Below are 56,216 nucleotides of genomic sequence, written 5' to 3'. Positions count from 1 at the left end.
TGGTTGCGCCCGGCGCGCCCGTGACCGCCGGCGTGGTCGCGGCCGTCGGGCCGGCCGTCGGTGTGCCGCCGGCACCGCAGCCGCCGGCGGCGAGCACCGGCACGAGCAGCAGCACCGCGTACGCCGGCCGGCGTCCGATCCTCAGCGAGACCACCGGGCCATCCTGACAGACTCGATACGGTGGTACGCAGAGCCGTCCATGCGTGCAAGGAGTGGGCACCGATGATGCCGTACCACCCGTCGGGCCTCTTCCCTTCCGGGCGACCCCCGCGCCCCACCTACCGCGAGCCGAACCCGGTCGGGGGTGGTGGTGTCGCGGCGGGAGCCGCCGGAACACTCGCCTGGCTGGTCCTCTTCGGCCTGCTCGGCAGGGGCTTCGCCGAGTACGCCTGGTGGACGCTGCTCGCCGGCGCCCTGGCCTGGCTCGTCGCCCTGGTGCTGGTCCGGTACGGCGACCGGGGGGTGGCCGCCGGCATCGCGATCGTCACCGCCGGAGGGTGGAGCATCGCCGCCGCCGCGATCGTCACCCGCTGGGTGACCAGCGGTGATTGGCCGCTCTGGTGACCCCACCGGCGGCGACTGCGGTGCGTCGTCGTGCAGGCACCGAAACCCGTCTTGACTGGATCGCCGTAACTGGGCACTCTCCCGGTATGGCCTGGACCACTCCGCGGCTGGATCCCGATCGCAGCCGCCGCCGCCTTCAGCTTCTGGCGCAGTTGGCGGACGCGCGCGCGGTACGCGAACGTGAACGGCCACAGCGGGCCCGCACCGAACGGCTGCGCCAGCTGATCGCCACCCGTCGTCGCCTCGCCGGCTGAGTGGCCCGGAGATACTTTCCCCAGGAATGACCGGCCCTTCGGGGCGTTGACCGGTCGCCTACCGACCCGACCGGCTAACGTGCACGCTTGACGGGTCGGCGTGTGCTGTGCCGAGGCAACTTGGGGGAACCGTGTCGTACTTCGCTGCGGCCGTGGTGCGCGAGAAGGGCGGCTGGACGGCCGCCGAGCTGAGCCTGCGGGGCGCCGCCGACCTCGACGAGGTCGCCGAACGGTTGCGCGATGTCGCTCCCGACGCTGACCTGTCGCTGCTGTTCGTCGAGGCGGATGACACCTACCTGGTCATCCTGCGCCTGGACGAGGGGGAGGACCTGCGGGTCTTCGGCTCCGACTCGGCGTACGCGGAGGAATCCCGGCTGGGCGCCCTGCTGGTCGGCGACCTCAAGACATCGGTCACCGGGCTGGACGACACCGAGGAGGCGCGACCGGTCGCCACCGGTGACGGCGAGGAGAACGAGCAGCCCGCCGTCGATCCGGAGGCGGACCCGGTGGGCGAGGCGGACCTCCTCACCGACCTGGGCATCCCCGCGCAGCGGCTGCTCTCCCTCAGCGCCCACGAGGGAATGATGCCGGCCGACGTCACGGCCGAGATCTGCCAGGTGCTGGGCTGCGTCGACGAGGTCGAGGAGCTGCGTGAGGTCTGAGCCGGCTGACGGTGTCGGGCCAGCGGGCGGTGCTCCGCCATCGGGCGGTGCTCCGCCATCGGGCGGTGCCGCGCCGGTCGGTCCGGTGCCGTTCGGTGGTGGCGGGCCGAGCGACGTGACCGACCCGGTGCTGGAGACGGTCCGGCCGGGACAACCCACCCCCGGTTCGGTCGGCCGGGTCGGCCCGGGCGCGGACGAGGGCCTGGCCGATCCGACCGGCACCGGCCGGCGGCAGCGGCACGAACTCTGGATGCGCCGCGCGCTGGAGATCGCGGTCACCGGCCCCGGCGAGGCGGACGACGTGCCGGTGGGTGCGGTGCTCTACGGGCCGGACGGCACCGAGCTGGCGACCGGTCGCAACGAGCGGGAACTGACCGGCGACCCGACCGCCCACGCCGAGGTGCTCGCGCTGCGCGGGGCGGCGCAACGGCTGGGCCGCTGGCGGCTGGACGGCTGCACCCTGGTGGTGACCCTCGAACCGTGCACCATGTGTGCCGGCGCGCTGGTGCTGGCCCGGATCTCGACCGTGGTCTTCGGTGCCTGGGAACCGAAGACCGGCGCGGCCGGTTCCCTCTGGGACGTGCTGCGCGACCGCCGGCTCAACCACCGCCCCGAGGTGTACGGCGGTGTGCTGGAAACCGAAACCGCCGCCGTCCTGCGCGCCTTTTTCCGCTGAGGCCGGCTACGTCTGCCTGTCCCGCGTCGTTTCGCGCGTCGCCCAGCCCGAGGTCCGAGGCCCGAGGCGTCAGGTGGCGGGGCGGAGCAGGGTGGTGGCGATCGCCCGCGCGGTGTCCGTCCACGGGGTCGGTCGCCGGGTCGCCGGATCGAGCCGGACGATCGCCCGGCGGCCTTCCGCGTACGCGGTGGTGCCGTCGAGCGAGTGGAACCGGAAGGCGTACTCGGCGCTGCTGGTGCCGAAGTGCTCCAGCCAGAAGTGCACGGCAACCGGGCCGGTGGCGGTGATCGGTGCGCGGTAGGTGATGGTGAACTCGCGGACGGCGTGGAACACGTCGGGCGCGGTGGCCCGTCCGGCCTGGTAGGCGACGCCACGGGCGGACCAGTACGCGGTGAGCGCCCGTTCCAGCAGCAGTGCGTACCGGGCGTTGTGCAGGATGCCGAGGGCGTCGAGGTCATCGAAGTGCACGATGGTGTGCTCGACGTGGCCGTACTCGACGGCAGGCTGTACGGCGGCGGGCTGTTCGGGGGCGGGCTGTTCGGCGACGGCGTGACTCATGACGGGCCTTCCGGTAGCAGGGCAGGATCGGGGCAGAGCGCCCGCAGGCGACTCAGCACGCCGAGGCGGGCGTGCCGGTAGGTGGTCTCCGGGGCCAGCAGCTGGGAACGCATGGCGGCGGCGATCCCGAACGCGTCGATCTCGTAGGCCAGCAGCGCGACATCCACATCGGGGGGCAGTTCGCCGAGTTCGACCGCCTCCCGGACGAGCCGCTCCAGGAACGCGGTCCAGTCGGCGAAGACCTGGGTGAGGCGGTCCCGGACCGCGCCGGGTCGGGCACTGAACTCGAACTCGGTGGTGGCGAAGAAGCAGCCGCCGGGCAACACCCGCGCGGCGTAGAAGGCGAGCCGCGCCTCGTGCAGCGCCCGGATCCGGCGTACGCCCCGGGGGGTGCGCAGCGCCGGGGCGATGATCAGCGCCTGCCACTGCCCGACCGCCCGGTCGATGGTGGCGAGTTGCAGCGCCTCCTTGGAGCGCCAGTGCGCGAAGAGGCCGGACTTGCTCACGCCGAGCGACTCGGCGAGATGCCCGAGGGAGAGCCCGTCGAGGCCGCTGGTGGAGGCGAGCCTGACGGCGGCGTCCAGCACGGCGGTGCGGGTGCGCTCACCCCGGGCGAGCCGGCCGTCGACGGTCATGCGGCGAGCCTACTAAAAAAGACCGACCGGTCGTATTTATTTGTGCGGTGACGGTCGTCACTACCCGCCCGATGCGAAGCGTCCCGCCACCGGAAGCAGTGGCGGGACGCGGGAGAGGGCGGCGGGGATCAGGCGATGATCGTGTCCAGGGCGACCTCGACCATCTCGCTGAACGTCTGCTCGCGCTCCTGCGAAGTGGTCTTCTCGCCGGTCTTGATGTGGTCGCTGACCGTTAGCAGCGTCAGGGCGCGGGCCTTGAACCGGGCGGCGATCGTGTAGAGCGCGGCGGACTCCATCTCCACCGCCAGCACGCCGTACTCGGCGAGGCTGTCGTAGAGGTCCGGCCGGTCGGTGTAGAAGGCGTCCGCGGCCAGGATCGGCCCGACCCGCATCGTGACGCCGCGCCGCTCGGCCACCTCGACCGAGGTACGCAGCAGGCCGAAGTCGGCGACCGGGGCGTAGTCGATCAGCCCGTCGAAACGCATCCGGTTCATGTTCGAGTCGGTGGACGAACCGATCGCGGCGATCACGTCGCGCAGCTGAAGATCCTCGCTGAGGGCGCCGCACGAGCCGACCCGGATCAGCGACCGTACGCCGTAATCGTTGATCAACTCGTGGGCGTAGATCGAGGCCGACGGCATGCCCATCCCGGAACCCTGCACCGAGACCTCGACGCCGTTCCAGCGGCCGGTGAAGCCCAGCATCCCCCGGACCGTCGAGTAGCAGTCCGCGCCCTCGAGGTAGGTCTCCGCGATCCACTTGGCCCGCAGGGGGTCACCCGGCATCAGGACCCGCTCGGCGATCTCGCCCGGCTTCGCGCCGATGTGCGTACTCATGGCAGAGATCCTGCCAGGCCGGCCTGGCAGGGACCGGTTCGGCGTCGGAACCGGTGGTCCTGTAGCCTACTCGGCGGTGGCGTGTCCGAGTGGCCTAAGGAGCACGCCTCGAAAGCGTGTGAGGGTTTACGCCCTCCGCGGGTTCAAATCCCGCCGCCACCGCTCGTGAACAGCGAGAACGCCCGGTCGGTCCGTGAGGATCGCCCCGGGCGTTTTCGCATCTGGTCTCAGTTGTGGTCTCAGTCGGCGTCAACGGCGACACACCAGGGACGGTGAAGTAAGCCTCTTGTCACTCTTCGTGCTTGACCTCGGCAGGCTGGTCAAGCTGCTGCTGCCGGTACCCGCTGATGCGCCACGCCTTCGAGGGACTGGGAGCCGTCCGGTCAAGACCGACAGCTGCAACGTACGTTCTCAGCGGGCGATCGAGTGCATTGGCGCGACGAGGGAAGGCGCATTCCGCAACCACCGGATACTCCGAGACGGCCACCTGCGAACCTCGATCTTTACAGCGTCATCGCGGCCGAGTGGCCTGCGGTGCGGGCGGCCCTTGAAGCACGAAGTCAGCCAATGGACTGACAAACGCAAGCGGCGACGGCCCGAATGACATTCGGGCCGTCGCCGCTTCTACAGTTTTTCGCAACGCCCCGGGTGTCCGTGAGTACGCGAGCAGTTTACCTCGCCTGGCATGATTAGGTCGCAGAACGCCAGGTGGCTGGTGTTGTCCGCCAGATCGATGACAAGTTCGTCCCTGGCAATGAACTCAGGCAAATAGTGCAGCGAGCGACCGAGGATCACAGCGAGGTTGACCGCTTTGTGAAGGTCGGTCGCCTCGGTCGGAAGCAGGATAGCAAAACGGTTCGCGGCGGCTGCGTGGCGACCAGTGAAGGCGTGTACGGCATCCCTGGGAAGTGGCCGGAACACCGTGTCAGAGTCGAGTGGATGATAGGCGTTGGCCGGTGCCATGTTGGCTGGTCGGCGCTCCCGTGGCGAAAGTCGCTGCTGCACGTACGCGTCCAGTTGGTCCATCCTGTCTCCCGTTCGTCGTGCCGGTAGGGAGAGGCGTTCACCCAACAACGAATCCGGGCGGCCATTCCTCGCGACAACGGTAGTTTCGGCAGAGGATTGACCACTATGGGTGTGCAGCGGTTTGCATCGCTCAGGTGTCGAGGGCGTTGATTGCTGCGGTGATGAGGTGCCGTGCCGCAGAGCCGTAGACCGCCAGGTCGGCGAGTTGGGTGAAGACGTCGGCGTACATCGCGATCTCGCGTGGCTGGGTGATCGTGAGATGGCCGGAAACCAGCTCCACGGAGACCTGCTCGTCGTCGAACATCCAGAACCCTTCGACCGGCCACAGCGTGGACCGGTCCGCCCCGAGCGGGATCACGCCCAGGGACACCGATGGGAGGGCACCGACCGTCAGCAGGTGGCCGAGTTGGCCGGCCATGGTGTCGTCCCCGCCGATGGGATACCGAAGCACGCTCTCCTCCAGGACGATGGCGAAGCGATGATCGCCCTCGTACACGACGTGCTGCTTGTCGACACGGACCTGTACGGCGGCCTCCAGGTCGTCGGGGATGCGCCGCCGCACGATGAGGCCGGAGAGCAGCGCGGTGATGTATTCGCGTGTCTGCACTGGCCCGGGTATCAGCCGGGGAGAGTAGATGCGGAATCCACGGGTCCGTTCCCAGAGCGGCACCACGGCTTGCTGCGCCAACCGGAGGCCGGTGCGTTCCATCCGACGCCACTCCACGAACATGCCTTCGGCGATCCTCAGCGAGGCGGTCAGGTCCGCAGCCTGGTCCACGGCTCGGCAGTGCCGGCACCAGGCGTCGATGTCGTCGGGGGAAGGCGTCTGCTTGGCATGCTCGATCCTGCTCACCTTGGACGAATGCCAGCCGGCTAGCCGGCCGAGGTCACGTCCGGTCAAGCCAGCGTCGGTGCGGATTTCACGCAGGCGGACGCCGAGCGCTTCGAGTGCCTGCTGTGCACTGGACGAGGGCGACGGCACGAGAACGGCGATAGTCGGTCGTCAGATCGGCCGGTAGTCGGCGTGCGGGGTGGCACGTTCCCACACCGACTCGAACGCCGAGCTGGATAGCTTCACCACGTCCGACTCCGTCACCAGCTCGGCATCCATCTTGTCGCCCTCCCCGTTGAAGTGGTGCACCAACAACACCTCGTCATCGAACAGCCAGAAGTCGTTACCGGGCAGCGCCAGGTCAGTCGTCCGTCGTCGGGACAGCCACCGGACGTGCTCGCCCACGACGACGTTCCGGAAGGTCACGTCGTACTCGAACTGGATGTACTCGCTGACCGGCTCGGACACGACCCGTGCCCGCCGGACGTCGACCCCACGGCCTACCGTCTCGGTCACGACCTCCAGCCACGGATGCCACCACGATGCACGGTCGGCCTGGTCGAACCGGTGGCCCGCCTGCCAGTCCCGGAACATCGGATCGTCCAGTTGGTAGCCGTCACGCAACTCCAGATGCACTGCCGACCGGACACATGAGCGCAGCAGATCCTCAAGCCGAGGCGTCGGCACCACCGTTCACCTCCGGGAAAAACTGCATCATCCGCCTCGGAAACTCGATCACCGTCTCGTGGTCGGGCATATCCAGCTGGGCCAACCGCTCAAGGTCCGTCACCTTCCAACTCTGGAAAAGGTACGTGTCCCGCTCCTCATCGTAGTACAGCGTTGGCGAATCACCGTTTGGGCTATCAGGATCTTTGCCGAGAAACTCTAAGGACATTTCCAACTCCCTTAGCCGGTCAGCATCGGCGGTCATTCTGCCAGTCGGTAGACCCTGCAATCAAGATGTTTGCGTTGGTTTGCACTGGCTGCCGAATTCAGCACATTCGGAACAGCCTAAAGCGCCGCCAGTAGCCATTGCCGCGAGGGCGGTACTGGAACATCTTGCCCCAGCATCGACGGGACTCTGTCGCTCCGTCGGATTAGTAAATAAACACGTCAGGCCAGTCGCCCAGGTCCAAGCGGACTCGTGTGGGTATAAATGAATTGCATCCCTCGAAGAGCTCGATCAGCCCGGCCCCGTGTAGGTCATGCTCAAGGGAATTGAGTAGCGGAAGGAGATGTTCCACATCGGCCACAGCATAGCCGATCTGCGCAGCAGTCAGGCTCGAATTCGTCCAGTTGCTGAGCCGCTCGTCCTTACTGATGGAAACATTGAGCCGTTCTTTGAGTAGCGCTCGAAGCGAATGACGTGCGCTATCCGCATGAGGCAGCAGAAGCTTGGAGGCAATCTTAGTGCATGCAATGTTTTGTGGCTGCACGCGCCACCTGAGTTTGGTCACCGCCTCGCGGCGCGACGGGGTGTAGCGCTCTGACCTGGGGTGTTGGGTGCTGGTGGGATGTTTCTGAGGCACTAATTGGTGTCTTACGCTCGGGTTCGTGGCGTGGATTCGGCGGGTGCGGACGGCTTCGGGCGCGACGGCGGTGCAGATCGCCGAGTCCGTTGGCGGGCGTCGGCGGATCGTTGCTCATGTGGGCTCGGCGCGTACCGAGGCTGAGTTGGGGCTGCTGTTGTCGCGGGCCCGCGAGCTTCTCGCCGATCCCGGGCAGGGTGAGTTCGAGCTCGGTATCGAGCCGGTCGCGCCGAGGGCGACGTTGGTCGGCCCGGCCGGTGACGCGGCGCTGTTGGACGCCGACGGTTCACCGGAGCGTGGGCCAGCGGCGGTCGCCGCGCCGCGGGTGGTGTCGACGGCGTCGCGGGTGCTGTACGACGTGCTGGCCTCGGTGTTCACAGCCCTGGGGTTCGACGCGGTGGGTGACAGGGTCTTCCGGGACCTGGTGATCGCGCGGATCGTGGAGCCGACCTCGATCCGAGACACCGGCCGGGTGCTGACCGACCTGGGTTGTAAGCCGGCCAGCGAGAAGACGATGCGCCGCACCCTGACCCGCGCCCACACAGGCGCATACCGCGACCAGATCGCGCAGTTGTGCTTCGCCCACGCCATGAGCAGCGGCGATGTCAGCCTGTGCCTGTACGACGTGACCACGTTGTACTTCGAGGCCGACAAGGAGGACGACCTGCGCAAGGTCGGATACTCCAAGGAACGACGCGTAGACCCGCAGATCGTCGTCGGGCTGCTCGTCGACCGGCACGGGTTCCCGTTGGAGATCGGCTGCTTCGCCGGCAACAAGGCCGAGACGCTGACGTTGCTGCCGGTCATCCGCCAGTTCCAGGCCCGCCACCAGATCACCGGCATGGTCATCGTCGCCGACGCCGGCATGCTCTCGGCGACCAACCTACGCGAACTCGACGAGGCCGGCCTCGGCTTCATCGTCGGCTCCCGCACCACCAAAGCGCCGATCGACCTGGAGTCCCACTACCGCTGGCACGGGGACTACTTCACCGACGGGCAGATCATCGACACGATCACCCCCCGCACCGGCACCAACCGCGACAACGACCCCGCCCTCAAAGCCGAACCGGTGTGGAACCCACGAACCCATACATCCTCGTGGCGGGCGGTGTGGGCCTACTCAGCCACCCGCGCTGTCCGGGACAACAAGACCCTCAACGCCCAAGAGGCAAAGGCACGAGCCGTCATCGCCGGAGAGAAGACGACCCGAACCCCGAGGTTCGTCACCATCAACGGCAACACCCGCACCCTCGACGAAGCGTCACTGGCCAGAGCACGCAAACTCGTCGGGCTCAAGGGCTACGTCACCAACATCGGCCACCACGTGATGAGCCCCAGCAACGTGATCTCCAACTACCACGACCTGTGGCACGTCGAGCAGTCCTTCCGCATGTCCAAAACCGACCTCGCCGCCCGACCCATGTTCCACCACACCAAAGACGCCATCGAGGCACACCTGACCATCGTCTTCACCGCCCTGGCCGTCACCCGCGAAGTCCAGAACCGCACCGGACTCGCGATCCGCAACGTCCTCCGTCAACTACGCCCACTACGATCCGCGACCCTCGCGATCAACAACGCCACCCAGACGTTCCCACCCCAAATCGACCCCGACCAGCAAGCCATCATCAACGCCCTCACGCCGAGCGGACCTCAGGCACTAACGAAATGACCAAACTCAGGTCGTAGTACAGCGTTGGCGAATCACCGTTTGGGCTATCAGGATCTTTGCCGAGAAACTCTAAGGACATTTCCAACTCCCTTAGCCGGTCAGCATCGGCGGTCATTCTGCCAGTCGGTAGACCCTGCAATCAAGATGTTTGCGTTGGTTTGCACTGGCTGCCGAATTCAGCACATTCGGAACAGCCTAAAGCGCCGCCAGTAGCCATTGCCGCGAGGGCGGTACTGGAACATCTTGCCCCAGCATCGACGGGACTCTGTCGCTCCGTCGGATTAGTAAATAAACACGTCAGGCCAGTCGCCCAGGTCCAAGCGGACTCGTGTGGGTATAAATGAATTGCATCCCTCGAAGAGCTCGATCAGCCCGGCCCCGTGTAGGTCATGCTCAAGGGAATTGAGTAGCGGAAGGAGATGTTCCACATCGGCCACAGCATAGCCGATCTGCGCAGCAGTCAGGCTCGAATTCGTCCAGTTGCTGAGCCGCTCGTCCTTACTGATGGAAACATTGAGCCGTTCTTTGAGTAGCGCTCGAAGCGAATGACGTGCGCTATCCGCATGAGGCAGCAGAAGCTTGGAGGCAATCTTAGTGCATGCAATGTTTTGTGGCTGCACGCGCCAGGATGCAGCCATGAAACGGAGATCAAACATGGCATGGTGGAATACTTTCCGCACTCTCGCATCTTGAATTAAAGTGCATAGGTTGACGGGATGCGCGTCGCTTACTTGCATGACAATAGACCTAATGCCTCGCGCGTGGATTTGCACTGTTCCAATACTGTTCCTATTTGGGTCCAGGCCGGTTGTCTCGATGTCGCAGGCAAATTCCCCTGATGAGCGCAGGGTCGCAAAGGTGGCGTTGTCGAGATCGTCTCGAACAACGTCCACTTCCATCGTCATCATTCTAACCTCTCCTGATTTGCGTCACGACGGCAGAGATGTCATCCTCGTCCTGCTGTGTCGCAGGACGACTTGCGGTGCGGATTGAGCGAAGCTCGTCATAGACAAACTGGAACAGAGAGCCTCCGTTCTCGCATTGAATCGTTGGCAGTACCGGCGATCGCCCTTCACTGTGTTGATATAGAGCAACGACAGCCCGGTTGTCGAATCTGTAAAAGGTGAATACGCGGTCACCGGCCCAGAAGAAGACCTGAACGGACGCTCCGCCTTCCTGCTGCAACGCCTCGAATTCTTCCTTGGTCTCCCAGATCTTTTCCTTCAGCTTCTCCGGGGTGGAGCCAAACCTATTCGCCAACGTTGTGATCGTTGCAGGGTCTTCTGGATCGGCGAGGTAGACCCGAATTCGCCCCTTCGCGCTCTTGGCTAGCGTTTGCAGCTGCGAGAGGTAGGTCCGCCGCCACGTTCCACCGTAGGCGACGAAGATATCCAGCTTTTCGACACCCTTGAAGCAATATTTCCACAGCGCTTCGTCGTAGAACTGGTTCGTTATTCGCTTAAGGCCAGCCGATTCAATTTCGTTGGCCGTTCGCGTTGACTCCAGAACCTCTCGCGCGAACGAACGTTTTCCAATCAGTTCCCACAGGATGGAGATGCCGGCCGTCACGATTAGTAGCCCGCCCAGCTGTTCCATCAAGGTCCTCAAACCTGGATGACTCTGCCAGAATCGGGTCTCTTCGCCTCCTAGATATAGGAAGTATGCGCCCAGAACGAAGACAGCAGCTGCCACAAGGACGTATCTGTGGGTAGTCAACGAGCGGTAGGGCGTGTCGCGCTTCTTCGCCACGGGTTCCTCCCGGTTCTTGGCAAGCAGGTTACGCAAGAGGTCTGACAAGTTACCCGTCGAACGATTGACCTTGCGCTATTGCGATGCAGCCTGGCCGATAACTGACAGTCGCTTGACAAATGCCGCCCTGAAGTTTCGGGAGCATTTCCTGCTCGGCAGGCGTGACTGAGCCATACGCATCCCAGGCGGTTCGCCGACGACTTGGCTGCGGTCCCTGTCCATCATGTCGTATGGCTGGACGGTCTATGTCCTAGCCTCATGGCGACGGACTTCTGCGGGCACTGCCCCACCAAGCCGGCATTGGCGCTTACTGGAATTGTTCTGGGCGCGTCCGCGTCACCGGATGCGCAGGTCCGATCGACGGCCCAGGTCGGGCAGACCAGCAGGGCCCCCGCGTTTGCGGGGCCCTGCTGGTCTGGCGTCGTTACCGGCTGCCGGACTTGGGCGCGAGTTCAGGATCGACGCCAGCCCGGCGGAACAACTCCTGCAGGCGCTGCTTGACGTCGACCGTGGCGTCCAAGGACCTCAGTACGGCCGCAGACGCGCGATCCATGAGCTGGTCGAGTTCGTGCTCCCTGTCATGGTCCATGGGTTGCCTCCTTCCGGGTCGACTCGAGGTTCAGCATGCGGAGGACCTTCCGACGGGCGTGCCGCAAGTTCGACCGCACGGTGTCGCGCTGCTGTCCCGTGATCTCAGAAATCTCGGTGTGTCCGTAGCCGTCGTGATGCAGCACGAAGACCACGCGCTGAGCCTCCGGCAGGGCCCACAACATGCTCATGACCTCCGGCCGGTCCTCGTTGGCGTCGAAAGACCCCACCGTGATGTCCTGCGCCAGGTGCCTCGCCGCAGTGACCTCCCGCTCGGTCACCTGCCAACTGCGGTGCAGGATGCGAAGGGCGACGGTGCGGGTGAAGGACTTCGGGGACTTGATGGTCGGCCAACTCGTCAGCGTGACGTGCATCGCCTCCTGGGCGACGTCCTCGGCCTCGTGCCGGGACGCCCCCCAGCGGATCAGCAGTCCGACCAGAGGCTTGTAGTCGCCCTGGTAGTACGCAGCGAACTCTGCCAGCTGATCCTGGCTGAGCCGGATTTCGGTCTGTGACGACACGTCTCATTCCTCCGTTCGCCCTGGAGGATCCAGGGCAATCTGTCCGATGTGTTCATCTGCACACCTCTCTGAGGTCCTTTGCCTCCGGAGCTTCCGGATGCTGTGCGCCAGGTAGCGCACACATCGGTCGTCGTACGAGACGACGGCCAATGTCCAACTACCTGGCCCTTGTTAGTTGAGTACCGGGCAAGGGATCAGCGTGCAACGGCTCAGCAAGAAACTTGATGGCCCCGGGAGCAGGTCAGCGGGCGCGACGGGCCAAGGACGCGAGGACCATCACGACTGCTAACACGGCGGCGACCGCAGTGACGGCCAGCGAGTTCGACACCGCGTACGCGGATGGCACCCCGATCAGCGCCCCATTCATCACCACCAGGAGCTTGCCGGTGTCGTCGCGGCCCTCGGGCCGTCGCTCGGCCAGCTCGCCCCCCGTCTCACCGATGACGAGTTCCGTGGAGCCGTTCACCGTTTCGGGCACCTGACTCTCCAACCTGCCACCCGCTCGGGAGGCTCATGAGTGAAGTGCGTGGAGAGGGGCGCGTCGTGCAATCGCCAGTCATCCGATCCCGCATCGCGGCTTGGCAGTCGTGCTGCTCGTCGAGGATGGCTGGTCTCAACTGTGGTCTCATTCGCTGCCGTACGCGGTCGTCCATGACTGTCCGGCGGACAGCCGAACTACTGGTCATGTGCGCTGTCGAACCGGTGCGGACGCGTGGTCCCAGACCTCGAAAGCGTGTGAGGGTTTACGCCCTCCGCGGGTTCAAATCCCGCCGCCACCGCTCGTGAACAGCGAGAACGCCCGGTAGATCCGTGAGGATCGGCCGGGCGTCTTCCGTTGAGGGTTGGGCGTTACCGTGAGTGATTGATTGCCTTCGCTGGGATCGCATGCGATGGTTTTCCCATGATGCCGGTCGACGCCGCGCCCATCCCCCACCCCTTCCACGTCGACGCCGAGGGTGTCAACCGGACGCCCGGCCCGGACAAGCACCCCTACTACGCGCAGTTCGCCGCCTCCGAGTCCGGCATCGCTCCGGTGGTCCGGCAGGTCGGCGGGGAGTGGCTGCCGGCGCTGCTGATCTGCCGGTACGACGACGTCCGGGAGGTGCTCCGCCGACAGGATCTGTTTTCCCGGGCCGCCGCCGCGCACGCCGACCAGATCGACGTGTCCGGGACGATGCTCGGGATGGACGGCGCGGAGCACGCCGCGATCCGGGGCACGGTGAAGGACACCTTCACCCGGCCCGCCGTGTCGCAGATGCGCGACACGGTACGGGCGGCCGCCGAGGCGCAACTCGGCGTACTGGTCGCCAAGGACGGTCGGGCCGATCTGGTCGGCGACTTCGCCGTACCGTTCGCGCTGAACGTGATCTCCGATCTGCTCGGCCTGCCGGAGCCGGACCGGGCGCAGTTCCACCGCTGGGGCGACATGTTCATGGGCTCGGGCGACCTCAGCCGGGCCGAGGCCGCGCGGTCCGCCGAGGAGATGGGCGGCTATCTGTGGCAGCAGTTGGACGGGCGTCGCGGCTGCCCGGCCGGTGACCTGATGACCCGGATCGCCACGGCGGCGGCGGACCAGCCGGTGGACGTCCAGGTGAAGCTGCCTCTCTCGCTGATCGTCGGCGGATGGGAGACCACCGCCAGTTCCATCTCGACCTTCGTGTACCTGCTGCGCACCCGCCCGTACGCCGGGCACGACCGCGCGTGGGACTACCTGCTGGAGCACCCGGAGCAGGTCGACGGGGCGGTCGCCGAGTTGGAGCGGCTGCACTCGACCTCCAACGGCGACGAGATGCCCCGCCGGGTGATGGCGGACGTGACGCTGCCCAGCGGCGCCCGACTGGCCGAGGGGGACATCGTGATCCCGTCGCACGACGCCGCGAATCGGGATCCACGGGTCTTCACCGACCCGGAGCGGATGGACTTCGGGCGGGATCCGAACCCGCACCTCTCCTTCGGTTACGGCCCGCACTACTGCATCGGCGCGCACCTGGGCGCCCTGGAGGTCCGGGCCGCGCTGGCGCTGCTGCTGCGGGAGCTGCCGGGGCTGCGGCTGGCGGTGGCCTCGGACGAGGTGCGGTGGAAGCAGGGCCACGCCATCCTCGGCCCCTGGGAGCTGCCGATCAGCTGGTGAGGCGGGCAGGCCCGGCACGAACCGGCATCGGCCCGTTTAGATCGACATGTCTGCCCGTCCGGACATAGCTAATGATCCACGCCTCCCTAGAATGTTGGAGCGTCTACGGGGGAGCGGGGTTTTGATGCGGCGGAGAGTTGCCGGGGCTGCGGTGTTGGCGGTGTTCGCGAGCCTGGCGCCCGGTGCGCCAGCCCAGGCGGCGGACGAGTTCCGGACCATCACCCGGGACGGCCTCGTGATGCAGTACCACCGGGTGGCGAAGTCGGTCACGCCGCTGAAGGGGACGGGGCCTACTCGCTCGGACTTCGACGGTGACGGTGTCGACGACATCGCCGCCTCGGCCACCCCCCTCAACCACAGCCAGTTGCCCTACTACCCGACCGGTCTGGTCGTCGTGCGCTACTCGTCCGCGCCGCAGGTCGACTACCTCATGGGTTCGCTGATCGGGGAAGGCCGCTCCAGTTTCGGCATCGCACTGGTCGCCGGTGACTTCAACGGCGACGGCTACGACGACCTGGCGATCGGCGACGCGGACGAGATCGACACCCGCAACAATGCGTACGGTGGCGGGGTCTGGGTCATCCCGGGCAGCCCGACCGGCCTGGTGGTCGACTCGACGAAGCACTTCAACCAGGGTTCTCCGGGCGTACCCGGCGATTCGGAGAACTACGACGGGTTCGGCGCGTCGCTCGCGGCCGGCGACATCAACGGCGACGGTCGTGACGACCTCGCGATCGGTGCGTTCAAGGAGTCGATCGGGACCGTCAAGGAAGCCGGCGCGGTCACCGTCCTCTATGGCGGCAGTGGTGGCCTGACCGGCACCGGTGCCCAGCAGCTGCACCAGAACCAGGCCGCGGTGCCCGGCTCGGCGGAGCGGCGCGACCACTTCGGGATGTCCCTCGCGATCGGGAAGGTCAACAACAACAAGTACGCCGACCTGGTCATCGGCGCTCCCCACGAGAACGACGGGAAGGCCGGGGCCAACGGCACCGGGATGGTCACCCTGATGTGGGGTTCGGCGAGCGGGGTGAAGCTCAGCGGCGCCACCTCGGTCACCGGCGCGGGGGTGTACAAGGCGACCGGGCGCAGCGACACGATCGCCTGGTACCTGGGCATGTCGCTGGCGATCGGTGACGTGAACGGGGACGGGCTGGCCGAGGTGATCGCCGGGGCGCCCAACGCGCAGACCCCGCACCTCGACGGTGGCCTGGTCGCGGTCTTCACGGGCCGCACCGGTGGTCTGTCCGGCAGCGCCGTAAAGATCATCACCCAGCGTACGGCCGGTGTGCCGGGCTCTCCGGAGAACCAGGACCGGTTCGGTGCGACCCTGGCCGCGGGTGACGTGACCGGCGACGGGCGGGCGGACGTGCTGGTCGGCGCGTACACCGAGGCGATCGGCACGAAGGCCGAGGCGGGCATGATCGTGCTGCTCAAGGGCTCGTCGGCCGGGCTGACCGGCAGCGGTGCGCAGGGCTTCGACCAGAACCACTCGGTCGTCCCGGGTGGCGCCGAGCGGGGGGACAAGTTCGGCGCGTCGGCGGCGCTGCTCAACCTCAACGGCACCGGCCCGCTGGACGCGATCGTGTCGTCGCCCGGTGAAGAGGTCGCCGGCGACCCGGTGGGGTACGGCGCCGGGACGCTCTCCCGGTTCCACGGTGCCTCCGGTGGCCTCGTCGCGCAGTCCGGTTCGTGGAGTGGACGCGCCCTGAACACCGACCGCGTCCAGCTCACGAACTACGGCGAACGGATCGCCGGTCCGCAGAGCAGCGGCCCGTGGTGGTGAACCCGGGACGCAAGGCTCCTACCGAAACGAGAAGGCGGCGGTTTCTGGTGCGACGGAGAGTTGCCGGCATGTCCGTGCTGGCGGTTGCGGCCAGCCTGGCGGTGAGCGCCCCCGCGCGGGCGGCGGACGAGTTCCGGAACGTCACCCGGGACGGGTTCGTCCTCCAGCAGTACCGGGTGGCGAAGGCAGTGACCCCGGTGAAGGGGACCGGTGCCACCCGGTCCGACTTCGACGGTGACGGCGTCGACGACATCGCCGCCTCCGCCGATCCCTTCGAGCACCGCTTCCCGCAGTCACCCGCCGGCCTGGTCGTGGTGCGCTACTCGTCGGCACCGCACGTCGACTACTACGCGTCGGCGATCTCGCCGGCCGGCGGCTGTGTGTGCTTCGGTGAGGTTCTCGCCGCCGGGGACTTCAACGGCGACGGCTACGACGACCTGGCGATCAGCGACGCGGAGGAGTACGACCCGAGCGCGAAGGCGCACGCCGGCGGGGTGTGGGTGATCCCCGGCAGCAGCACCGGCCTGCGGGTCGAGTCGGCGAAGCACGTCAACCAGGACACGCCGGGCGTACCGGGTGCCTCGGAGAAGGAGGACCTCTTCGGCTCGGCGCTCGCGGCCGGCGACATCAACGGCGACGGTCGGGACGACCTGGCTATCGGCTCGTACGGCGAGTCGATCGGGACCGTCAAGGAGGCCGGGGCGGTCACCATCCTGTTCGGCGGCACCGGCGGCCTGACCGGTACCGGCGCCCAGCAGCTGCACCAGAACCAGGCCGCGGTGCCCGGCTCCGCCGAGCGCGGTGACCACTTCGGGTGGACCCTCGCGATCGGGAAGGTCAACAACAACAAGTACGCGGACCTGATCATCGGCGCCCCGCAGGAGAACGAGAGCACGTCGTCGACCGGCAGCGGCATGATCACGCTGATGTGGGGCTCGGCGAGCGGGGTGAAGCTCAGCGGGGCCACCTCGGTCACCGGCGCGGCGCTGCGCAAGGCGACCGGGCGCAGCGACAGCTACGTCTGGCAACTGGGCATGGTGCTCGCGGTCGGCGACGTGACCGGGGACGGACTGGGCGAGGTGATCGCCGGTGCGCCGTACGCGCAGAGCCCGAAGGGCAACGAGGGCATGGTCGCGGTCCTCACCGGCCGCACCGGCGGCCTGTCCAGCGGCGCCGCGAAGCTCTTCAGCCAGCGTACGGCCGGGGTTCCGGGGTCACCGGAGGCCGGTGACCTGTTCGGTGCGACGCTCGCGGTCGGTGACGTGACCGGCGACGGTCGGGCCGACGTGTTGGTGGGCGCACCCGGCGAGGCGATCGGTACGAAGGCCGGGGCCGGCACGATCGCCCTGTTGAAGGGTGCCGCCTCCGGGCTGACCGGCACCGGCGCCCAGGGCTTCGACCAGGACCACGCGGTGGTCCCGGGTGGCGCGGAACGGGGTGACCGGTTCGGCGGCTCGGTGGCGATCCTCAACCTCAACGGCACCGGCCCGCTGGACGCCCTCGTGACGTCGCCCGGCGAAGAGGTGGCCGGCGACCAGGCCGGACTCGGATCCGGGTCGGTCGCCCTGTTCCACGGTGGTTCCGGTGGGCTGGTCCCGCAGTCCACCTCGTGGAGTGGCCTGAGCATGCGCACCGACGTCGTCTGGCCCAAGTGGTACGGCCGCCGCCTCGCCACCCCGCAGACCGGCGGCCTCTACTACTGAGCTGGGTCAGCAGGGGCGTGAGCTGGGTCAGCAGGGGGCGTGGCCCTCGACGAAGAGGCGCTGCGCCCAGTCGGCGTACCCGGCGATGACCTTGCGGACCGTCCGGCCGTCGTGCAGGAACAGGTACGCGCGATCGCCGTCGCGGGCGAGCAGCCCGTCGAAGCGGTACGTCCCCTGTGGAGCGCGCAGCTTGCGTACGGTCGGATAGCTGGCCATGACCTCGGCGGTCGGTGTGCCGGCCGCGATGCCCTCCGGCGTGCGGACCGGGTCGCCGGCCCAGAGCAGCACCAGCCGGTCCTCGATGAAGATCGGGCTGATCATGTCGTGCCCGGCCAGCGTCGGGCCGCAGGCGTCGACGTCGGTGCGGAGAATGCCGCGCCGGGTCAGCTCGCTCTCCGAGTCGCCGAAGTCGATGTCGGCCACGCCGTCGAGGTCGACGACGGTGGCCGCCGCGACGGGTTCGGGCATGGCGATGCTGCCCGGTGGCATAGGTCCGCTGCCCGAGATCGAGGCAGCAAGAAGCAGTGCGGCGATGAAGCCGAATTGTCGCAATTTCATGGAATCCCCCAGTCCCCAACGTGACGGGGGCGCAGAGGTTATTGCCGATCCTCGACCAACTCGTCCCAGTAGTCGGCGCTCAGCCCGCGCCGCCCGTGGGCGAGCCATCCATCGGTGCTCCGCTCGACGTGTAGTCCCAGCTCGGCGAAGGGGTCGATCCACTGGCCCGGCTCCGCGCCCAGCTCGACCAGGGCCGCGTTGATCGGCCAGTCGGGTCGCGGCCCGTCGAACGTCGCGTCGAAGCGCGGCCCCCAGGTGAGGGCCCCGCCCATCCAGACCGCCGCCGCCTGGTGCCCGGCCCCACCGGCGAACTCCGCCTCGACGTACGCCAGGGGGCCGCGCTGCGCCCAGCGGGCCAGCACCCCGGTCAGTGCGGGGGAGAGGACCAGCGTGAACGGGTGCTCCGGGTCGGGTTCGTCGATCGCGTAGTCCGGCGGCGTGCCGGTCAACTCCTGCACGAGCTGCGGCGTGACGGGCAGCAGCGCGAAGTCCTGCCGCAGCTCGGCGAGGACGGCATGATCCAGCTCGCGGGTCTCCTCGCGCAGCAGGTCGGCGTCCGCGACGATCGCGCTGAGCTGGTAGCTCACCCGGCGTCCACAGCCTGTGGATAGAACATGTGTACGACGGTGGTCAGGCGTTGCCGCTGCTGCGGCTGCTCTTGCGCCGCCGGGCGCCGGACAGTTCCCGGATGTCGTTCACTGCCATGACTCCGCCACTTCCCTGATCAGCTCGACCGTGATCAGCTCGACCGACTGCCAGTGCGACAGCGTCTCGCCGCGCACGTTCTCCCATGCGCCAGTATCGCCGCGACGCCGGCCTGTCCGCTAACCCGGTGCCCGGTGCTCGGGCCGTGAGGATCTTGGTACGGAGATGCCCCTCTGGGGGCGCTTTCGTACCAAGATCTCGGAGGAGCGGCGCCTCTGCGGGCGGGGCAGCGCATTGCTGTTCGTCGCTCTATCGTCGTCGCCATGTCAGAGGCTGGAGCCGCCGAGCCGCCGAGCTCCGGTTGGTGGGATCGACGTCGTGATCTGGCGGGTTACGTCCTGACGCCGCTCTGCACGCTGGTGGCAGCGCCGGTGGTGGCCTGCTGTGCGGGGTTGCTGGCGAGCGACGGTGGGCCGTACCCGTCGGTATGCGAGCCGGTCCGCGCCGTCGACGGCTGCGAGGAACGCGTTCTCGGCGTCGCGGCCGGGTACATCCTGTCCTTCGTCGCGCTCTGGCTGGTGCTGTGGTTGCTGCCGTGGTGGCGCGGTCTGCGGGTGGTGCGGATCCTGCTGGCCGTCGTCGCCCTCGCGGTGGCCGTCGCCCTGGCGCTCCGGCTCGTCTGATGCCGCGTGCCTGCGGCTTGTCTGATGCTGCCTGCCTGCGGCGTCGTCGCTGAACCGACCGCGCTGTGACCGTTGATGTCGACCGTGACTGTCGAGACGGACGAGGGCCGGTCCCGTGTGCGGACCGGCCCTGTCGTGTGCTGCCGAGGTGGCGGAGGATACGAGATTCGAACTCGTGAGGGTGTGAACCCAACACGCTTTCCAAGCGTGCGCCCTAGGCCTCTAGGCGAATCCTCCGCCGAACAGGATACAGGTCTGCGCCGGGCCGCTCACCCCACCACCCCCTGAAGATCCACCACGGCTCGGGTAGGCTGGGGGCACCTCCCGTGCGGCGGTATCTCGTGAACCTCCCCAGGGCCGGAAGGCAGCAAGGATAAGCGAGCTCTGCCGGGTGCACGGGAGGCCTTTCTGTCTCCGGAGAGCTCCCCAGTTGCGGCATCTCGGGGTATCCGGGGCGGCTGGATGGCCCGACATGCCGCAACCCGAGTCGATCATCCAGCGCTGGCTCGGCGGGGTGGGTGGTCAGGCGGGGCGAGGCGGCGGACAATGGCGCGGTCGAGAGGAGGCGGGACGCCGTGGCACTGGCGCTCTACCGCAAGTACCGGCCGCGTACCTTCGCCGAGGTTATCGGGCAGGAGCACGTCACCGAGCCGCTGTCGCAGGCGCTGCGCAGCGGGCGACTCAACCACGCGTACCTCTTCTCCGGCCCGCGTGGCTGTGGCAAGACCTCCAGCGCCCGCATCCTGGCCCGCTCGCTCAACTGCGAGCACGGCCCCACCCCGGAGCCCTGCGGCACCTGCGACTCGTGCCGGTCGCTGGCCGGAGACGGCGCGGGCTCGATCGACGTCATCGAGATCGACGCGGCCAGCCACGGCGGCGTGGACGACGCCCGCGAGCTGCGCGAGAAGGCGTTCTTCGCACCGGCCAACAGCCGCTTCAAGATCTACGTCATCGACGAGGCGCACATGGTCTCGTCGGCCGGCTTCAACGCCCTGCTCAAGCTGGTCGAGGAGCCCCCGGAGTACGTCAAGTTCATCTTCGCCACCACCGAACCGGAGAAGGTCCTCGGCACGATCAAGTCGCGGACCCACCACTACCCGTTCCGGCTGATCCCGCCGAAGGTGCTCCGGCCCTATCTGGAGCAGCTCTGCGAGGCCGAGGGGGTGCAGGTCGAGCCGGCGGTGTTCCCGCTCGTGGTGCGCGCCGGTGGCGGTAGCGCCCGGGACAGCCTCTCCGTGCTCGACCAGCTCATCGCCGGCGCCGGCCCCGACGGCGTCACCTACGCCCGGGCCGCCGCGCTGCTCGGCGTCACCGACGCGGCACTGATCGACGAGATGTGCGACGCCCTCGCGGCCGGGGACGGCGCCGCCGCGTACGCCACCGTTGACCGCGTGGCCGAGGCCGGGCACGACCCGCGCCGGTTCGCCGCCGACCTCCTGGAACGCCTGCGCGATCTGATCGTGCTCCAGCAGGTGCCCGATGCCGTCGCCAAGGGCCTCATCGACGGGCCGGACGACCAGATCGAGCGGATGGCGGCTCATGCCCAGCAGCTCGGCCCGGGCACCCTGTCCCGCTGCGCCGACATCGTGCACGACGGCCTGGTGGAGATGCGCGGCACCACCGCGCCCCGACTGCTGCTCGAACTGATCTGCGCCCGGATGCTGCTGCCCGGCGTCGATGACTCCACCGGCGGCCTGCTCCAGCGCCTCGAACGCATGGAGCGCCGGCTCACCCTCGCCGGCACCGACGGGCCGCCGGCCGCCGCCGACTCCGCGCCCGTTCCGACCCCCGCGGCGGTACGCACCCAACCTCCCGCCGCGCCCGCGGCTGCCGCCGCGACCCGGGCCGGGACAGGCGCTGCCGCGCCGGCTGCCGCCAACACCACGACCGCACCGCCCACCCGCGACGCCGCGACGTCGGCGACGACCCGTGACGGCGTGACCGCCCCGGCCACCCGCGACGCCGCGACCTCAGCGGCTACCCGTGACACCGCGAAGTCGACGACGACCCGTGACACCGCGACCTCAGCGGCCACCCGTGACGGCGTGACGTCGGCGACGACCCGTGACGGGGTGACCGCCCCGGCCACCCGTGACGGTGTGACCTCAGTGGCCGGCCGTGCTGGCGCGACCGCACCGGCTGGCCGTGACGGGGGGATGTCGACGGCCGGTCCGGGCGCGGGGGAGGGCGGTGCCACCGGTCCCGCCCAGACGGGCGCCGGAGCGAACGGGGCCGCCGCAGCCAGGCCGGGTGGCGGCTTCTCGGGCCGCTCCGGTGGGAGCGAGGACGGCGCCCCCGGCGGTGCGGCCACGTCCCGGCGGGCCGTACCGCCCGCCGCCGTCATGCCTGATCCGGCGACCCCGGAGCCGCCCCGCCCGGGTGCGGTGACCCCGGGCGCGTTGGACGCGGTCGCGGTGCGCCGGGTCTGGCCGGAGGTGGTCGGCAAGGTCAACCGGACCAACAAGCGGATCGCCGCGCTGATGCGGGACGCGGTCGTACGCGACCTCGACGGTGACACCCTCGTGCTGACCGTGAAGTCGGCCGTGCTGGCCCGGATGGTGTCCGACCACGCCCAGGTGCTCACCGACGCGCTCTACGAGGAGTTGGGCGGGCGCTGGCAGATCCGGTGCGAGGTGGCGGGCGAGCGGGGCGGGATGTCCCCCGGGCATCCCCGCGCCACGCCCGCTCCGGCCGCCGCTGACCCGGTGCAGTCCACCGGCGGGGCCTCCCGGGGTCGTTCCGGTGCCGATCGATCGGGTGGCGCCTCCGCCGCCACGGCAGAGGGCGCCGAGGACGACTGGCCCGAGCCGGCCCGTCCCGGCGGCGTCGCTCCGGCCTCTTCCGCCACCGCGACCGGCGACCCGGATGACGGCTGGCCGGAGGCGGCGCGCCCCGGCGGCGAGTCCTCCGGTGCCTCCCCGGTTCCGGACGCGTCGGCGACCGGTCGGGCCGGTGCGCGAAACACGCCGGCAGGCGGGAACGCCGGCCCGATGGGTGGACCCGCTGCTTCCGCAGCCCCGGGAGGTGGGTCCGCCGGCCTGGCGGGTGGGCCCGGTGCGTCCGGTGCCCCGGCGGGTGGCCCCGCTGCTTCCGCCGGCCTCGCGGGTGGGCCCGCTGCCCCGGCGGGTGGGCCGGCTGCCCCGGCGGATGGGCCTGCTGCTTCCGCCGGCCTGGCGGGTCGACCCGGTGCGTCCGGTGCCCCGGCGGGTGGGCCCGGTGCGTCCGGTGTCCCGGCGGGTCGCGGTGGTGTTCCGGGTGGCTCACCGGCCGCCCAGGGCGGGGCCAGGGCATCCGTCCCGCCCCGGCAGGCCCGGGCGACCAACGGCAACGGCAGCGCCGGTGGCACTGGCGGCACCGGTGGCGCGCCGGTGAGCAGCGCGATCGCGGCGGCGCGGGCGGCGGCGGCCGGGCGGGGTGCGCGTACCGCCCAGGCGAGCCGGCAGACCGCGGACGTCGAGTTCGCCGGTGAGCCGCCGTACGACCCGGACTTTGACGGCCCGGTGCGCGGCGGCGCGGGACGTCGCGGCGGCGAGCCGGCCGCCACCCCGACCTACGAGGGGTTCGACCCGGGTGACGAGCCGCTCGACGAGATCATCGACGAGAAGACCGCCCGCGAGTCCAGCGAGGAACAGGCGGTACGCCTCCTCCGCGAAGCCTTCGGCAGCGCCGAAAAAATCCCCGACTAACCCACCCACCCCCTCCCCCTCCTCCCCACCCCACACACCCAGCGTCGATCATGAAGTTGTTGTCGCCCCGCCCGGCGTGTCGCGACAACAACTTCATGATCAACCCTGCGCAGCAGAGGGGAGTCGGTGGGGGGCGTTAGGGTGGGCGCGGTAGATGGGCGAGGCGAGTCGAGGGAGTCATCGTGCGGCCTGGTGGACAGCCGAACATGCAGCAGATGCTGAAGCAGGCGCAGAAGATGCAGCAGCAGATCGCCACGGCGCAGGCCGAGTTGGCCGAGGCCGAGGTGACCGGCACCGCCGGCGGCGGTCTGGTCACCGCGACGGTCTCGGGTGCCGGCGAGGTCAAGGGCATCAAGATCGACCCGAAGGCGGTCGACCCGGACGACGTGGAGACCCTGGAGGACCTGGTCGTCGCCGCGCTGCACAACGCTGCCGAGGCGGCCCGTGAGCTGACCGAGCAGAAGATGGGCCCGGTCGCGGGCGGGATGGGCGGCCTCGGCCTGCCCGGGTTCTGAGCCCGCAGATGTACGAGGGCGCCATCCAGGATCTGATCGACGAGTTGGGACGGCTGCCGGGCGTGGGCCCGAAGAGCGCCCAGCGGATCGCCTTCCACGTGCTCTCCGCCGACCCGGCCGACGTCGAACGGCTGGCCGGGGCACTGCGGAAGGTCAAGGAACTGGTGCGCTTCTGCACCAGTTGCTACAACGTCGCCGAGTCCGACCAGTGCCGGATCTGCCGCGACCCGCGCCGCACCGACGAGGTGATCTGCGTGGTCGAGGAGCCGAAGGACGTGGTCGCGATCGAGCGGACGGGTGAGTTCCGTGGGCGCTACCACGTGCTCGGCGGGGCGATCAACCCGTTGGAGGGCATCGGCCCGGACAACCTGCGCATCCGGGAGCTGCTGGCCCGCCTCGGCGGGGGTGCGATCCGCGAGCTGATCCTGGCCACCGACCCGAACACCGAGGGCGAGGCGACGGCGACCTACCTCGCGCTGATGGTGAAGCCGATGGGCATCGCCGTGACCCGGCTGGCCAGCGGGCTGCCGGTCGGCGGTGACCTGGAGTACGCCGACGAGATCACCCTGGGCCGAGCATTCGAGGGCCGCCGTGCGGTGTAGCGGCGGCGTGAACGCCACCGTGGACGTCACCGTCAAACCGAGGCGGCCGCGACCGCCGGTGGGTATGACAGTGGCGTGATCGACCGTTCAATCGATGTAACAGAATGGTATCGATTATGCGGGCGATTGGGGCGGTTTGTCCCAGAGCCAGATGACCCGCGTTACGGGGGCCAGGCACTAAGGACACGATCCGGTACCAAGAGCTTCCCGCGCCGTTTCCGGGCGGTCCGAACGGGAGCTAAGGTCACCGCCATCGGTGACCCTGTCACCACGTTGTCCGTACCCCCTAGGACGAGGTGAAGCACCATGCGTGCATCCAGGCCGAAGGTCGCTATCGCGGCCGTGGCGGCCGCGGCCCTCGCGGTAGCAGGCTGTGCCGAGAGCGACCGCGAAGGTTCCGGCGGTAGTAGCAATGACACCCTCGTCTTCGGCGTTGCCGGAGACCCGAAGGTGCTCGACCCCAGCTTCGCCAGCGATGGTGAGTCGCTGCGCGTGGCCCGTCAGGTGTTCGAGACGCTGGTCCGCCCCGAGGAGGGTGGCACCAAGGTCAGCCCCGGCCTCGCCGAGTCCTGGGAGCCGGACGCCGCGGGCACGACGTGGACGTTCAAGCTGCGTTCCGGCGTGAAGTTCCACGACGGCACCGACTTCAACGCCGACGCCGTCTGCGTCAACTTCGACCGCTGGTACAACGCCAAGGGCCTCATGCAGAGCCCGGACGTGACCGCGTACTGGCAGGACATCATGGGTGGCTTCGCCGCCAACGAGGACGAGACGCTCGGCGAGAGCCTCTTCAAGTCCTGCACGGCCACCGACCCCACCACGGTCAGCCTGGCCTTCAGCCGGGTCTCCAGCAAGATCCCGGCCGCCCTGATGCTGCCGTCCTTCTCCATCCACAGCCCGAAGGCGCTGGAGGAGCACGACGCCAGCAACGTCTCGGGTAGCGCGGACGACATCAAGTACCCGGTGTACGCGACCGAGCACCCGACCGGTACCGGTCCGTTCAAGTTCAAGTCCTGGGACGTCCCGAACAAGACGCTGACCCTGGAGCGCAACGAGGACTACTGGGGCGACAAGGCCAAGCTGAAGAGCCTCATCTTCAAGACCATCTCGGACGAGAACGCCCGCAAGCAGGAGCTGCGCTCCGGCGGCATCCAGGGCTACGACCTGGTCGGCCCGGCTGACGTCGAGCCGCTGAAGAACGAGGGCTTCAACGTCCTGACCCGCCCGGCCTTCAACATCCTCTACCTGGCCATCAACCAGAAGGGGAACCCGAAGCTGGCCGACCTGAAGGTCCGGCAGGCGCTCGCCCACGCGGTCAACCGGCAGGCCCTGGTCGACTCGAAGCTGCCCCCGGGCGCCCAGGTCGCGGTGAACTTCTTCCCCGACACCGTCGAGGGCTGGAACGGCGACGTCACCAAGTACGAGTACGACGTCGAGAAGGCGAAGTCGCTGCTGGCCGAGGCCGGCGCGGCGGACCTGACCCTGCGGTTCCACTACCCGACCGAGGTCACCCGGCCCTACATGCCGAACCCGAAGGACCTGTTCGAGCTGGTCTCGGCGGATCTCCAGGCAGCCGGCATCAAGATCGAGGCGATCCCGCTGAAGTGGAGCCCGGACTACCTGAACGCCACCACCTCCGGTAACAAGCACGACCTGCACTTCCTCGGGTGGACCGGCGACTACGGCGACGGCTACAACTTCATCGGTACGTTCTTCGACCGGCAGAAGGACGAGTGGGGCTTCAACAACCCCGCCCTGTTCGAGAAGTTCAAGCAGGCGGACTCCACCGCGGACCAGGCGGCCAAGGTGGCGCTCTACAAGGAGCTGAACGCCGACATCATGAGCTTCCTGCCCGGTGTGCCGATCTCGCACTCGCCGCCGGCCATCGTGTTCGGCAAGGACGTGACCGGGGTCCAGGCGAGCCCGCTCACCGACGAGCGGTTCTCCACCGCCGAGTTCAAGTCCTGATCTGACGCACAGACCGTGGGCGGGCGCTGTACCACAGCGCCCGCCCACGATCCTCAGCACCCTTCGAGGCCGCCGTGTTCCGGTTCATCGTCAGACGCCTGCTGCAGTTGATACCCACGCTGTTCGGGCTCTCCATCCTGCTGTTCATCTGGCTCCGCCGATTGCCCGGCGGCCCCGAGACCGCCATCCTCGGCGAGCGGGGCACACCCGAGATGCGCGCCGCGATCCGCCGCAATCTCGGCCTGGACGAGCCGATCCTGGTCCAGTACGGCCGGTTCGTCCGGCGGATGGCCCGCCTCGACCTGGGCACGTCGATCTCGACCAAGCGTGAGGTCACCACCGAGTTCCTCCAGCGCTTCCCCGGCACCGTCGAGCTGACCGTCACCGCGCTGGTGATCGCGATCGGCATCGGCATCCCGCTGGGCTACCTCGCCGCCCGGCGGCGCGGCCGGTGGCTGGATCACCTGTCGGTCGGCGGCTCGCTGATCGGCATCTGCATCCCGGTCTTCTTCCTGGCGTACATCCTCAAGGCGATCTTCTCGGAGAACCTGGGCCTGTTCCCCTCCAGCGGCCGGCAGGACCCGACGCTCGGCGCCACCCGGATCACCAACTTCTTCGTGCTGGACGGGCTGATGACCCGGGAGTGGGACGCCGCCGCAGACGCGCTCTGGCACCTGATCCTGCCGGGCATGGCGCTGGCCAGCATCCCGCTCGCGATCATCGTCCGGATCACCCGGGCCAGCGTGCTGGAGGTGCTCAACGAGGACTTCGTGCGTACCGCCGAGGCCAAGGGCCTCACCGAGAACGTGGTCCGCCGCCGGCACGTGCTGCGCAACGCGATGCTCCCGGTGGCGACCTCGATCGGTCTGCTCACCGGTGGCCTGCTCTCCGGTGCGGTGCTCACCGAGACCGTCTTCGCGTTCAGCGGGATCGGCGCCTTCCTGGCCGACGCCATCAGCCAGCGCGACTACCCGGTCCTGATGGGCTTCATCATGATCATCGCGGTGGTCTACGTGTTGGTGAACCTGATCGTGGACCTCTCCTACAGCCTGATCGACCCGAGGGTGAGGGTCCGATGACGATCATCAGCGGGAAGAAGCGCGAGAAGATCGACCGGCTCGCCGAACTGGCCGCCCGCGACGAGGAGCGGGGGGTCAGCCTCTGGCAGGACGCGTTCCGCCGACTGCGGCGCAACCCGGCGGCCATCGTCGGCGCGGTCATCCTGACCATCTTCGTGCTGGTCGCGATCATCGGACCGTTCTTCGTGCCGTACAGCCCGAAGGACACCATGGGCATCCGCGAGGGTGTGGTCCGGGTCGGCCAGGGCATGATCCCGGGTCACTCCGCGGAGCACTGGCTTGGCTACGACCACCAGGGCCGGGACGTCTTCAGCCGGATGGTCGTCGGCGCCCGGCAGACCCTGCTGGTCGGCGTGGTGGCCACCCTGATCGGGCTGGCCGTCGGCGCGCTGATCGGCGGCGTCGCCGGTGCCGCCGCCGGACTCGGCGGTCGCTGGGGTCGTTGGGTGGACGCCACCCTGATGCGGTTCATCGACATGCTGCTGGCGCTGCCCAGCCTGCTGCTCGCGGTGAGTATCGCCGCGTTGCTCGGGCCGAGCCTGACCACCGTCATGATCGCGGTTGGCATGGTCTCGGTGCCGGTCTTCGCCCGACTGCTGCGCGGTTCCATGATCGGGCAGTCCAACAGCGACTACGTGCTGGCGGCCACCTCGCTCGGGGTGCGGAAGTCGAAGATCGCCCTGACCCACGTGCTGCCGAACTCCCTCGCCCCGGTGATCGTCCAGGCCACGCTGACCCTGGCCACCGCGATCATCGAAGCCGCCGCGCTGTCCTACCTCGGCCTCGGCAACCCCGACTCGGCCATCCCCGAGTGGGGCGTGATGCTCGCCGACGCGCAGCAGTGGCTGGGCATCCGGCCCGCTCTGGCCATCTATCCGGCGGTCGCCATCATCATCACCGCGCTGGGCTTCACGCTGCTCGGCGAGGCGATGCGTGAGGCCCTCGACCCGAAGCTGCGGAAGTAGGTTTCCTCCATGGCACTACTCGAAGTGGACGACCTCTCCGTCACCTTCGCCCGGCGCGGGCAGCGGACCGTACGCGCCGTCGACGGGGTGTCCTTCTCCGTCGACGCCGGTGAGGTGGTCGGCCTGGTCGGCGAGTCCGGCTGCGGCAAGTCGGTGACCTCGTTGGCGATCATGGGCCTGCTGCCCCGGCAGCCCGGCCTGCGGGTGGGCGGCAAGGCGGTCTTCGACGGGACCGACCTGCTCCAGCTCGACGACCGGTCCCGGCGGGACATCCGGGGCCGGGACATCGCGATGATCTTCCAGGACCCGCTGTCGTCGCTGAACCCGGTCGTCCCGATCGGCCTGCAGGTGACGGAGGTGCTGACCCGGCACCGTGGGATGAAGGGCGAGGCGGCGGCGAAGGAGGCCGCCCAGCTGCTCGACCGGGTCGGCATCCCCGACCCGAAGCGGCGGCTGAAGGAGTACCCGCACCAGCTCTCCGGCGGGATGCGCCAGCGCGCCCTGATCGCCATGGCGGTGGCCTGCCAGCCCCGCCTGCTCATCGCCGACGAGCCGACGACCGCGCTGGACGTCACCATCCAGGCGCAGATCCTGGAGCTGCTGAAGGATCTGGTCCGGGACTCCGACACCGCGCTGCTGATGATCACGCACGACCTGGGCGTGGTCGCCGGCATGTGCGACACGATCAACGTGCTCTACGGCGGCCGGGTGGTGGAGACCGCGCGGCGACGCCCGCTGTTCCGCGAGCCGCGGCACCCGTACACCGTGGGGTTGCTCGGCTCGGTGCCGCGCCTGGACGCCGGGCGCGGCGAGCGGCTGAACCCGATTCCCGGTTCGGTGCGGGACCTGCTGCCCTGGCCGGAAGGCTGCGCCTTCGCCCCGCGCTGCACCCGCCGGGTGGACGCCTGCGTGGGCGAACCACCGGAGCTGGTGATCGCCCACGACGGGCACAGCTACCGTTGCGTCAACCCGGCACCCGTGCCCGGCCTGGCCGCCGCCCCCAGCGAGCCGGCCCTCAGCGAGCCCGCCCCCAGCGAGGAGGAGACGCCGTGACCGGGAATGATCCCCTCGTCGAGGTACGGGACCTGAAGGTGCACTTCCCGATCCGGCGGGGAGTGCTGTTCGACCGCACGATCGGGCACGTCAAGGCGGTCGACGGGGTGGACCTGAGCATCTCGCGCGGCCAGACGTACGGCCTGGTCGGCGAGTCGGGCTGCGGCAAGTCCACGCTCGGGCGGGCGCTGCTCCAGCTCACCCCGCCCACCGCCGGTGAGGTCAGCTTCGACGGGGTCGAGCTGACCACGCTGCCGCCGGGCAGGCTGCGGGCGATGCGCCGGCGGATGCAGATGATCTTCCAGGACCCGATGTCCAGCCTCGACCCGCGGCAGAACGTCGAGTCGATCCTCACCGAGGGCCTCCAGACGCACGGCATCGGCGGCAACCGGGACGGACGCCGGAAGATCATCGCCGAGACGCTGGACAAGGTCGGCCTGCCCCGCTGGGCGCTCTCCCGCTATCCGCACGAGTTCTCGGGCGGGCAGCGGCAGCGCATCGGCATCGCCCGGGCGCTGGTGCTGGGGCCGGAGCTGATCGTCGCCGACGAGCCGGTTTCCGCGCTCGACGTGTCGATCCAGGCGCAGGTGGTGAACCTGCTCGACGAGTTGCAGGACAATCTCGGCCTCACCTACCTGGTGATCGCGCACGACCTGGCGGTGGTCCGGCACATCTCCGACACTGTCGGCGTGATGTACCTGGGCGCGCTGGTCGAGGAGGCGCCGAGCGACCGGCTCTACACCGAGCCGCTGCACCCGTACACCCGGGCGCTGATGTCGGCGGTGCCGGTGCCGGATCCGGACGTGGAGGACCGCCGGGAGCGGATCCTGCTCGCCGGTGACCTGCCCTCGCCGGCCAACCCGCCGTCGGGCTGCCGCTTCCACACCCGCTGCCCGTGGGCGCAGCCGACCCGCTGCGCCGACGAGCGGCCGCAGCTGCGCGAGATCGGCGGCAGCCGGGTCGCCTGCCACTGGGCCGAGCAGATCGCCAGCGGCGAGCTGCGCCCGCACAAGGTCAGCGTGGAGATCGTCCGCCCGGCGGACGAGGGCGAGGAGCCCAGCGTGGTCTCCGCCCCCAGCGAGCCCGGCTCCTTCGTGTAGGGAAGGGCCCCTTCCGCACGCCTCGCGTACAGGAAGGGGCCCCTCGCAACGCCGACAGTCGCTCAGCCCTCGGGGCGGTGCAGCAGGCCGACGGCGATGCTGTGCACCGCGTTCAGCGCGGCGGCGTCGCCCAGCGACGCCCTGCCGCCGGTCACCGCGTACCACTCGTCGGCGTCCTTGTACTGGACATGCAGGCTGACCTGACCGTCGGCGAAGTCGGTGCGCAGGGTCAGCTCGCCGGTGACCACGCCGACCTCGTCGGTCATCACCCCGCCCGGACCGGGCACGATGTCGGTCGTCCGGCTCTGCGGGCCGGTGGCGCCGCCGGCGTCGGCGGTCATCCCGGCGCTGGGCACCTCCACCTCGCCCGCGGCGGTGCCGTCGGCGGTCATCCCGGCCGTGGCCGGGCCGGGTGTCGGACTGCCGGTGGCCGCCGCCGCGTCCTCGCCGCCAGCGTCCGGCGCCTGCTCGGGCGCCGGGGTGCCGCCGGAGCCGGTTACGGCTTGCTCTCCCATGTGCAGCCCTCCAACATGTCGGCCAGCGCGGCCTTCTCGGCACTGGTCACCGTCAGCCGCCAGTGGTGCTTCACCGCCACCCAGTCGCCGGCATACTGGCACCAGTATGACCGGTTTGGCGGTTTCCACTGGGACGGGTCCTGGTCACCCTTTGCCCGGTTGGAGGACGCGGAAACCGCAAAGAGCTGCGGCTGGTCCAGGTCGTTGGCGAAGTCGCCGCGTTTCGAGTCGTCCCAGTCGTCGGCACCGGAGCGCCAGGCGTTGGCCAGCGGGACCATGTGGTCGATGTCCACGCTGGACGGGTCGGTGAAGCTGCGACCGTCGTACACGCTCTCCCAGCGGCCGCCCACCACGTTGCAGCCGGAGTGCCGGATGTCCTTGCCGTCGCGTTCCAGCACCGTGTCGCGGACGTCGCAGTTCTGGCCGGTCTTGCGCCAGTGCGGGAAGCGGCTGCGGCTGTAGCCCCGCATCGGATTGGCCTCGGCGACGGTGAGTTGGGCGAGCATCTGGGTGGCGGTGCCGCCGTCGCTGCTCGGTGGCGCCTCCGGCTCCTCCAGCGGAACGCAACCGGCGGCGCCGAGAGCCAGCGCCGCGGCGAGCGCGAGCGCCCTCAGGGCGCGGGAACCTGATCTGGTACGCACAGACGACACCTCTCCAGCTTGCGGGCTTCCGGCGATCCCGCACAGTACCCGGGCGGGGTTTCGGCGTTTCGTGGTGTCTGACAGATGGCGCACGGCAGATTGGTGTCCATGCCCGAACCCACACCCTCCCTCCGGCTGCGCAGCAGCGCCGGCCGAGGCACCCTGGCCGCCGCGGTGCTCGCCTCCGGCATGGTCTTCCTGGACAGCACCGTGGTCAACGTGGCGCTGCCCCGACTCGGCGCCGACCTCGGCGCCTCCGTAGCCGGCCTACAGTGGACGATCAACGGCTACCTGCTCACGCTCGCGGCGTTCGTCCTGCTCGGTGGGGCGCTGGGCGACCGGTTCGGGCGGCGGCGGATCTTCCTGCTCGGCGTCGTCTGGTTCACCCTTGCCTCCGTACTCTGCGGGCTCGCGCTGCGGACCGACTGGCTGGTGGTCGCGCGGTTTCTCCAGGGCGCCGGCGGCGCCCTGCTCGCCCCGGGCTCGCTGTCGCTGCTGCAGGCCAGCTTCCACCCGGACGACCGGGCAAAGACGATCGGGGCATGGTCGGGGCTGTCCGGGGTCTCCACCGCGCTCGGCCCGTTCATCGGCGGCTGGCTGATCGACGCGCTCTCCTGGCGGTGGATCTTCTTCCTGAACCTTCCGCTGGCGGTGCTCGTCGTGCTGGCCACCCTTCGCTGGGTCCCGGAGAGCCGGGACGAGAACGCCTCCCGGAGCCGGGGAGCACGCCGGTTCGACGTCGCCGGCGCGTTGCTCGGGGCGCTCGCCCTGGCCGGTGTCACGTACGCCCTGGTCGACGGGCCGGGTCGCGGCCTGCGCTCGCCCGTCGTGCTGGCGGCGGCCCTGGTCGCGGTGCTCGCCGCGGTGGTCTTCGTCCTCGTGGAGCGGCGTCGCGGAGAGACCGCGATGTTGCCCACCGGCCTGTTCGGCAGCCGGCTGTTCTCGGTGCTGAACATCTTCACCGTGCTGGTCTACGCGGCCCTCGGCGGGTTCACCTTCTTCATCGCGGTCTTCCTGCAGAACGTGCTCGGCTGGTCGGCGCTGCTCACCGGGCTCGCGCTGTTGCCGATGACGCTGCTGTTGCTGGTCGGCTCGCCCGGCGCCGGGGCGCTGTCGGCGAAGATCGGGCCACGGTTGCCGTTGACCGTCGGCCCGGTGCTGGCCGCCGTCGGTCTGCTGCTGCTGCGCGAGGTCTCCCCGGGTGCGTCTTACTGGAGTCAGGTGCTGCCCGGTGTGGCGGTGTTCGGCGTCGGGCTGACCCTGGTGGTGGCGCCGCTGACCGCCTCCGTGCTGGCCGCCGTCGAGAATCGCTTCGCGGGGGTGGCGAGCGGTGTCAACAACGCCGCCTCCCGGGTCGGCGGCCTGCTGGCGGTGGCCGCACTGCCGTTGCTGGTCGGGCTCTCCGGCACCGGGTACGAACAGCCCGCCGAACTCACCGCCGCCTACCGTGGCGCGCTGCTCTGGTGCGCCGGGCTGTTGCTGACGGGCGCGGTCATGGCCGCCGTACTGGTGCGCCGCCCGGGCCGCCGCCCGCCGCCGGCCCATACCGGCCACTCGTCGCCGGTCTCCACCCCGAGGTAGCCCCGATGGCGGAAGGGCCCCTTGTCGACGCCGTCCGGCCGGGCGGGGCTGTCGACAAGGGGCGCTTCCTTGCACCTCAGCGGCGGGCGCGGTTGACGGCGCTGGTGACTGCCTTGACGGAGGCGGTGACGATGTTGGCGTCCATGCCGACGCCCCAGACCGTCCGCCCCTGCACCTCACACTCGACGTACGCGGCGGCCTGCGCGTCCCCACCGGAGGAGAGCGCGTGCTCGTGGTAGTCGAGCACGCGGACGCTCACGCCGGCCGAGCCGAGCGCGTTGACGTACGCGTCGATGGGGCCGTTGCCGATCGCGGTGATCGACCGGGTCTCCCCGGCGAGGCCGACCCGGGCGGTGATCTCGACCTTGCCGTCGGCGGTGCCGATGGCGTATTCCGACAGGGTCACCGAGGGGTCGTGCTGGTGGTCGAGGAGGTACTGCCCGGCGAAGATCTGCCACATGGTGGCCGGGTCGACCTCGCCACCGTCGTGGTCGGTGACCTGCTGCACCACGCCGGAGAACTCGATCTGGAGCCGGCGGGGCAGGTCGAGCTGGTGTTCGGTCTTCATGATGTACGCGACCCCGCCCTTGCCGGACTGCGAGTTGACCCGGATCACCGCCTCGTAGCTGCGGCCCAGGTCCTTCGGGTCGATCGGCAGGTAGGGCACCGCCCAGGTGAACTCGTCGACCGGTACCCCGGCCGCCGCCGCGTCGGCCTCCAGCGCGGTGAAGCCCTTGTTGATGGCGTCCTGGTGGGAGCCGGAGAAGGCGGTGTAGACGAGGTCGCCGGCGTACGGGTGGCGCTCGTGCACGGGCAACTGGTTGCAGTACTCGACGGCCCGCTTGATCTCGTCGATGTCGGAGAAGTCGATCATCGGATCGATACCCTGGGAGAAGAGGTTCAGCCCCAGGGTCACCAGGTCGACGTTGCCGGTGCGCTCGCCGTTGCCGAACAGGCAGCCCTCGATCCGGTCGGCGCCGGCCAGCAGGCCCAGCTCGGCGGCGGCCACGCCGGTGCCCCGGTCGTTGTGCGGGTGCAGGCTGAGCACCAGGCTGTCGCGGCGGGGCAGGTGCCGGTGCATCCACTCGATCGAGTCGGCGTACACGTTGGGCATGGCCATCTCGACGGTGGCCGGCAGGTTGACGATCAGCTTGCGGTCCGGGGTCGGGTCGACCACGTCGATGACCTTCGCGCAGACCTCCAGCGCGTACTCCAACTCGGTGCCGGTGTACGACTCCGGTGAGTACTCGTAATGGATCTCGGTGTCCGGGGTGTGGATCTCGGCGTACTTCTGGCACAGCCGCGCGCCGGTGGTGGCGATGTCGGTGATGCCGTCGCGGTCCAGCCCGAACACCACCCGGCGCTGCAGGGTGGAGGTCGAGTTGTAGAAGTGCACGATGGCCCGGCGGGCCCCGCGCAGCGAGGAGAAGGTGCGGTCGATCAGGTGTTCCCGGCACTGGGTCAGCACCTGGATCGTGACGTCGTCGGGGATCAGATCCTGCTCGATCAGCTGCCGCACGAAGTCGTAGTCGGTCTGGCTGGCCGACGGGAAGCCGACCTCGATCTCCTTGTAGCCCATCTGCACCAGGAGCTGGAACATCCGGCGCTTGCGCTCGGGCGACATCGGGTCGATCAGTGCCTGGTTGCCGTCGCGCAGGTCGACCGCGCACCAACGCGGCGCGGCCTCGACGTGCCGGGTGGGCCAGGTGCGCTCCGGCAGGTCGATCCGGAACTGCTGCCGGTACGGCTGGTACCGCTGGTACGGCATCCGGCTGGGACGCTGCCGGGCGATGTGATCGGAGTCAGCGGTGGTGCCGGCTGGGTGAGCCATGGCGGAGTTCTCCCGTGGTCATGTGACGTCAGCAATGGAGGTCGGCGGTGATGCCGAGGGAAGGATCCGGAACAGTGCTGGCGGCGCGGTTCGACTCCGCGACGAGGTGCCGGCCGTCAGGCCCCGTCGCGGCGACCAAGGAGAAGGTGCGCCTGCCACATGACAGGGTGACACTACGTGATGGGAGGAGATCCGGAAAGGCTCGTCCGGACTTTGGGACGCAGTTCGCACCCGATGCGTCAGTCGGTGACGTCTGCGCAGCTCAGGACGAGTTCGGCCAGTGGCCGGCGGTGGCGCAGCGCGGTCTCGCCGGCCAGCAGGTCGGCCGGGAGGCTGAACGGATCCCCCAGCTGCCCGATCGCCACCACCACGTACGGTCGCACGTCGCCGGGCAGATCGAGGTCGGCGATCAGGCCGTTGCCGTCGATGTCGGTGACCTGGCGCACGTGCAACCCCAACGCGGTGGCCTGCACGGTCAGGTGGGCCACCGCCTGGCCCAGGTCGTACGCCGCGAACGGGTGGCCGGCGGGCCGGTACGCGGCGAGCAGCAGGAGGCTGGCGCGCCCGGCCCACCGCTGCTCGGCCGGCGGCAGGTTGACCAGGATCCGCTTGAACGTCTCGTCCTCGCGGTGCCCCACCGCGAACCGCCCGGGCTGCCGGTTGTCGACCGAGGGCGCCCACCGGGCGGCCTCCAGCAGCGTCGCCGCCTCGGCCCGGGTCAGCTCCGCGATCGGGTCGAAGGCCCGGGGGCTCCAGCGGAACGCGAGCAGCGGGGTGAGGTCGGTCATGCGTAGAGCGTCCCCTATGGGCGTTTTAGGCCACATGTCAGGGGTGGGGAAATGTGGGCAATAACACCCGTAACGGGACCGGCCGTCAGGGCGTTCCCGCGTCCGCGTCCGCGTCCGCGCCGTTCGGCTCGGCGCCGCCGGAATCGCTGTCGCCCGGCGGGGGCGGATCGGCGGGCGGGGCCTCCATGCCCAGCGGCTCGCCCTCGACCACCGGCCCGGCCAGCTGCACGGTGCCCGGCGCCGGCTCGGGCGGCGCGGCCAGCGTCAGCGTGCCGAACGCCGCCCGTACCGCGGTCGGGGTGCCGTCGGCGTCGAAGCAGTAGACCCCCACGTCGAGCGGTGGGTTGATCGACGCCGCGGTGGTCTCCACCGAGTAGCAGCGGCCGGTGGCGTCGGGCAGCGCCATGGCCGGTGAGACCGACAGCGGGGCCCGTCGGTCGGTGAGCACGTCGAGCCAGTCGGTGAAGGGATGCTGCACCCGGGGATCGAGCCGGCGCGGCAGCGTGTCGTCCCGCTCGCCGAGGCGTACGCAGCTCGGCGGCTCCGGGCGGATCACCGAGGGCAGCCCGCACTGGAAGAGCCCGTCGGGGATGGCCGCGAGCGAGACGTCGGCGGTGCCGCCGAGCGCGCCGCCGGGCACGTCCACCCGCCAGCTGCCGTCGTTCGCGCTGGTGAAGACGATCACGCGGTCGGCCGCGCCGTCCACCCGCAGTGTGTAGCGGGCGACCAGGTGCCGGTCCTGGGCGGCGGCCGCGAGGGCGGCCAGCTCGTCGCGGGCCGCGTCCGGCCCGGCCGCCCGGGGTGCCGAACTCGGGGGTGGCGAGGGCTCGGTGGGCGGGCTGGTGGAGCAGCCGGCGAACAGGACGGGCAGGGCGAGCGCGAGCGGGACGGTCAGGCGGCGGCGCGGATGGTGGACGGGGTGCACCCGGTCATTCTGGGTGTTGGACCGGTCTCCGGGCACCCCCGGAAAGGCTGGCGTTCCCGACGTGTCGCAGGCCACTCCCGCCCGGCGTACGGGCCGGATCGTGGGATCACCTGACCTGGCGGTCAGAGCCGCCCGATACCCTGAGGTCGTCCGACCCGCGCCGCCGGCCCCGGTGCCGGCGGCGTCGGCACGCTCAGGGCAACCGGGAGGGAGTGCACCGTCGTGGCACTCGTGGTGCAGAAGTACGGCGGGTCCTCCGTCGCCAACGCCGAGCGGATCAAGCGGGTGGCCGAGCGCATCGTCGCGGCCCGCAAGGCCGGCGACGACGTGGTCGTGGTGGTCTCGGCGATGGGCGACACCACCGACGAGCTGCTCGACCTGGCCAACCAGGTCAGCCCGTTGCCTCCCGGGCGAGAGCTGGACATGCTGCTCACCGCCGGGGAACGGATCTCCATGGCGCTGCTCGCCATGGCGATCCACAACCTGGGATACGAAGCCCGCTCCTTCACCGGTTCGCAGGCGGGCGTGATCACGACCTCGGTGCACGGCCGGGCGCGGATCATCGACGTCACCCCGGGGCGCCTCAAGGGTGCGCTGGACGAGGGTGCCGTGGTCATCGTCGCCGGCTTCCAGGGCGTCTCGCAGGACACCAAGGACGTCACCACCCTGGGCCGGGGCGGCTCGGACACCACGGCGGTGGCACTGGCCGCGGCGTTGCGCGCGGACGTCTGTGAGATCTACACCGACGTGGACGGCGTCTTCACCGCCGACCCGCGGATCGTGCCGAACGCCCGGCACATCACGCAGATCACCTATGAGGAGATGCTGGAGCTGGCCGCCTGCGGCGCCAAGGTGCTGCACCTGCGTAGCGTGGAGTACGCCCGCCGGGCCGGGCTGCCGATCCATGTCCGTTCGTCATACTCGACCAACACCGGCACCATGGTCACCGGATCGATGGAGGAACTCGCTGTGGAGCAGGCACTGATCACCGGGGTCGCCCACGACCGCAGCGAGGCCAAGATCACTATCGTCGGCGTACCCGACGAGCCCGGCGCCGCCGCACGGATCTTCGACACCGTCGCGGGCGCCGAGATCAACATCGACATGATCGTGCAGAACGTCTCCACCGAGGGCACCGGTCGCACGGACATCTCCTTCACCCTGCCGAAGGCCGACGGCCCCACCGCGATGGCCGCGCTGAGCAAGATCCAGGAGACGGTCAACTTCAAGGGCCTGCTCTACGACGACCACGTCGGCAAGGTCTCCCTGATCGGCGCCGGGATGCGGTCCCACCCCGGCGTGGCCGCCGGCTTCTTCGCCGCGCTGGGACAGGCCGGCGTGAACATCGAGATGATCTCCACCTCCGAGATCCGCGTGTCGGTGGTCTGCCGGGACACCGACCTCGACGCGGCGGTCCGCGCCATCCACGAGGCGTTCGACCTCGGCGGCGACACCGAAGCCGTGGTGTACGCGGGGACGGGGCGGTAACCCGGGTGGCCCGGCTGCCCACCCTGGCCGTGGTCGGGGCGACGGGGGCCGTCGGCACGGTGATGTGCGAGTTGCTCACCGGGCGCCGCAATGTCTGGGGTGAGATCCGGCTGCTGGCCTCCGAGCGGTCGGCCGGGCGCAAGGTCCGGTGCCGGGGGGAGGAGTTGACCGTCCGGGCGCTGACCGAGGAGGCGCTCGACGGCGTCGACGTGGCGATGTTCGACGTGCCGGACGAGGTCTCCCTGCGGTGGGCGCCGATCGCGGTGGGTCGCGGTGCCGTCGTGGTGGACAACTCCGGCGCCTTCCGGATGGACCGCGACGTCCCGCTGGTGGTGCCCGAGATCAACCCCGAGCAGCTGCGCAACCGGCCGCGGGGCATCGTCGCCAACGCCAACTGCACCACCATCGCGATGATCGTCGCGGTCGCCCCGCTGCACCGCGAGTACGGCCTCCGTGAGCTGGTGCTGGCCTCGTACCAGGCGGTCTCGGGGGCGGGTCAGGTCGGCGCGGACATCCTGCACGACCAGTTGACCAAGGCGGCCGGGAATCGGCTGCTCGGCTCGCGTACCGGCGACGTACGACAGGCCGTCGGTGACGATCTCGGCCCCTTTCCCGCCCCGCTGGCGCTCAACGTGGTGCCATGGGCCGGCTCGCTGGCCGACGGCGGGTGGTCGTCCGAGGAGATGAAGATGCGCAACGAGTCGCGCAAGATCCTCGGGATGCCCGACCTCAAGGTCTCCGCCACCTGCGTACGGGTGCCCGTGGTGACCGGCCACTCGGTCGCGGTGCACGCCGTCTTCGCCACCGAGATCGACGCCGAGGGCGCCCGCGGGGTGCTGCGCAACGCCCCCGGGGTGATCGTGGTCGACGATCCGGCGGCCGGGGAGTTCCCGATGCCGATCGACGCGGTCGGCACCGATCCGTCCTGGGTCGGCCGCATCCGTCGCGCCCTCGACGACCCCCGGGCACTCGACTTCTTCGTCACCGGCGACAACCTCCGCAAGGGCGCCGCCCTCAACACCGCACAGATCGCCGAACTCCTGGCCCAAGACCTAACCCACCCCTAAATGGGAGTTAGGCGGCGGAGAGGTGGACGCCGTCGCGGCCCTGGCGTTTGACCGCATAGAGGGCCTGATCGGCGCGGCGCAGGGCCAGCTCGGGCAACTCGCCCGGGCGGGGGAGCGCCACGCCGACGCTGATCGTCCGGCCGACCTGGCGGGCGGCACCGGTGAGCCGTTCGGCGACCCGTACCGCCTCCTCGGGGTGGCTGACCTCGATCACCGCGACGAACTCGTCCCCGCCGATCCGGTACAACTCGTCGCCCTGGCGGAGCGCACCCTCCAGCGCCCGGGCGAGGCCGACCAGCACCCGGTCGCCCGCCTGGTGGCCGTACGTGTCGTTGACGGTCTTGAAACCGTCCACGTCGATCGCCAGCAGGGCGGTGCGCCCGGGGGTGGCGGTGGCGATCCGCTGCCCGAACGGGCCGGTGTGTCGCAGCCCGGTCAGCGGATCGGAGCTGGCCTGCTCGCGTAGCCGATCCAGGGTGCGCAACCGGTCCAGGCAGCTCCACGCCTGCCCGGCCAGCAGCTCCATGAGGTTGACCGTGGTCGGATCCGGTCGCAACAGCCGCTCGTCGGCGACCAGCAGCACCCCGCCGCGATCGGGCGGCCCGAACGGCACCGCCACCAGCGTGCGTACCCCGGACCGGACCAGCGGCTCGTGCTCGTCAGTGGGCGGGTGGCCGGCCTCGCCCAGGGTGTAGCCGGCGCCGTAGCGGTGGGCCCGGTCGATGATGCGCCGCAGCGCCGGCGGAGCCAGCTCAGCCAGCTCGGCGCGCATCCGCGTCTCCAACTCTCCGGGAGCCACCGTCGGGGCACCGAGCCGGGGGCCGCCCCGACCGCCGAGCAGCAGCACGGCCGCGGCGAGGGTCGACACGTCCCGGGCTGCGCCGATCGCGGCGGCCATCAGGTCCCACTCGGTGGTGGCGGCGGTCATCGCGGAGGCGTGCCGGAGCAGCTTCTCGCTGCGGCTCTCCGCCGGCCCGCCGAGCGACACGACGCGGGCGCCGAGGCGGCCCGCGACCCGCTCGGCGATCGCCCGCCACGAGACGAGGTCGGCCGGGCCGGTCCATTGCAGGTCGAGTACGCCGATGGCCCGACCCGCCGGGTCCAGGACCGGTACGCACACCTCGGCGGTGACATCGGGGCGTACCGGGATGTGGTCGGCGTCGGCGGTTACGTCCGGGACGACGGCCGGACGCCCACCGGTGTAGACTCGGCCGACGATCCCGGCATCCGGCGCGACGGTGGCGAAGACCTGCCAGGAGCCGGTGGCGGCGACGCAGCGGAGCCGGCCGTGGACGTGCAGCAGCACGGCGATGGTGGCCGGGGTGTGTCGGGCGAGGGCGCCGACCGCCGCCTCGCAGGCCTCGGCGACGGTCGACGCCATGGGCAGGCGGACCGTCACGTCACGGAGGACTTTCTGGTGATCCACTCGTACGTCGTCCCAGGTCGGATCGTTCCCGGTGGCGCCGGGTCGCCGATCAAGCGTACTCACGCGGGGCGGGGAGCGACCTGTCGTCGTACACATGTGCTATCCACAGGGTGTGGACGCGGCCTGTGGGATCATGCGCGCGGCGCCGTGCCGGTAGCGTGGGGGTTTCCGGTCGAGTGGAGGCCCGATGCTCATCGCCCACCTCAGCGATCCGCACCTGACCACCGGCGTGCTCGGCGCCGAACCGGCCGCCGGCCTGCACCGCGCGCTCGGCCGGGTGCTGGCGCTGAACCCGCGGCCCGACTGTGTGGTCATCACCGGTGACCTGGCCGATCACGGTCGCCCCGACGAGTACGCCGTGCTGCGCGAGGTGCTCGGGCGGTTCCCGTTGCCGGTGCACCTGGCCACCGGCAACCACGACGATCGGGAGTCGCTGCTCGACGCCTTCGGCGGCACGCCCTGGCTCGGCGGTGGCTTCTCCGCGCACTACCAGGTCGACCACCCCACGGCGACCGTGGTGGTGCTGGACTCGCTGGTCCCCGGCTCGAACGGCGGGCGGCTCGGCGACGAGCAGCTCGGCTGGCTCGACGGGGTGCTGGCGGCGCGTCCCGAGGTGCCGGCCGTGGTCTGCCTGCACCATCCGCCGGTCGAGGTCGGCATCCCGGCCGCCGACGCGATCCGGCTCGACGACGGTCCGGCGCTCGCCGAGGTGCTGCTCCGGCACCCCCACGTGGTACGCGTCGCCGCCGGCCATCTGCACCGGCCGGTGACCGCGACCTTCGCCGGTGCGGTGCTCTCGGTCGCGCCGAGCACCTGGCGGCAGGTCACGCTGACGATGAGCGGCGAGGAGCAGGTCGGCTGGGTCGCCGAGCCGACCGCGTTGCTGCTGCACGCGGTGACCGGCGCGGGATGTGTCACGCACACCGTCCAGGTCAGCCACACCGCCGGCATGACCTGCGGCTTCTGACCGCCTCCGACGCAGGGGGTGAGCCGCCGCGACGGCGGCCGGCGCCGGATGGTCCGACGTGGCTGCCGAACGCGTGGCCGGGAGACGCCGTTCGGCCGGCCGATCATCGGCGGGCGCCGGGTCGGGGAGCGCGGACCGGTCGGTGGGGTCGGGCCGGCCGGGTGCCCGCGAGACGCCGGCCGGCTCTAATCGGTCGCACGGCATGCGCGGGGTGTTCACCTTGCCGTGACACGTCGTTAGCCTCGCTGCGTCACGCGTCGGCGTGACGGATCCGCGCCGGATTCCCGGCGCCGTCAGTGGGGGTAACACATGACGAGAAGGCTCATCGGGCTCGTGGCCGCGCTCGCCGTGACGGTGGGTGGTTCGCTCGCCGTCGCCGCGCCGGCGCAGGCCGCCACCCCGGCCATCGAGATCACGAAGGTCTACTACGACTCGCCGGGTGTGGACAACCGCTCGAAGGCCAGCCTCAACGCCGAGTACGTGAAGCTGACCAACCGGCGTGCCCGCACCATCAACCTGAAGAACTGGACGCTGCGCGACAAGGCCAACCACGTCTACACGTTCAGCGGGAACGTCAAGCTCGCCAAGGGCAAGAGCATCGTCATCCGGACCGGCAAGGGCAAGAACACCGCCAGCACCCGCTACTGGGGCTCGGGCAACTACATCTGGAACAACACCGGCGACACCGCGTACCTGCGCAACGCCAGCGGCAAGCTGATCGACAAGTGCGCCTGGACGAAGAAGGGCAAGGGCCACACCAACTGCTGAGCCGCCGAGGCCGGCCGGCTCTCGGGTCGGCCGGCCACGCCGGCAGCGATGCGGATCACTATGGTGAGGCGATGAAGACGAGAATGATTGCCCGGGGTGGCCCGATCGAGATAGCGACGCGCAGCGGACGGGCGTCATGCTGAGACGGGCGGTTCCGGCGCTGGCGGTGGTGTTGCTGGTGAGTGCGCCGGTGGCGACCGCCTGGCTGGTCGGCGACCTGACGAACGCGGAGGCCCGGCGGCTGGCCGCCGAGGGCGAGCCGCTGGACTACGCCGTACGGCCGATCGACCTGGGCGCTACCGAGGAGCGCGTGCTCGGCGTGCTGGCCACCGCGCTGGTGGTCGTCTCGCTGGCGCTGCTGGCCCGCGCCACGGCCACCCGCGCGCTGCACCCGCGCTGGTGGACGGTGCTCGCGCCGCTGCTGGCGTCCGCCGTGCTGATCGGTGTCGCCTGGCGGGTGGTGACCGCCGGGGCGATCGGCGCCAACATCGGTGCCGGCCTCGTCCTGCTCGCCGGTGGCCCGGTGCTGTTGGTCCTCCTCGTCGTCGCCGCCGTCCAGGCGGTCCGGCTGCGCCGGTCCGGCAGAGCGGCGGTGTGAGTGATCAAGGGCGAGTACGCCGGGCAACTCGTCGGTGAGATGACGCGCTACCTGAGCAGCCGTCCCGGTTGGACGTCCACGTTGTGGACCAGCAGCACCACCGCCCTCGTCGAGGAACTGCTGCTGGCGGGTGCCCAGGTGAAGCAGAGCGTCCTGTCCGGCTCGTCGTTCGAGGAACTCAAGCCGCAGGTGCTGGAGCAGGTCAAGGCGGATCCGGGCCTGGGCGACCCGAGCCTGCGAGGCTCGCTGCTGAGGAAACTGCCTCGCAACGCCGACGAGTTCGGCCCCAGCTCACACCGCTTTCGTGCCTTCGCCGCGCTCGTGCCGCAGTGGAAGGCGTCCTACCTGGCCAACTGGCGGCGCGAGTTCCAGCGGCCCGGCTACGCGGATGCGGTGGCGCCGGACCCCAGGACCAGGGTCACGCCACCGGAGAGTGCCGGCCTGTTGGCCGCCTTCCTGCTGGACGCCGGCATCAGCGCCGAGTACCTCGTCCGTTGGCTCGACTACCGGGCGAAGCACACCACCGCCGAGATCGACCTCGACGGCTTCCTGGCACAGCTGATCACGCTCTACGACACCGGTCGGGGCTGGGCCGAGATCATGGTGGTGCTGGAGAGAGCGGCCAGTCCCGACTCGCTCGCCACCGACGGCTGGATGAGCGCCGCCGAGGTGCGGGCCTGGTTCGAGGCGAACGGCTTCCGGCCGCCGCCGCGCGTGCACGGCGGCATCCTCTATCGCAGCGAACAGTGGGACATCTACGGCGCGTTGCGCCAGGTGGCCGCGGCCCTGCACCGCATCACGAACCGCGCGAACCTGCGCTCCGGACGGCCACCACAGCTCTACCGCCTCGCCTGGATCAGGGGTGTGCGAGACCCGCGGCGGATCCCGCCCGCCACCGACATGCAGAGCCGGATTCCCGGCTACCACCTGGAGCGCCCCGAGCTGGGCCCGTTCAGCTCGGACAATCGCCTGGAGGTGGCGATCGAGTTCATCCAGTCCGCCTCCCTGGTGGTGGGAGCCGCAGTGGCCGGCATGTTGTGGGCGGCGATCGAGGTCCTGTTCGCCACCCCCGGCGACGCGGGAAAGGTGGAGGCAGCGAGCCGCGCCGCCGACATCGCGACGATCGCCTTCATCCGCTCGGACCTGCAGAACTCCGTCGGCATGCTGCTGTCGCGGTGCAAGGATGACCCGCTCGCCGGTGAGCTGCTGGCGACCGAGGGCAACGCCCGCATCGCCCGGCTTGAGGAGGCGCTGCGGGCGGGGGAACACCAGCAGCTCTCCCACTCCGCCGTACGCCTGCACCTGGCGCACACCGCGCGGCTGCTGGACCCGGCCCACGTCAAGCTGCTCCGGGATCGGCTCAACCGCAGCCTGCGGGCCCTCTACCGGCAACGGAACCTGGTCCTGCACGGCGGTGTGACCGACGGCCCGTTGCTGGAGAGCGTGCTGCGCACCGCGTACCCGGTCGTCACGTCGGTGATCAACCGTTACACCCGCGTGGCGGGTGACGGCTACCTGGACCCGCAGGTCTTCGCCTTCGACTGTTACCTGCGGGTGGAGGAGCATCTGGCTTCGCCGGGCAGCGTCCTGCGCTTCTTCCGCTGACCTCCAGCGAGCGACATCACCCGCGCGGGCAGGGTGTTGGACTGGAACGACGGAGCCGGCTGGCCGGGCGTCCGGACCCGGCCAGGGTGCTCAGCTACAGGCGGTGCCATTGAGGGTGAAGCCGCTCGGTGCGGCGTCGTTGCCGCCATGGCTGGCCTGGAAACCGATGGTGGTGGAGCCTCCCGGTGGTATGGAGGCGTTATGGCTGACGTTCGTCGCGGTCACCTGACCACTGGTCGGTGAGTACGTGGCGTTCCAGCCCGAGGTGATGGTCTGGCCGGACCCGAGGGTGAACCTCAGCGACCAGCCGTTGACGGCGCTCGTGCCGGTGTTGGTGATGGTGATGTTGTCGACCAGGCCGGTGTTCCATGCGTTGATCGAATTGGTCACCCGGCAGGCTCCGATGCCGGTAGGTGGCGGGGTGGTCGGCGGGGTGGTGGTCGGTGGCGGGGTGGTCGGTGGTGTCGTGGTCGGCGGCGGGCTGGTGGCGGAGCCCTCGTCGACGATGACCGTGGAGATGCTCCGGGCAGGAACATTGACAGTCACCTGTCCGCCGCTCACATTCGCCGGCTGTGACTGGGCGCCCAGACTCTGTGCAGTGACGACGTGCTCGGCCCGCGAGATGCCCTGCGGGACCTGCACGACGGCGTTGTCGACCGCACTGTTCGAGCGGTTCAGAATCACCAGCACGATCTTGCCCCTGCCCCGGTAGGCGGTGACCTCCAGGGAAGAGGCCCGCGCGCTCTTCGACAGGGCGACGCGCTTGTCGCCGGGCCGGACGTACTTGGCGTACTGGGAGAATGCGTGGCCGCGCTTGAGGACCGCGCCCTTCGTGGTCCCGTACTGTGAATCGCCGTCACCGATGAAGGAGTAGAAGCGGCGGCCGTACCACCAGATGTACGCGCTCCAACTGGACTCCATCGACCTGTGCACGGTCCGCATGATGTCGTCGAGGGTCTCGTTCCAGACAGCCGCGTTGCTGGGATTGCCCCAGATGTTCGAACCGTTCCCGTCGGCGGCGTGCAGGTTCCACTCGGTCATCCACTGGTTCTTGCCGTACTGCGCCGCGAGCGGGTAGGGGGACAGGTTTCCACTGTTCTCGGCGTCGTAGAGGTGGCCGCCGACGTAGCCGATGTTGTTGCGCGCGGTGGCGTCCTGGAGTGTGGGGTCGGAGTACTGGCGGGCGAACCTCAGGGACTCGGCGACCATGAGCCGGGTGTCCCGGACCTTGGCGCCATGGTCGCGGACGAAGTTGCGCAACTCGGTGCCGGTCCAGTCCATCGAATCGTAGTCAGGGTGCCAATCCGGCTCATTCTGAACCGAGGTCACGTCGATCGTGACGCCCTGGTTCTTCATGTACTGCACGTAACTGTTGAGGTGCTCGGCATAGTCGTCGTAGTAGTCGGTCCTGAGCTTGCCGCCGCCGACCCTGCTGTTGTTCGTCTTGAAGTGGGCGGGAGCCGTCCAGGGCGAGGCAAGAATCTTGACATCGGAGCCGTAGGACTTGGCCGTCTGCAGGCTGCTCGCGTGCAGGCCCCACTCGGTCGATACCGGCGACACCACGGTCCGCACGATCGACAGGCCGAGTTGCCCTTGGCCCAGACCGACGAGTGTCTGAGTTTCGCCGGTCGTCCACGGGCTGCCGGAACCGTCGAAGATCGGGGTTGCCGCCCCGAACCCGTCGATGGTCTGGTACGTCGAGGCGGTGTCGACGGTGATGTCAGGCGTTGCAGCCGACAGCGGCGGGGCGGTCACGGCTCCCGCCACGGTGACCAATGCGGTCGCCGCGGCCACCAACAGAATCTGGGCCTTCTTCACGATCTACTCCACTGGTGCGGTACGGCGATCGAGCATAGGTCTACGTCAATGTTCTCGATAACATAGCTCCGCCGCCACGTGCTCGCAACCCGGCCAGCCACGCTGGATCGGTTGTTACGCCTTGACGAACGACATGTTATCGCTCACTGTCGATGGCGGGGCGACGAGGTCTTCGGCTCACCGGGCGGGCCGCATCATGCCAGACCTCGAACGGCACGGGATGTCACGTGCGTCTATGTTAACGCTATCAAGTGCTCCGCACCGCTAACGCCGAGGCGTGGCCGGTCGGGCACCGAGGTGTGCCGATCTTCGGGTAGCCCGATCGGCTGTTGGTCAGTGAAGGAGGATCATGTTTGTCTCTGGTAGGTCTCCATTGATCTCGCCACCGGCGCGGCGGCGTGGGTGGTGGGTGCGCGTCGGCGCCGCCGGCGTGGCGGCGGTGATGGCCGGTGGTGCCGCCGCGGTGGCGGTGTCGACGCCCGCTGCGGCGGCGACGGTCGACACGAGCGCGTGGTACGTGCTGATCAACCGCAACAGCGGCAAGGCCCTGGACGTGTACAACCTGGCCACGAACGACGGTGCCCGGATCGTGCAGTGGCCGCGGAACAACGGCACCCAGCAGCAGTGGCAGTTCGTGGACTCGGGTGGCGGCTACTACCGGTTGCGGTCGCGGCTGTCCGGCAAGGTGCTGGACGTCTACAACTGGTCGACCGCCAACGGTGCCAGCATCGTGCAGTGGACCGACGGCAACGGGGCCAACCAGCAGTTCCGCCTGGCGGACTCGGCCGGTGGCTACGTCCGACTGATCAACCGGAACAGCAACAAGGTGGTGGAGGTGCAGAACGCCTCGACCGCCGACGCGGGGAACATCGTGCAGTACGACGACTTCAACGGCAGCCACCAGCAGTGGCAACTCGTCCGAGTCGACGGCGGGGCCAGCCCCACCACGCCACCACCCACCACGCCGCCGCCAACCGGCACGTGCAACCTGCCGTCGACGTACCGCTGGACCTCGACGGGATCGCTGGCGAACCCGGCATCGGGATGGGTCTCGCTGAAGGACTTCACCCACGCCCCCTACAACGGCAGGCATCTCGTCTACGCGACGACGCACGACACGGGAACGACGTGGGGTTCGATGAACTTCGGCCTCTTCACGAACTGGTCCGACATGGCCTCCGCCAGCCAGAACAGGATGCCGTTCTCCGCCGTCGCCCCCTCGCTCTTCTACTTCGCCCCGCGCAACGTCTGGGTGCTTGCCTACCAGTGGGGTGGGCCCGCCTTCTCCTACCGGACGTCGACCGATCCCGCCAATGTGAACAGCTGGTCGGCGCACCAGACGCTCTTTACCGGTAGCATCTCCGACTCCGGCACCGGACCCATCGACCAGGCGCTCATCGGCGACGACACGAACATGTATCTCTTCTTCGCCGGGGACAACGGCAGGATCTACCGGGCCAGCATGCCGATCGGCAACTTCCCCGGCAGCTTTGGCGCGAACTACACGATCATCATGACCGACACGACGAACAACCTGTTCGAAGGGGTCCAGGTCTACAAGCTCCAGGGCCAGGACCGATACCTCATGCTCGTCGAGGCGATCGGCTCGCAGGGGCGCTACTTCCGCTCCTTCACCGCCACCAGCCTGGGCGGCTCGTGGACACCGCAGGCGGCAACCGAGAGCAACCCCTTCGCCGGCAAGGCCAACAGCGGCGCCACCTGGACCAACGACATCAGTCACGGGGAGCTGATTCGCAGCAACCCCGACCAGACCATGACCGTCAATGCCTGCAACCTCCAGTTGCTCTACCAGGGACGTTCCCCCAGCTCCGGCGGCGACTACGGTCTCCTGCCGTACCGGCCGGGTCTGCTGACACTGCAGCGATGACGGCGTGACGCGGGCGGGCGCGGCGCACGGCCGGGCCCGCCCGCCGATGAACATCGTGTGTCCCGGCGTTGCGTGAGGGTCAACGCTGTCCCGCGCCTGTCATCAACATGAGCTGTATATTGGCAAAGGTCGATGTAGGCGGGGAGCGCTCCCACATTGCGTCCTCCACTCTGCCCCAAGGAGCTGAAACATGTCGCGACGGCGTTGCAGACCAGCCACCATGCTGGCCGGCCTGCTTGTTCTGACCCTGTTTGCGGTCCTCTCGCCCCCGGTGTCAGCGGCCAGCAGTGCCGCGGCCGGCACATCCCACGCCCGCCCGGTGCCACTCACTGAGCTGATGGTGGTATCCGAACAGGTGGCCTTCGGTCTGCAGCGCCCGATCGCGCTCACCGGGCTGCCGGACGGCCGGATGCTGATCGCCGAGAAGAACGGCACCGTCCGCTCCTACCACCCCGACACCGGCTTGGCGGCCGAGCCGGTGCTCGACCTGACCGCCCGGGTCGACACGTCGGGCAACGAGCGCGGCCTCCTCGGCATCACGCCTGCGCCGAACTTCACGAGAACCGGGATCCTGTACGTGGCCTACACGAGCCTGCCCGACGGCGAACTGACCCTGGCGCGAGTGCCAATCGGCGCACCCGATCGGGTCCAGGTGATCCTCACCCAGGAGCACGCCGAGTACAACAACCACAACGGCGGACAGGTGGCGTTCGGCCGCGACGGCTACCTCTACTGGTCTCTCGGCGACGGTGGCCACGCGAACGACCCGTTCAAGTCCGGTCAGGACCTCGGCACCCTGCTCGGCAAGATCGTGCGGATCGACGTCAACCGCAGTTGCGGGGGGAAGCCCTACTGCGTGCCCTTCAACAACCCGTTCGTCCACGTGCCGGGCGCGCGAGCGGAGATCTGGGTCTACGGGCTGCGTAACCCGTGGCGGTTCTCCGTCGACCCGGTCGACGGCTCGCTGTGGATCGGTGACGTCGGCCAGGGCCTGGTCGAGGAGATCAACCATATCCGTCCCTGGCAGGGCGGGGCGAACCTCGGCTGGTCCTGCAAGGAGGGCACCCCGATCTTCGACCCGGATCAGTGCCGGTCGGACGTGCGGTACACCGACCCGGTCTTCGAGTACGAGCACTACATGACGGAGAGCTGCTCGGTGACCGGCGGCGTGGTGTACCGAGGCACCGCCACCCCGGAGGCGTGGGGGACCTACATCGCGAGCGACTACTGCTCGACCCTCGCCTTCGCCGTACGCCCCAAGCTCACGGGCGGCTACGAGTCCGCCATAATCGGCAACTTCCCCATCCAGCCGACCGCGATCGACACCGACGTGCACGGCGAGCTGTACGCGCTCAGCGACCTCCCGGGATGGCTGAGCCGGGTGCGGTTCGAGCGGGTCCAGCCGGCCGGCAGCTAGGTGGCGAACCGCTGAACCCCGGGGCAGCCGCTCCGGAGGCGTGGTTGGTCAGTCGGTGACCCAGGAAGCAGCAGAGGGCACATCCTCGATCGGATGTGCCCTCTAGCCTGGTCGGGGTAAGCGGGATGCCAGGGAGTTACGTTCGCGCGTACCTATGATCAAGAGCTTGCTGCGCGTGGCGTGCGCGAGCTGGCAGCCGTGACGGATGCCGTGCTGGCCGACGACATCCCGGCCGCGTACGTGGACTTGGTCGACTTGGCCGAGCAGCGTCGGGACGGTTGGCCGAGCGAGCATTGCGAATGGCTGGCCAGTGCTGTCTGGTCGAAGTGCTCCTCGGTGGTGTGCTCCAGCGTCACGAACGCACCGATAGCCGTGACCGGCTACTTGGTAGCCGGTCAGCTGTGCCCGGAGCGGAAGATGATATCGACCGAAGATCATGTACCTACTCGTCGTTGGGGCCATCGACAGGCGGTGCCGCCGGCTCCGGATCACGCCGTAAGCTTCACTACCCCTGCCCTCTACGTCGGCGAGCAGATAGGAAGAACGTCCGTGTCGCGGCTACGAAAAGCCCTACTCTTGGACTCCACACGCAAGTGGATCAGTGTCGGCGCCACGCTGGTGGCGGGCTGCCTGTTCGGGATCGTGGCAGGGATCACTCCTTCCGGTCGCGTCGTGACCCTGCCCTTCATCGCGACGGTCTACCTCGGGGCGTGGTTGGTCTACTGCTTGGTGTACTGCGGGCTCACCTGGAGTTCACTGCGCCGGTTGGATGGCGAAGAGCTGCGGGTCCTGTTGCTTGAGAGCAGCCTCCGCCGGCGACGCAGGCAGTGGACCGAGTGGCTGGTCGCCAGCGGCGGCACGGCCGGCGCGGTCACGTTCTGCGCCTTCGCTATCGCCGCCGTGATCTCGGTTGCCGCTGTGCGCGAGCTGCGTCAGGAGCTGGTGGTGATCGTGCTGGCAGCGCTGGTGGTGGCAAGCTCCTGGTTGCTCATCGTGGTCGTGTATGCGCTGCACTACGCAAGGGAGAACGCCAACCTGGGAGGGATCGAATTTGAAGGCCCTGACGAAGTCCCGAACTTCTCCGATTTTCTGTACCTGGCGGTCCAGGTCGGCACAACATTCTCAGGCTCGGACGTTCGCATAACAAGTCGAGCCATGCGTGCGACGGTAACCGCAAACAGTTGTGTCGCGTTCGTCTTCAACACGGTAACCATCGCCCTCCTCATCTCTCTGCTGATTGCCGTAGTCGTTTGATCACTGCCGATGTCCGATGAGTCGTGGAGGGCGTTGTCGCCAAGGAACACCCGTCCGCGGCCAAGGGCGCGAGAGTTGTCCTCGGCCAGATGGTCGCCCTAGCCGTGCGCCGGGGTGCGCTGACGGCCAACCCCGTGCGCGACACAGGGCGGCCACGCAAACCGCGCCGCAAGGTCGTCGCTCTTGGCGACGAGCACCTTCAGGCCCTCCGCTCGGCGATCCGTGCCTGGCAGCGACCATCCCCGGCAAGCCTGCACCTCGGCACTCCGGAGACCTCGCCGACATCGTCGACCTGATGGTCGCCACCGGCGCCCGCATCGGCGAGATCCTGGCACTGCGGTGGGAACCTGGACCTCGCTGCCGAACACCCGACCCTGACCATCCGCGGCACGATCGTCCACCTCAAGGGCAAGGGATTCTTCCGCGAGGAGTGGACGAAGTCCGACGCCGGTTTCCGCACGGTGGTCCTGCCCCGGTTCGCGGTCGGGATGCTGATAGCCCGCAAACTCAACGCCGCCGACAACCCGCACGATGCGATCTTCGCCTCCCGGCGCGGCATCTTTCCATAGGCAAAAATCAACGCCCTGACCAGCATCGATGCTGGTCAGGGCGTTCCCTCTGGTCGGGGTGGCCGGATTCGAACCGACGACCTCTTCGTCCCGAAGGAATTATCAGCCTTCGATGACCTGGGCGAGTAGTCGGGCTGAGCTGCCGAGACAGTCCACCATCGTCCGTGGGCGTCCGGTGTCGGTCGCCCCGGTCGTCACCCAGTCAGTCACTCGGCTCATCCTCGTCGTTCGCGGCCGGTAGGGCGGTGCCGCACCAGGGGCAGTAGCCGATGGCGATGTACGAGCTGCCGCCGTCGTGGATGATCAGGCCGTAGCGCTCATCGCTCGGGTCCGGGTCGTGGTAGATCAGGTTATCCGGGCAGCCGAATGGGTCAGGGTGCTCGTCACAGTCTGTCTCGACTTGGTCGCGCATCATCTTGCAGCAGAAGGTCACACTGGATTCTCTCGGTGTCTTGTGCCCCCAGTGTGCCCCTAACAAGCCTGTCTAACGATCTTCTGCCAAGTGCCCAACTCCACAGAGCGATTCCGGCGTGTCGGAAACTTGCCAGACCCGCTGCTCACTAGGCTCCGGCAAGCCATGCTCGTCCTCTGTCGACGGAGCCTAGTGAGCAGCGGGTCTCTCGCGGAACAACACAGGCGGGGATAGTGGTTACTCAGCAGCGCGGGCAACAAGCAAGAGTGGTTGCCCCTCGAACGGCGCCGGGCGTCAGCAAGGGCGAGATCAACCGGTGCGGCGATCACCTGCGCGACTGGTGGCTGAGCGACGACGAGCCGAACGATGTGACGCTGATGGCCTGGAACGCGATCCAGGAGTTTCGCTCCAGCTTCCAGTACCCCATGACTAAGGTTGCCGTCGGCGTGCGCCAGTTCGTTCGGCGCGAGTCATCAGAGGTGATCGTTGCCCAACGTCTTAAGCGGATGCCTCAGATCATCAACAAGCTCGTGCGCTTCCCCGACACCAAGCTTGCGCGGATGGAGGACATCGGCGGATGTCGTGCAATCCTCCCCGGCGGGCGGGCTGAGATCCTTGGCGTGATGAAGCGGATCAAGCGAAACTGGGACGTAAAACGCGAAAGGGACTACATCGATTGTCCCAAGCCTACTGGCTACCGGGGTGTACACCTTGTGGTGGAGCGTGACGGACAGCGCATCGAGGTGCAGCTTCGAACGCCGGGTCAGCAGGCATGGGCTGATGCGGTCGAGCGGACTGCTGGTCGCCTGCGATTGCCCCTGAAAGACGGCCAAGGTCACCCAGAGTTGGTCGAGTACTTCCGGCTCGCAGCCGAGGGTATTGCTATGGATGAGGGGTACTTGCAACCTGATGCGGAGTTTGCTACAAGGTTCGCCACTGCCCGGGCCGCCGTGCAACACTACTTCCAAGGGAGGTGACCAGGATGCCCGCCATGATTCACTTCTTGCTTGTCTATGACTACGCGCAGGAGAAGCTCCTTCGGGAAGACGTGTACCTCGACGCCACAGAGGCCGCCGACGCGTACTCCAAGGCAGAGAAGGATCTTCACGGCCGAGAAGATCTTGAGATCGTTCTGGTTGGGTCTGACTCAATCAACACGATCCACCGAACCCACGGGCACTACTTCAAGGAAGGTGCCCAGTCCCGGTACCTAGCTGGCGTCTGATCAAAGACCTACTGAAGCCCCGCGCGCAGGTGCGGGGCTTCAGTGCGCTCTAAGGCCACCTGCCATCCCGTCTGCCGTCGACCCGTCCTCCTGGGGAGCGGGCCGCCGCCCGGCCCGCCACGTCAAGCGGACCTTGACGCAGGTTCGGACGCTGGCGGGTCGGGCGGTGGTCTGCTCGGCTTGCCCGGGTCGATGGCAGGCGGGACGGCCTACCGCAACCATCCACGGACCGCGACCCGCCGACGGAGCCCCGGCCATCCTGGAGCCGGAGCGCCCCCGCCGGAGGCGCAGTAACCGCAACCCGCGACCATCACTAGCTCGCCGGACGCAGCCGGCGTCCGCTTCCCTGCGCCGCGCGGGCTCGTGGCTGCGCGGCCCGGCCGGCTGCCGGCCCACCACAACCCGGTCAACGCTGCTGTCGTGCTACGGCGGCCCACCGGGCTTTCCGCTCTCCGCGCCAGCCGCCGGGCGTGTTGCGTGGCCGGAGTCGGAGCGCCAGCGGAGCGACGGACGCGCGCCCAGGCGGCGGCGCGTGCGGCCCGTCAAGGGCCGCCTTGAAGACGTACAGAAAATTCTCACCACCCGCCGGCAGTCGGCCAGGCTTCGGGCCTGAACTGCGGCTATGCGGGCTTCCTTCGGGTGAGCGCGATGCCGACGAGCACCAGGGCGACGCCAAGGATGACGGCGATGGTGACGGTCTCTTGCAGGACTGCCCATCCGAGGATGACGGCGACGATGGGGAGTAGGTAGGTGACGGTGGAGGCGATGGCGGGTCCGTCGTCCTGGATGATGCGGTAGTTCAGGACGTAGGCCGCTCCGGTGCCGAGGATTCCGAGGACCAGCACGCCGATCAGGGCGTCGGCCCGCCAGGCGACGTGTTCGCGTCCCGTGGCGGTCATGACGCAGGTAAGGATGAGGGTTGCTGCGGTTAGTTGGCTGGCGGAGAGCATGAGCGGGCTTATGCCCCTGTTCGTTAGGTATCGCCCCATGTACAGGTAGCTGATGGCGTAGGAGAGGGCTGCTGCCAGGCAGGCGAGCCCGCCCCAGCTCGCCACCTCTCCAGCCGAATCCCACGGCCCGAACATCACGACCACGCCGAGGAAACCTAGTCCGAATCCGGCGGCTTTTGGCGCGGTGACGTGGCGATCTATACCGACCAGGAAGCCCAGCAACAGCGTCCATAGCGGTGTCGTAGAGTTGATGACTCCGGCGATGTTTGAGCCTATCTGTTGCTCTGCAACTGCAAACAACAGATAGGGGATCGCGTTGGCCACCAGCGCAGCAACGAATATGTGTCCCCATACCGACCGCTGACGTGGTATCCGCTGCCCCTGAAACACGACGATAGGAATCAACACCAAAGCACCTAGTAGCAGCCGGGCAAACGTCAATTGCGTCGGACTAAATCCACGCAGCCCCAACTTGATCCATAGGAAGCTAGACCCCCACAGGAGAGCAAGTACGGCGAGCCGTACCAGCCCAGCGCCTCCCGCCACCGGGCGGTCAGTCTTCAACGGGCATCTCGTAGTCCAGGCCATTGATGTCAGCGCGCATCACAAACCGAGTCACCTCGAACGGTTGTCCTTTGTCGTCCACGCTGGTGTGCAGAACCTCGATCACCGGTACACCAGGGGGCATGACCAGTCCAGCAACTTCCTCCGGTGTCGGCATCCGAGCGGAGACTTCCTCCCTTATGCGGGTAATAGCGTGGCCCAGGTCCTCGAATCGAGCGTAGATGCTGCCCCGGCCTAGCTTCTTCTCCGTTGCCAGCGGTGAGTCTGCGACGACCGCTGTGGGAATGTAGGTCACTCCAACTTGCACCGGCTCATCGTCGGCGAAGTACCAGTTTTCGCGTCGGACCACTTCGGCCTCATGGCCCAGGTTCAGCCGCTCGGCAACCTCAGCCGGAGCGACGGTTCGGGTCACGGAACGGCACTCGGTGTGCGGAACACGTCCCTGGCGTTCAACCTCGATACGGAACGGTGAAAGGCCCGTCTCGTTGCGTGCCGAACGCGAGTAGCGGTTACGCCCCATCCGCATCAACGGCCTGCGCCGCCGCACGAACACGCCCTTGCCGTGACGCGCTACAGCAAGTCCTTCGGCTTGCAAGATGCTCAACGCTTCCCGAGCGGTGTTCCGGGCGGTGGCGTACCGCGACGCCAGGTCCCGCTCCGAAGGTAGTTGATCGCCGTCTACGAGTTCGCCATTGACGATTGCGGCGCGTAGCTCATCGGCTATGCGACGGCTTGGCGGCCGTCGTTCTTCCTGGTCAGTCACCTTGTCTCCCTCCCGCCTCAGTCTACCGCAACTGGCTCAAGCCAGCTATTGACAACGCGGCGTGATGGCTCACATACTGACGGAGCCACTGGCTTAAGCCAGTCAAGGCAACGAAAGAAGCCCCAGCGGGCGGCCACCCGCTGAGGCCGGTGCATCGGTTCCCTCGTCGAAAGGACCAACACGATGCCTGTCCAGCCTACCGTTCATCCTGCTCTGTGCGCCTCGGGCCACACTCCGGCGCTGTCTGATGCTCGCCTGCTGTCTGCGTTGGCGACGCTTCGGGACGCGCTGGCCCCTGGGAAGGCGCTGAACCTGCCCGCAGTCCTCGATGAGGCTGCTCTGCTGGCCTGCCTGTCCGTGCTCACCACGAACCCGACCACTGTCCCCGCACCGGACTCCACGCTGCGACCGCCGCGCTGCAACTTCGCCGGCTACTGCATCATGTGCGGCCACCAGGGCTGCCAAGCCCCGGCGTGTATCGCCGCCTTCGCCCAGACCGCGTGGGCAGTCTGCAACGGGTGCAACGGCTACGGAGCGGACCCGGCGTCCTCGATCCCGTGCGCCTGCTTCGGCGGCCTGACCC

Annotated in this window: 55 protein-coding genes, 3 tRNA genes, 1 other RNA gene and 1 pseudogene (2 of these 60 cut by a window edge); 34 read left to right on the top strand and 26 right to left on the bottom strand. The window is 68.9% G+C overall.

Annotation, left to right across the window (positions count from 1 at the left end):
* A protein-coding gene (locus O7615_RS11330; RefSeq protein ID WP_278177403.1) for a M23 family metallopeptidase crosses the window boundary here: on the bottom strand, positions 1 to 154 show its 5' end (the start). It extends 581 nt beyond the left edge of the window; only the first 154 of its 735 coding nucleotides appear in the window; the start codon lies at positions 152 to 154; its stop codon lies off the left edge, out of view.
* A 68-nt stretch (positions 155 to 222) separates the two neighbouring features.
* Between O7615_RS11330 and O7615_RS11325 the strand changes: the two genes are divergently transcribed.
* The 4 genes from O7615_RS11325 (at position 223) to tadA (ending at position 2,156) form a co-directional block, all read left to right on the top strand.
* Complete coding sequence (locus O7615_RS11325) at positions 223 to 564, top strand: hypothetical protein (RefSeq protein ID WP_278177401.1); 342 nt, start codon at positions 223 to 225, stop codon at positions 562 to 564.
* Positions 565 to 650: 86 nt separating this feature from the next.
* Positions 651 to 818 carry a hypothetical protein gene (locus tag O7615_RS11320; RefSeq protein WP_171023025.1) on the top strand — a complete coding sequence of 56 codons (168 nt, stop codon included), beginning with the start codon at positions 651 to 653 and terminating at the stop codon, positions 816 to 818.
* Between the two features lie 131 nt (positions 819 to 949).
* Complete coding sequence (locus tag O7615_RS11315) at positions 950 to 1,480, top strand: tRNA adenosine deaminase-associated protein (protein ID WP_278177399.1); 531 nt, start codon at positions 950 to 952, stop codon at positions 1,478 to 1,480.
* 202 nt (positions 1,481 to 1,682) lie between these two features.
* Complete coding sequence (gene tadA, locus O7615_RS11310; protein ID WP_278182065.1) at positions 1,683 to 2,156, top strand: tRNA adenosine(34) deaminase TadA; 474 nt, start codon at positions 1,683 to 1,685, stop codon at positions 2,154 to 2,156.
* Between the two features lie 69 nt (positions 2,157 to 2,225).
* On the opposite strand, the gene O7615_RS11305 is transcribed toward tadA, so the two are convergent.
* The 3 genes from O7615_RS11305 to deoD all read right to left on the bottom strand — a co-directional run bounded on the left by O7615_RS11305 (position 2,226) and on the right by deoD (position 4,185).
* The gene (locus O7615_RS11305; RefSeq protein WP_278177397.1) at positions 2,226 to 2,714 is read right to left on the bottom strand and encodes a thioesterase family protein; all 489 of its coding nucleotides are present in this window, start codon (positions 2,712 to 2,714) and stop codon (positions 2,226 to 2,228) included.
* Positions 2,711 to 3,349 carry a TetR/AcrR family transcriptional regulator gene (locus O7615_RS11300; protein ID WP_278177395.1) on the bottom strand — a complete coding sequence of 213 codons (639 nt, stop codon included), beginning with the start codon at positions 3,347 to 3,349 and terminating at the stop codon, positions 2,711 to 2,713. Before O7615_RS11300 ends, O7615_RS11305 begins: the two co-directional genes overlap by 4 nt.
* Positions 3,350 to 3,477: 128 nt before the next feature.
* Positions 3,478 to 4,185 (bottom strand): purine-nucleoside phosphorylase, encoded by a 708-nt coding sequence (deoD, locus tag O7615_RS11295; RefSeq protein ID WP_278177394.1) that lies wholly within the window; start codon positions 4,183 to 4,185, stop codon positions 3,478 to 3,480.
* 75 nt (positions 4,186 to 4,260) lie between these two features.
* Here deoD and O7615_RS11290 point away from each other — a divergent pair.
* Positions 4,261 to 4,347, top strand: a tRNA-Ser gene (locus O7615_RS11290).
* A gap of 462 nt (positions 4,348 to 4,809) precedes the next feature.
* Here the strand turns inward: O7615_RS11290 and O7615_RS11285 are convergent.
* The 4 genes from O7615_RS11285 to O7615_RS11270 form a co-directional block, all read right to left on the bottom strand.
* A complete protein-coding gene (locus O7615_RS11285) occupies positions 4,810 to 5,211 on the bottom strand; it encodes a hypothetical protein (protein ID WP_278177393.1) in 402 nt (133 codons plus the stop codon).
* A 130-nt stretch (positions 5,212 to 5,341) separates the two neighbouring features.
* Positions 5,342 to 6,193, bottom strand: a complete 852-nt coding sequence (locus O7615_RS11280) for a helix-turn-helix transcriptional regulator (RefSeq protein ID WP_278177392.1) — start codon at positions 6,191 to 6,193, stop codon at positions 5,342 to 5,344.
* A gap of 21 nt (positions 6,194 to 6,214) precedes the next feature.
* Positions 6,215 to 6,730 carry a DUF6879 family protein gene (locus O7615_RS11275; RefSeq protein ID WP_278177391.1) on the bottom strand — a complete coding sequence of 172 codons (516 nt, stop codon included), beginning with the start codon at positions 6,728 to 6,730 and terminating at the stop codon, positions 6,215 to 6,217.
* Entirely contained in the window at positions 6,711 to 6,974 is a 264-nt protein-coding gene (locus O7615_RS11270) for a hypothetical protein (RefSeq protein WP_278177390.1), read from the bottom strand. Before O7615_RS11270 ends, O7615_RS11275 begins: the two co-directional genes overlap by 20 nt.
* Before the next feature lie 623 nt (positions 6,975 to 7,597).
* Here O7615_RS11270 and O7615_RS11265 point away from each other — a divergent pair.
* Complete coding sequence (locus tag O7615_RS11265; RefSeq protein ID WP_278176203.1) at positions 7,598 to 9,244, top strand: IS1634 family transposase; 1,647 nt, start codon at positions 7,598 to 7,600, stop codon at positions 9,242 to 9,244.
* 281 nt (positions 9,245 to 9,525) lie between these two features.
* On the opposite strand, the gene O7615_RS11260 is transcribed toward O7615_RS11265, so the two are convergent.
* From O7615_RS11260 to O7615_RS11240, 5 genes are all read right to left on the bottom strand, one after another.
* The gene (locus tag O7615_RS11260) at positions 9,526 to 10,143 is read right to left on the bottom strand and encodes a hypothetical protein (protein ID WP_278177389.1); all 618 of its coding nucleotides are present in this window, start codon (positions 10,141 to 10,143) and stop codon (positions 9,526 to 9,528) included.
* A 10-nt stretch (positions 10,144 to 10,153) separates the two neighbouring features.
* Positions 10,154 to 10,993, bottom strand: a complete 840-nt coding sequence (locus O7615_RS11255; protein ID WP_278177388.1) for a hypothetical protein — start codon at positions 10,991 to 10,993, stop codon at positions 10,154 to 10,156.
* A gap of 424 nt (positions 10,994 to 11,417) precedes the next feature.
* Positions 11,418 to 11,582 carry a hypothetical protein gene (locus O7615_RS11250; RefSeq protein WP_278177387.1) on the bottom strand — a complete coding sequence of 55 codons (165 nt, stop codon included), beginning with the start codon at positions 11,580 to 11,582 and terminating at the stop codon, positions 11,418 to 11,420.
* Entirely contained in the window at positions 11,572 to 12,102 is a 531-nt protein-coding gene (locus O7615_RS11245) for an RNA polymerase sigma factor (RefSeq protein ID WP_278177386.1), read from the bottom strand. The genes O7615_RS11250 and O7615_RS11245 overlap by 11 nt, the downstream gene beginning before the upstream one ends.
* Before the next feature lie 241 nt (positions 12,103 to 12,343).
* Positions 12,344 to 12,580, bottom strand: coding sequence for a hypothetical protein (locus O7615_RS11240; protein WP_278177385.1), 237 nt, complete (start codon positions 12,578 to 12,580; stop codon positions 12,344 to 12,346).
* Positions 12,581 to 12,794: 214 nt separating this feature from the next.
* On the opposite strand from O7615_RS11240, the gene O7615_RS11235 reads away from it, so the two are divergent.
* The 4 genes from O7615_RS11235 to O7615_RS11220 all read left to right on the top strand — a co-directional run bounded on the left by O7615_RS11235 (position 12,795) and on the right by O7615_RS11220 (position 17,719).
* Positions 12,795 to 12,878: transfer RNA gene (locus O7615_RS11235), tRNA-OTHER, on the top strand.
* Between the two features lie 125 nt (positions 12,879 to 13,003).
* Entirely contained in the window at positions 13,004 to 14,233 is a 1,230-nt protein-coding gene (locus tag O7615_RS11230; protein WP_278177384.1) for a cytochrome P450, read from the top strand.
* Positions 14,234 to 14,393: 160 nt separating this feature from the next.
* Positions 14,394 to 16,016 carry an FG-GAP-like repeat-containing protein gene (locus O7615_RS11225; protein WP_278177382.1) on the top strand — a complete coding sequence of 541 codons (1,623 nt, stop codon included), beginning with the start codon at positions 14,394 to 14,396 and terminating at the stop codon, positions 16,014 to 16,016.
* 68 nt (positions 16,017 to 16,084) lie between these two features.
* On the top strand, positions 16,085 to 17,719 hold the full coding sequence (locus O7615_RS11220) for an FG-GAP and VCBS repeat-containing protein (RefSeq protein ID WP_278177381.1): 1,635 nt from the start codon (positions 16,085 to 16,087) through the stop codon (positions 17,717 to 17,719).
* Between the two features lie 27 nt (positions 17,720 to 17,746).
* Here the strand turns inward: O7615_RS11220 and O7615_RS11215 are convergent, their stop codons facing one another.
* Together O7615_RS11215 and O7615_RS11210 are read right to left on the bottom strand one after the other, a co-directional pair.
* Positions 17,747 to 18,277, bottom strand: coding sequence for a hypothetical protein (locus O7615_RS11215; RefSeq protein ID WP_278177380.1), 531 nt, complete (start codon positions 18,275 to 18,277; stop codon positions 17,747 to 17,749).
* 38 nt (positions 18,278 to 18,315) lie between these two features.
* Entirely contained in the window at positions 18,316 to 18,864 is a 549-nt protein-coding gene (locus tag O7615_RS11210; RefSeq protein WP_278177379.1) for a hypothetical protein, read from the bottom strand.
* A gap of 381 nt (positions 18,865 to 19,245) precedes the next feature.
* On the opposite strand from O7615_RS11210, the gene O7615_RS11205 reads away from it, so the two are divergent.
* The gene (locus tag O7615_RS11205) at positions 19,246 to 19,605 is read left to right on the top strand and encodes a hypothetical protein (protein ID WP_278177378.1); all 360 of its coding nucleotides are present in this window, start codon (positions 19,246 to 19,248) and stop codon (positions 19,603 to 19,605) included.
* A 149-nt stretch (positions 19,606 to 19,754) separates the two neighbouring features.
* Here O7615_RS11205 and O7615_RS11200 read toward each other — a convergent pair.
* Positions 19,755 to 19,842, bottom strand: a tRNA-Ser gene (locus O7615_RS11200).
* 81 nt (positions 19,843 to 19,923) lie between these two features.
* Between O7615_RS11200 and ffs the strand changes: the two genes are divergently transcribed.
* The 9 genes from ffs (at position 19,924) to O7615_RS11155 (ending at position 30,573) form a co-directional block, all read left to right on the top strand.
* Positions 19,924 to 20,013, top strand: an RNA gene (gene ffs / locus O7615_RS11195) — signal recognition particle sRNA small type.
* A 167-nt stretch (positions 20,014 to 20,180) separates the two neighbouring features.
* Entirely contained in the window at positions 20,181 to 23,291 is a 3,111-nt protein-coding gene (locus O7615_RS11190) for a DNA polymerase III subunit gamma and tau (RefSeq protein WP_278177377.1), read from the top strand.
* A gap of 206 nt (positions 23,292 to 23,497) precedes the next feature.
* Positions 23,498 to 23,806 (top strand): YbaB/EbfC family nucleoid-associated protein, encoded by a 309-nt coding sequence (locus O7615_RS11185; RefSeq protein ID WP_278182064.1) that lies wholly within the window; start codon positions 23,498 to 23,500, stop codon positions 23,804 to 23,806.
* Positions 23,807 to 23,814: 8 nt separating this feature from the next.
* Positions 23,815 to 24,408, top strand: a complete 594-nt coding sequence (gene recR, locus O7615_RS11180) for a recombination mediator RecR (protein ID WP_278177376.1) — start codon at positions 23,815 to 23,817, stop codon at positions 24,406 to 24,408.
* A 306-nt stretch (positions 24,409 to 24,714) separates the two neighbouring features.
* A complete protein-coding gene (locus tag O7615_RS11175) occupies positions 24,715 to 26,376 on the top strand; it encodes an ABC transporter substrate-binding protein (protein ID WP_278177375.1) in 1,662 nt (553 codons plus the stop codon).
* Between the two features lie 74 nt (positions 26,377 to 26,450).
* Positions 26,451 to 27,455 carry an ABC transporter permease gene (locus O7615_RS11170; protein WP_278177374.1) on the top strand — a complete coding sequence of 335 codons (1,005 nt, stop codon included), beginning with the start codon at positions 26,451 to 26,453 and terminating at the stop codon, positions 27,453 to 27,455.
* Positions 27,452 to 28,420, top strand: coding sequence for an ABC transporter permease (locus O7615_RS11165; RefSeq protein WP_278177373.1), 969 nt, complete (start codon positions 27,452 to 27,454; stop codon positions 28,418 to 28,420). The genes O7615_RS11170 and O7615_RS11165 overlap by 4 nt, the downstream gene beginning before the upstream one ends.
* A 9-nt stretch (positions 28,421 to 28,429) precedes the next feature.
* Positions 28,430 to 29,473: an ABC transporter ATP-binding protein gene (locus tag O7615_RS11160; RefSeq protein WP_278177372.1), complete on the top strand. Its 1,044-nt coding sequence runs from the start codon at positions 28,430 to 28,432 to the stop codon at positions 29,471 to 29,473.
* Complete coding sequence (locus tag O7615_RS11155) at positions 29,470 to 30,573, top strand: oligopeptide/dipeptide ABC transporter ATP-binding protein (protein ID WP_278177371.1); 1,104 nt, start codon at positions 29,470 to 29,472, stop codon at positions 30,571 to 30,573. The genes O7615_RS11160 and O7615_RS11155 overlap by 4 nt, the downstream gene beginning before the upstream one ends.
* A gap of 62 nt (positions 30,574 to 30,635) precedes the next feature.
* Here the strand turns inward: O7615_RS11155 and O7615_RS11150 are convergent, their stop codons facing one another.
* Positions 30,636 to 31,088 (bottom strand): hypothetical protein, encoded by a 453-nt coding sequence (locus O7615_RS11150; protein ID WP_278177370.1) that lies wholly within the window; start codon positions 31,086 to 31,088, stop codon positions 30,636 to 30,638.
* Positions 31,070 to 31,729, bottom strand: coding sequence for an HNH endonuclease family protein (locus O7615_RS11145; protein WP_278177369.1), 660 nt, complete (start codon positions 31,727 to 31,729; stop codon positions 31,070 to 31,072). Before O7615_RS11145 ends, O7615_RS11150 begins: the two co-directional genes overlap by 19 nt.
* 108 nt (positions 31,730 to 31,837) lie before the next feature.
* On the opposite strand from O7615_RS11145, the gene O7615_RS11140 reads away from it, so the two are divergent.
* Positions 31,838 to 33,310 carry an MFS transporter gene (locus tag O7615_RS11140; protein ID WP_278177368.1) on the top strand — a complete coding sequence of 491 codons (1,473 nt, stop codon included), beginning with the start codon at positions 31,838 to 31,840 and terminating at the stop codon, positions 33,308 to 33,310.
* Between the two features lie 76 nt (positions 33,311 to 33,386).
* On the opposite strand, the gene leuA is transcribed toward O7615_RS11140, so the two are convergent.
* The 3 genes from leuA to O7615_RS11125 form a co-directional block, all read right to left on the bottom strand.
* Positions 33,387 to 35,141, bottom strand: a complete 1,755-nt coding sequence (gene leuA / locus O7615_RS11135) for a 2-isopropylmalate synthase (RefSeq protein ID WP_278177367.1) — start codon at positions 35,139 to 35,141, stop codon at positions 33,387 to 33,389.
* Positions 35,142 to 35,380: 239 nt separating this feature from the next.
* Positions 35,381 to 35,929 carry a nitroreductase family protein gene (locus O7615_RS11130; RefSeq protein ID WP_278177366.1) on the bottom strand — a complete coding sequence of 183 codons (549 nt, stop codon included), beginning with the start codon at positions 35,927 to 35,929 and terminating at the stop codon, positions 35,381 to 35,383.
* A gap of 85 nt (positions 35,930 to 36,014) precedes the next feature.
* Entirely contained in the window at positions 36,015 to 36,854 is an 840-nt protein-coding gene (locus O7615_RS11125; RefSeq protein WP_278177365.1) for a hypothetical protein, read from the bottom strand.
* A 222-nt stretch (positions 36,855 to 37,076) separates the two neighbouring features.
* On the opposite strand from O7615_RS11125, the gene O7615_RS11120 reads away from it, so the two are divergent.
* The gene (locus O7615_RS11120) at positions 37,077 to 38,342 is read left to right on the top strand and encodes an aspartate kinase (RefSeq protein ID WP_278177363.1); all 1,266 of its coding nucleotides are present in this window, start codon (positions 37,077 to 37,079) and stop codon (positions 38,340 to 38,342) included.
* A gap of 5 nt (positions 38,343 to 38,347) precedes the next feature.
* Entirely contained in the window at positions 38,348 to 39,409 is a 1,062-nt protein-coding gene (locus tag O7615_RS11115) for an aspartate-semialdehyde dehydrogenase (protein ID WP_278177361.1), read from the top strand.
* Between the two features lie 7 nt (positions 39,410 to 39,416).
* On the opposite strand, the gene O7615_RS11110 is transcribed toward O7615_RS11115, so the two are convergent.
* Positions 39,417 to 40,835 carry a sensor domain-containing diguanylate cyclase gene (locus O7615_RS11110; protein WP_278177360.1) on the bottom strand — a complete coding sequence of 473 codons (1,419 nt, stop codon included), beginning with the start codon at positions 40,833 to 40,835 and terminating at the stop codon, positions 39,417 to 39,419.
* A 187-nt stretch (positions 40,836 to 41,022) separates the two neighbouring features.
* Here O7615_RS11110 and O7615_RS11105 point away from each other — a divergent pair, with 187 nt between their 5' ends.
* From O7615_RS11105 to O7615_RS11090, 4 genes are all read left to right on the top strand, one after another.
* Entirely contained in the window at positions 41,023 to 41,802 is a 780-nt protein-coding gene (locus tag O7615_RS11105) for a phosphodiesterase (protein ID WP_278177359.1), read from the top strand.
* A 309-nt stretch (positions 41,803 to 42,111) separates the two neighbouring features.
* The gene (locus O7615_RS11100; protein ID WP_278177358.1) at positions 42,112 to 42,570 is read left to right on the top strand and encodes a lamin tail domain-containing protein; all 459 of its coding nucleotides are present in this window, start codon (positions 42,112 to 42,114) and stop codon (positions 42,568 to 42,570) included.
* Between the two features lie 136 nt (positions 42,571 to 42,706).
* On the top strand, positions 42,707 to 43,168 hold the full coding sequence (locus O7615_RS11095) for a hypothetical protein (RefSeq protein WP_278177356.1): 462 nt from the start codon (positions 42,707 to 42,709) through the stop codon (positions 43,166 to 43,168).
* Positions 43,169 to 44,773 carry a hypothetical protein gene (locus tag O7615_RS11090; protein WP_278177355.1) on the top strand — a complete coding sequence of 535 codons (1,605 nt, stop codon included), beginning with the start codon at positions 43,169 to 43,171 and terminating at the stop codon, positions 44,771 to 44,773.
* Positions 44,774 to 44,863: 90 nt separating this feature from the next.
* On the opposite strand, the gene O7615_RS11085 is transcribed toward O7615_RS11090, so the two are convergent.
* Entirely contained in the window at positions 44,864 to 46,591 is a 1,728-nt protein-coding gene (locus O7615_RS11085) for a cellulose binding domain-containing protein (protein WP_278177354.1), read from the bottom strand.
* Positions 46,592 to 46,940: 349 nt separating this feature from the next.
* On the opposite strand from O7615_RS11085, the gene O7615_RS11080 reads away from it, so the two are divergent.
* The 4 genes and pseudogenes from O7615_RS11080 to O7615_RS11065 all read left to right on the top strand — a co-directional run.
* The gene (locus O7615_RS11080) at positions 46,941 to 48,479 is read left to right on the top strand and encodes a non-reducing end alpha-L-arabinofuranosidase family hydrolase (protein WP_278177353.1); all 1,539 of its coding nucleotides are present in this window, start codon (positions 46,941 to 46,943) and stop codon (positions 48,477 to 48,479) included.
* 337 nt (positions 48,480 to 48,816) lie between these two features.
* Positions 48,817 to 49,896, top strand: coding sequence for a PQQ-dependent sugar dehydrogenase (locus tag O7615_RS11075; RefSeq protein ID WP_278177352.1), 1,080 nt, complete (start codon positions 48,817 to 48,819; stop codon positions 49,894 to 49,896).
* A gap of 198 nt (positions 49,897 to 50,094) precedes the next feature.
* On the top strand, positions 50,095 to 51,150 hold the full coding sequence (locus tag O7615_RS11070) for a DUF1345 domain-containing protein (RefSeq protein WP_278177351.1): 1,056 nt from the start codon (positions 50,095 to 50,097) through the stop codon (positions 51,148 to 51,150).
* A gap of 35 nt (positions 51,151 to 51,185) precedes the next feature.
* A pseudogene (locus O7615_RS11065) lies at positions 51,186 to 51,719 on the top strand (tyrosine-type recombinase/integrase); the annotation flags it as partial.
* Positions 51,720 to 51,921: 202 nt separating this feature from the next.
* Here O7615_RS11065 and O7615_RS11060 read toward each other — a convergent pair.
* Positions 51,922 to 52,131, bottom strand: a complete 210-nt coding sequence (locus O7615_RS11060; protein WP_278177349.1) for a hypothetical protein — start codon at positions 52,129 to 52,131, stop codon at positions 51,922 to 51,924.
* Positions 52,132 to 52,364: 233 nt separating this feature from the next.
* Here O7615_RS11060 and O7615_RS11055 point away from each other — a divergent pair, with 233 nt between their 5' ends.
* Together O7615_RS11055 and O7615_RS11050 are read left to right on the top strand one after the other, a co-directional pair.
* Positions 52,365 to 53,108 carry a RelA/SpoT domain-containing protein gene (locus tag O7615_RS11055; protein ID WP_278177348.1) on the top strand — a complete coding sequence of 248 codons (744 nt, stop codon included), beginning with the start codon at positions 52,365 to 52,367 and terminating at the stop codon, positions 53,106 to 53,108.
* 5 nt (positions 53,109 to 53,113) lie between these two features.
* The gene (locus O7615_RS11050) at positions 53,114 to 53,356 is read left to right on the top strand and encodes a hypothetical protein (protein ID WP_278177347.1); all 243 of its coding nucleotides are present in this window, start codon (positions 53,114 to 53,116) and stop codon (positions 53,354 to 53,356) included.
* A gap of 620 nt (positions 53,357 to 53,976) precedes the next feature.
* Here O7615_RS11050 and O7615_RS11045 read toward each other — a convergent pair.
* Together O7615_RS11045 and O7615_RS11040 are read right to left on the bottom strand one after the other, a co-directional pair.
* A complete protein-coding gene (locus tag O7615_RS11045) occupies positions 53,977 to 54,894 on the bottom strand; it encodes a DMT family transporter (RefSeq protein WP_278177346.1) in 918 nt (305 codons plus the stop codon).
* The gene (locus O7615_RS11040; protein WP_278177344.1) at positions 54,860 to 55,633 is read right to left on the bottom strand and encodes a GntR family transcriptional regulator; all 774 of its coding nucleotides are present in this window, start codon (positions 55,631 to 55,633) and stop codon (positions 54,860 to 54,862) included. Before O7615_RS11040 ends, O7615_RS11045 begins: the two co-directional genes overlap by 35 nt.
* Before the next feature lie 267 nt (positions 55,634 to 55,900).
* Here O7615_RS11040 and O7615_RS11035 point away from each other — a divergent pair, with 267 nt between their 5' ends.
* Positions 55,901 to 56,216 carry the 5' portion of a hypothetical protein gene (locus tag O7615_RS11035; protein ID WP_278177343.1) on the top strand. Its footprint extends 152 nt past the window's final position, so only the first 316 of its 468 coding nucleotides appear in the window; the start codon lies at positions 55,901 to 55,903; the stop codon falls past the right edge of the window.

Origin of the sequence: Micromonospora sp. WMMD1082, assembly GCF_029626175.1 — a bacterium.
Lineage (GTDB): Bacteria > Actinomycetota > Actinomycetes > Mycobacteriales > Micromonosporaceae > Micromonospora.
This window is presented reverse-complemented; position numbering and strand designations above follow the sequence as displayed.

What these genes read in the sequence shown, in the direction of transcription:
- O7615_RS11300 (WP_278177395.1), bottom strand. Translation starts at nt 3,349, where the DNA reads ATGACCGTCGACGGCCGGCTCGCCCGGGGTGAGCGCACCCGCACCGCC.
- O7615_RS11305 (WP_278177397.1), bottom strand. Translation starts at nt 2,714, where the DNA reads ATGAGTCACGCCGTCGCCGAACAGCCCGCCCCCGAACAGCCCGCCGCC.
- O7615_RS11205 (WP_278177378.1), top strand. Translation starts at nt 19,246, where the DNA reads ATGTCAGAGGCTGGAGCCGCCGAGCCGCCGAGCTCCGGTTGGTGGGAT.
- O7615_RS11105 (WP_278177359.1), top strand. Translation starts at nt 41,023, where the DNA reads ATGCTCATCGCCCACCTCAGCGATCCGCACCTGACCACCGGCGTGCTC.
- O7615_RS11075 (WP_278177352.1), top strand. Translation starts at nt 48,817, where the DNA reads ATGGTGGTATCCGAACAGGTGGCCTTCGGTCTGCAGCGCCCGATCGCG.
- leuA (WP_278177367.1), bottom strand. Translation starts at nt 35,141, where the DNA reads ATGGCTCACCCAGCCGGCACCACCGCTGACTCCGATCACATCGCCCGG.
- recR (WP_278177376.1), top strand. Translation starts at nt 23,815, where the DNA reads ATGTACGAGGGCGCCATCCAGGATCTGATCGACGAGTTGGGACGGCTG.
- O7615_RS11095 (WP_278177356.1), top strand. Translation starts at nt 42,707, where the DNA reads ATGCTGAGACGGGCGGTTCCGGCGCTGGCGGTGGTGTTGCTGGTGAGT.
- O7615_RS11140 (WP_278177368.1), top strand. Translation starts at nt 31,838, where the DNA reads ATGCCCGAACCCACACCCTCCCTCCGGCTGCGCAGCAGCGCCGGCCGA.
- O7615_RS11260 (WP_278177389.1), bottom strand. Translation starts at nt 10,143, where the DNA reads ATGGAAGTGGACGTTGTTCGAGACGATCTCGACAACGCCACCTTTGCG.
- O7615_RS11320 (WP_171023025.1), top strand. Translation starts at nt 651, where the DNA reads ATGGCCTGGACCACTCCGCGGCTGGATCCCGATCGCAGCCGCCGCCGC.
- O7615_RS11060 (WP_278177349.1), bottom strand. Translation starts at nt 52,131, where the DNA reads ATGCGCGACCAAGTCGAGACAGACTGTGACGAGCACCCTGACCCATTC.
- O7615_RS11150 (WP_278177370.1), bottom strand. Translation starts at nt 31,088, where the DNA reads ATGGGAGAGCAAGCCGTAACCGGCTCCGGCGGCACCCCGGCGCCCGAG.
- O7615_RS11050 (WP_278177347.1), top strand. Translation starts at nt 53,114, where the DNA reads ATGCCCGCCATGATTCACTTCTTGCTTGTCTATGACTACGCGCAGGAG.
- O7615_RS11185 (WP_278182064.1), top strand. Translation starts at nt 23,498, where the DNA reads ATGCAGCAGATGCTGAAGCAGGCGCAGAAGATGCAGCAGCAGATCGCC.
- O7615_RS11080 (WP_278177353.1), top strand. Translation starts at nt 46,941, where the DNA reads ATGTTTGTCTCTGGTAGGTCTCCATTGATCTCGCCACCGGCGCGGCGG.
- O7615_RS11220 (WP_278177381.1), top strand. Translation starts at nt 16,085, where the DNA reads ATGTCCGTGCTGGCGGTTGCGGCCAGCCTGGCGGTGAGCGCCCCCGCG.
- O7615_RS11160 (WP_278177372.1), top strand. Translation starts at nt 28,430, where the DNA reads ATGGCACTACTCGAAGTGGACGACCTCTCCGTCACCTTCGCCCGGCGC.
- O7615_RS11165 (WP_278177373.1), top strand. Translation starts at nt 27,452, where the DNA reads ATGACGATCATCAGCGGGAAGAAGCGCGAGAAGATCGACCGGCTCGCC.
- O7615_RS11130 (WP_278177366.1), bottom strand. Translation starts at nt 35,929, where the DNA reads ATGACCGACCTCACCCCGCTGCTCGCGTTCCGCTGGAGCCCCCGGGCC.
- O7615_RS11045 (WP_278177346.1), bottom strand. Translation starts at nt 54,894, where the DNA reads ATGGCCTGGACTACGAGATGCCCGTTGAAGACTGACCGCCCGGTGGCG.
- O7615_RS11250 (WP_278177387.1), bottom strand. Translation starts at nt 11,582, where the DNA reads ATGGACCATGACAGGGAGCACGAACTCGACCAGCTCATGGATCGCGCG.
- O7615_RS11100 (WP_278177358.1), top strand. Translation starts at nt 42,112, where the DNA reads ATGACGAGAAGGCTCATCGGGCTCGTGGCCGCGCTCGCCGTGACGGTG.
- O7615_RS11215 (WP_278177380.1), bottom strand. Translation starts at nt 18,277, where the DNA reads ATGAAATTGCGACAATTCGGCTTCATCGCCGCACTGCTTCTTGCTGCC.
- O7615_RS11175 (WP_278177375.1), top strand. Translation starts at nt 24,715, where the DNA reads ATGCGTGCATCCAGGCCGAAGGTCGCTATCGCGGCCGTGGCGGCCGCG.
- deoD (WP_278177394.1), bottom strand. Translation starts at nt 4,185, where the DNA reads ATGAGTACGCACATCGGCGCGAAGCCGGGCGAGATCGCCGAGCGGGTC.
- O7615_RS11230 (WP_278177384.1), top strand. Translation starts at nt 13,004, where the DNA reads ATGATGCCGGTCGACGCCGCGCCCATCCCCCACCCCTTCCACGTCGAC.
- O7615_RS11270 (WP_278177390.1), bottom strand. Translation starts at nt 6,974, where the DNA reads ATGACCGCCGATGCTGACCGGCTAAGGGAGTTGGAAATGTCCTTAGAG.
- O7615_RS11285 (WP_278177393.1), bottom strand. Translation starts at nt 5,211, where the DNA reads ATGGACCAACTGGACGCGTACGTGCAGCAGCGACTTTCGCCACGGGAG.
- O7615_RS11325 (WP_278177401.1), top strand. Translation starts at nt 223, where the DNA reads ATGATGCCGTACCACCCGTCGGGCCTCTTCCCTTCCGGGCGACCCCCG.